The organism is Jezberella montanilacus (genome assembly GCF_003003055.1).
Lineage (GTDB): Bacteria > Pseudomonadota > Gammaproteobacteria > Burkholderiales > Burkholderiaceae_B > Zwartia > Zwartia montanilacus.
Genome location: NZ_PVTV01000011.1, coordinates 1 through 56,218 on the forward strand (window position 1 = coordinate 1; position 56,218 = coordinate 56,218).

60 protein-coding genes and 1 tRNA gene (1 of these 61 cut by a window edge) are annotated in these 56,218 nt (G+C 50.0%); 26 read left to right on the forward strand and 35 right to left on the reverse strand.

Annotated elements, in window-relative coordinates; genetic code table 11:
• Positions 1-264: 264 nt before the first annotated feature.
• The 8 genes from BCM14_RS01585 to BCM14_RS01620 all read right to left on the reverse strand — a co-directional run bounded on the left by BCM14_RS01585 (position 265) and on the right by BCM14_RS01620 (position 9,330).
• Complete coding sequence (locus tag BCM14_RS01585; RefSeq protein WP_259673365.1) at positions 265-2,379, reverse strand: adenylate/guanylate cyclase domain-containing protein; 2,115 nt, start codon at positions 2,377-2,379, stop codon at positions 265-267.
• Between the two features lie 62 nt (positions 2,380-2,441).
• Positions 2,442-3,098 carry a formyltransferase family protein gene (locus BCM14_RS01590; protein WP_106226253.1) on the reverse strand — a complete coding sequence of 219 codons (657 nt, stop codon included), beginning with the start codon at positions 3,096-3,098 and terminating at the stop codon, positions 2,442-2,444.
• 157 nt (positions 3,099-3,255) lie between these two features.
• Positions 3,256-4,227: a hydroxymethylglutaryl-CoA lyase gene (locus BCM14_RS01595; RefSeq protein WP_106226254.1), complete on the reverse strand. Its 972-nt coding sequence runs from the start codon at positions 4,225-4,227 to the stop codon at positions 3,256-3,258.
• 16 nt (positions 4,228-4,243) lie between these two features.
• Positions 4,244-5,029, reverse strand: a complete 786-nt coding sequence (locus BCM14_RS01600; protein WP_106226255.1) for a class I SAM-dependent methyltransferase — start codon at positions 5,027-5,029, stop codon at positions 4,244-4,246.
• Complete coding sequence (locus BCM14_RS01605; protein ID WP_259673367.1) at positions 4,978-5,730, reverse strand: SDR family NAD(P)-dependent oxidoreductase; 753 nt, start codon at positions 5,728-5,730, stop codon at positions 4,978-4,980. The genes BCM14_RS01600 and BCM14_RS01605 overlap by 52 nt, the downstream gene beginning before the upstream one ends.
• Before the next feature lie 45 nt (positions 5,731-5,775).
• The gene (locus tag BCM14_RS01610; RefSeq protein WP_106226256.1) at positions 5,776-6,540 is read right to left on the reverse strand and encodes an HpcH/HpaI aldolase family protein; all 765 of its coding nucleotides are present in this window, start codon (positions 6,538-6,540) and stop codon (positions 5,776-5,778) included.
• A 22-nt stretch (positions 6,541-6,562) separates the two neighbouring features.
• The gene (ycaO, locus tag BCM14_RS01615; protein ID WP_106226257.1) at positions 6,563-8,275 is read right to left on the reverse strand and encodes a 30S ribosomal protein S12 methylthiotransferase accessory factor YcaO; all 1,713 of its coding nucleotides are present in this window, start codon (positions 8,273-8,275) and stop codon (positions 6,563-6,565) included.
• Positions 8,276-8,283: 8 nt separating this feature from the next.
• Positions 8,284-9,330, reverse strand: coding sequence for a serine hydrolase domain-containing protein (locus BCM14_RS01620; protein ID WP_106226990.1), 1,047 nt, complete (start codon positions 9,328-9,330; stop codon positions 8,284-8,286).
• Positions 9,331-9,480: 150 nt separating this feature from the next.
• Between BCM14_RS01620 and BCM14_RS01625 the strand changes: the two genes are divergently transcribed.
• Genes BCM14_RS01625 through ptsP form a run of 7 tightly spaced genes read left to right on the forward strand, consistent with a single transcriptional unit; the run spans position 9,481 to position 16,881 of the window.
• Positions 9,481-10,893, forward strand: coding sequence for a M20 family metallopeptidase (locus tag BCM14_RS01625; RefSeq protein WP_106226258.1), 1,413 nt, complete (start codon positions 9,481-9,483; stop codon positions 10,891-10,893).
• A 24-nt stretch (positions 10,894-10,917) separates the two neighbouring features.
• A complete protein-coding gene (gene thrS / locus BCM14_RS01630; RefSeq protein WP_106226259.1) occupies positions 10,918-12,867 on the forward strand; it encodes a threonine--tRNA ligase in 1,950 nt (649 codons plus the stop codon).
• An 18-nt stretch (positions 12,868-12,885) separates the two neighbouring features.
• Entirely contained in the window at positions 12,886-13,431 is a 546-nt protein-coding gene (gene infC, locus BCM14_RS01635; protein WP_106226260.1) for a translation initiation factor IF-3, read from the forward strand.
• A gap of 14 nt (positions 13,432-13,445) precedes the next feature.
• Complete coding sequence (gshB, locus tag BCM14_RS01640) at positions 13,446-14,402, forward strand: glutathione synthase (RefSeq protein WP_106226261.1); 957 nt, start codon at positions 13,446-13,448, stop codon at positions 14,400-14,402.
• A gap of 11 nt (positions 14,403-14,413) precedes the next feature.
• On the forward strand, positions 14,414-14,809 hold the full coding sequence (locus tag BCM14_RS01645) for a PTS sugar transporter subunit IIA (RefSeq protein ID WP_106226262.1): 396 nt from the start codon (positions 14,414-14,416) through the stop codon (positions 14,807-14,809).
• Positions 14,810-14,861: 52 nt separating this feature from the next.
• On the forward strand, positions 14,862-15,131 hold the full coding sequence (locus BCM14_RS01650; RefSeq protein WP_106226263.1) for an HPr family phosphocarrier protein: 270 nt from the start codon (positions 14,862-14,864) through the stop codon (positions 15,129-15,131).
• Positions 15,132-15,162: 31 nt separating this feature from the next.
• Positions 15,163-16,881, forward strand: a complete 1,719-nt coding sequence (gene ptsP, locus BCM14_RS01655; protein WP_106226991.1) for a phosphoenolpyruvate--protein phosphotransferase — start codon at positions 15,163-15,165, stop codon at positions 16,879-16,881.
• On the opposite strand, the gene BCM14_RS01660 is transcribed toward ptsP, so the two are convergent.
• On the reverse strand, positions 16,878-17,216 hold the full coding sequence (locus BCM14_RS01660; RefSeq protein ID WP_106226264.1) for a P-II family nitrogen regulator: 339 nt from the start codon (positions 17,214-17,216) through the stop codon (positions 16,878-16,880). The genes ptsP and BCM14_RS01660 overlap by 4 nt on opposite strands.
• Positions 17,217-17,531: 315 nt before the next feature.
• Here BCM14_RS01660 and BCM14_RS01665 point away from each other — a divergent pair, with 315 nt between their 5' ends.
• The 9 genes from BCM14_RS01665 (at position 17,532) to BCM14_RS01705 (ending at position 24,675) form a co-directional block, all read left to right on the forward strand.
• The gene (locus tag BCM14_RS01665) at positions 17,532-17,786 is read left to right on the forward strand and encodes an accessory factor UbiK family protein (RefSeq protein WP_106226265.1); all 255 of its coding nucleotides are present in this window, start codon (positions 17,532-17,534) and stop codon (positions 17,784-17,786) included.
• Positions 17,787-17,868: 82 nt separating this feature from the next.
• A complete protein-coding gene (locus tag BCM14_RS01670) occupies positions 17,869-19,416 on the forward strand; it encodes a YifB family Mg chelatase-like AAA ATPase (protein ID WP_106226266.1) in 1,548 nt (515 codons plus the stop codon).
• Positions 19,417-19,581: 165 nt separating this feature from the next.
• Positions 19,582-19,779 (forward strand): 50S ribosomal protein L35, encoded by a 198-nt coding sequence (rpmI, locus tag BCM14_RS01675; RefSeq protein ID WP_106226267.1) that lies wholly within the window; start codon positions 19,582-19,584, stop codon positions 19,777-19,779.
• A 14-nt stretch (positions 19,780-19,793) separates the two neighbouring features.
• Positions 19,794-20,153 carry a 50S ribosomal protein L20 gene (gene rplT / locus BCM14_RS01680; RefSeq protein WP_106226268.1) on the forward strand — a complete coding sequence of 120 codons (360 nt, stop codon included), beginning with the start codon at positions 19,794-19,796 and terminating at the stop codon, positions 20,151-20,153.
• A 93-nt stretch (positions 20,154-20,246) separates the two neighbouring features.
• Entirely contained in the window at positions 20,247-21,269 is a 1,023-nt protein-coding gene (gene pheS / locus BCM14_RS01685; RefSeq protein ID WP_259673440.1) for a phenylalanine--tRNA ligase subunit alpha, read from the forward strand.
• Positions 21,270-21,296: 27 nt separating this feature from the next.
• Positions 21,297-23,708 carry a phenylalanine--tRNA ligase subunit beta gene (pheT, locus tag BCM14_RS01690; RefSeq protein WP_106226270.1) on the forward strand — a complete coding sequence of 804 codons (2,412 nt, stop codon included), beginning with the start codon at positions 21,297-21,299 and terminating at the stop codon, positions 23,706-23,708.
• Between the two features lie 13 nt (positions 23,709-23,721).
• Positions 23,722-24,030, forward strand: a complete 309-nt coding sequence (locus BCM14_RS01695) for an integration host factor subunit alpha (RefSeq protein ID WP_106226992.1) — start codon at positions 23,722-23,724, stop codon at positions 24,028-24,030.
• Positions 24,031-24,134: 104 nt separating this feature from the next.
• Positions 24,135-24,551: a MerR family transcriptional regulator gene (locus tag BCM14_RS01700; protein WP_106226271.1), complete on the forward strand. Its 417-nt coding sequence runs from the start codon at positions 24,135-24,137 to the stop codon at positions 24,549-24,551.
• A gap of 47 nt (positions 24,552-24,598) precedes the next feature.
• Positions 24,599-24,675 (forward strand) — tRNA-Pro (locus tag BCM14_RS01705).
• 67 nt (positions 24,676-24,742) lie between these two features.
• On the opposite strand, the gene BCM14_RS01710 is transcribed toward BCM14_RS01705, so the two are convergent.
• The 6 genes from BCM14_RS01710 to BCM14_RS01735 all read right to left on the reverse strand — a co-directional run bounded on the left by BCM14_RS01710 (position 24,743) and on the right by BCM14_RS01735 (position 29,171).
• Entirely contained in the window at positions 24,743-25,033 is a 291-nt protein-coding gene (locus BCM14_RS01710; protein ID WP_106226272.1) for a DUF3303 domain-containing protein, read from the reverse strand.
• Positions 25,034-25,082: 49 nt separating this feature from the next.
• On the reverse strand, positions 25,083-26,435 hold the full coding sequence (locus BCM14_RS01715) for a sensor histidine kinase (RefSeq protein WP_106226273.1): 1,353 nt from the start codon (positions 26,433-26,435) through the stop codon (positions 25,083-25,085).
• The gene (locus BCM14_RS01720) at positions 26,428-27,111 is read right to left on the reverse strand and encodes a winged helix-turn-helix domain-containing protein (protein ID WP_106226274.1); all 684 of its coding nucleotides are present in this window, start codon (positions 27,109-27,111) and stop codon (positions 26,428-26,430) included. The genes BCM14_RS01715 and BCM14_RS01720 overlap by 8 nt, the downstream gene beginning before the upstream one ends.
• 89 nt (positions 27,112-27,200) lie before the next feature.
• Positions 27,201-27,602, reverse strand: coding sequence for a Zn-ribbon domain-containing OB-fold protein (locus BCM14_RS01725; RefSeq protein ID WP_106226275.1), 402 nt, complete (start codon positions 27,600-27,602; stop codon positions 27,201-27,203).
• Positions 27,603-27,604: 2 nt separating this feature from the next.
• Positions 27,605-28,774, reverse strand: coding sequence for a thiolase family protein (locus BCM14_RS01730; RefSeq protein ID WP_106226276.1), 1,170 nt, complete (start codon positions 28,772-28,774; stop codon positions 27,605-27,607).
• 31 nt (positions 28,775-28,805) lie between these two features.
• On the reverse strand, positions 28,806-29,171 hold the full coding sequence (locus BCM14_RS01735; RefSeq protein WP_106226277.1) for a DUF423 domain-containing protein: 366 nt from the start codon (positions 29,169-29,171) through the stop codon (positions 28,806-28,808).
• An 89-nt stretch (positions 29,172-29,260) separates the two neighbouring features.
• On the opposite strand from BCM14_RS01735, the gene BCM14_RS01740 reads away from it, so the two are divergent.
• Positions 29,261-29,806 (forward strand): DUF924 family protein, encoded by a 546-nt coding sequence (locus BCM14_RS01740; protein ID WP_106226278.1) that lies wholly within the window; start codon positions 29,261-29,263, stop codon positions 29,804-29,806.
• 31 nt (positions 29,807-29,837) lie between these two features.
• On the opposite strand, the gene BCM14_RS01745 is transcribed toward BCM14_RS01740, so the two are convergent.
• Positions 29,838-31,568: a ClcB-like voltage-gated chloride channel protein gene (locus BCM14_RS01745; RefSeq protein WP_106226279.1), complete on the reverse strand. Its 1,731-nt coding sequence runs from the start codon at positions 31,566-31,568 to the stop codon at positions 29,838-29,840.
• Between the two features lie 211 nt (positions 31,569-31,779).
• Between BCM14_RS01745 and BCM14_RS01750 the strand changes: the two genes are divergently transcribed.
• Complete coding sequence (locus BCM14_RS01750; RefSeq protein WP_106226280.1) at positions 31,780-32,184, forward strand: DoxX family protein; 405 nt, start codon at positions 31,780-31,782, stop codon at positions 32,182-32,184.
• 10 nt (positions 32,185-32,194) lie between these two features.
• Here the strand turns inward: BCM14_RS01750 and BCM14_RS01755 are convergent, their stop codons facing one another.
• On the reverse strand, positions 32,195-32,515 hold the full coding sequence (locus BCM14_RS01755; RefSeq protein WP_106226281.1) for a hypothetical protein: 321 nt from the start codon (positions 32,513-32,515) through the stop codon (positions 32,195-32,197).
• 86 nt (positions 32,516-32,601) lie between these two features.
• On the opposite strand from BCM14_RS01755, the gene BCM14_RS01760 reads away from it, so the two are divergent.
• From BCM14_RS01760 to BCM14_RS01775, 4 genes are read left to right on the forward strand one after another with little or no spacing between them, the layout of a single operon-like run.
• On the forward strand, positions 32,602-33,162 hold the full coding sequence (locus tag BCM14_RS01760; protein WP_106226282.1) for a peroxiredoxin: 561 nt from the start codon (positions 32,602-32,604) through the stop codon (positions 33,160-33,162).
• Positions 33,146-34,573 carry a cryptochrome/photolyase family protein gene (locus BCM14_RS01765; protein ID WP_106226283.1) on the forward strand — a complete coding sequence of 476 codons (1,428 nt, stop codon included), beginning with the start codon at positions 33,146-33,148 and terminating at the stop codon, positions 34,571-34,573. Before BCM14_RS01760 ends, BCM14_RS01765 begins: the two co-directional genes overlap by 17 nt.
• 12 nt (positions 34,574-34,585) lie before the next feature.
• Positions 34,586-35,071, forward strand: coding sequence for a glutathione peroxidase (locus tag BCM14_RS01770; protein ID WP_106226284.1), 486 nt, complete (start codon positions 34,586-34,588; stop codon positions 35,069-35,071).
• A gap of 3 nt (positions 35,072-35,074) precedes the next feature.
• Positions 35,075-36,004, forward strand: a complete 930-nt coding sequence (locus BCM14_RS01775) for a DUF3298 domain-containing protein (protein WP_146129712.1) — start codon at positions 35,075-35,077, stop codon at positions 36,002-36,004.
• A gap of 41 nt (positions 36,005-36,045) precedes the next feature.
• Here the strand turns inward: BCM14_RS01775 and BCM14_RS01780 are convergent, their stop codons facing one another.
• From BCM14_RS01780 to mltG, 5 genes are read right to left on the reverse strand one after another with little or no spacing between them, the layout of a single operon-like run.
• Complete coding sequence (locus BCM14_RS01780) at positions 36,046-36,828, reverse strand: ankyrin repeat domain-containing protein (protein WP_106226286.1); 783 nt, start codon at positions 36,826-36,828, stop codon at positions 36,046-36,048.
• Positions 36,829-36,830: 2 nt separating this feature from the next.
• Positions 36,831-37,610 carry a TatD family hydrolase gene (locus BCM14_RS01785; RefSeq protein ID WP_106226287.1) on the reverse strand — a complete coding sequence of 260 codons (780 nt, stop codon included), beginning with the start codon at positions 37,608-37,610 and terminating at the stop codon, positions 36,831-36,833.
• Complete coding sequence (holB, locus tag BCM14_RS01790) at positions 37,600-38,694, reverse strand: DNA polymerase III subunit delta' (protein ID WP_106226288.1); 1,095 nt, start codon at positions 38,692-38,694, stop codon at positions 37,600-37,602. The genes BCM14_RS01785 and holB overlap by 11 nt, the downstream gene beginning before the upstream one ends.
• A gap of 2 nt (positions 38,695-38,696) precedes the next feature.
• A complete protein-coding gene (tmk, locus tag BCM14_RS01795) occupies positions 38,697-39,329 on the reverse strand; it encodes a dTMP kinase (RefSeq protein WP_106226289.1) in 633 nt (210 codons plus the stop codon).
• A gap of 37 nt (positions 39,330-39,366) precedes the next feature.
• The gene (mltG, locus tag BCM14_RS01800) at positions 39,367-40,377 is read right to left on the reverse strand and encodes an endolytic transglycosylase MltG (protein WP_106226290.1); all 1,011 of its coding nucleotides are present in this window, start codon (positions 40,375-40,377) and stop codon (positions 39,367-39,369) included.
• Between the two features lie 72 nt (positions 40,378-40,449).
• Here mltG and ygfZ point away from each other — a divergent pair, with 72 nt between their 5' ends.
• The gene (ygfZ, locus tag BCM14_RS01805; RefSeq protein WP_106226291.1) at positions 40,450-41,508 is read left to right on the forward strand and encodes a CAF17-like 4Fe-4S cluster assembly/insertion protein YgfZ; all 1,059 of its coding nucleotides are present in this window, start codon (positions 40,450-40,452) and stop codon (positions 41,506-41,508) included.
• 22 nt (positions 41,509-41,530) lie between these two features.
• Here the strand turns inward: ygfZ and BCM14_RS01810 are convergent, their stop codons facing one another.
• Genes BCM14_RS01810 through BCM14_RS01825 form a run of 4 tightly spaced genes read right to left on the reverse strand, consistent with a single transcriptional unit; the run spans position 41,531 to position 44,681 of the window.
• Positions 41,531-42,703: an enoyl-CoA hydratase/isomerase family protein gene (locus tag BCM14_RS01810; protein ID WP_106226292.1), complete on the reverse strand. Its 1,173-nt coding sequence runs from the start codon at positions 42,701-42,703 to the stop codon at positions 41,531-41,533.
• The gene (locus BCM14_RS01815; protein ID WP_106226293.1) at positions 42,700-43,854 is read right to left on the reverse strand and encodes an acyl-CoA dehydrogenase family protein; all 1,155 of its coding nucleotides are present in this window, start codon (positions 43,852-43,854) and stop codon (positions 42,700-42,702) included. Before BCM14_RS01815 ends, BCM14_RS01810 begins: the two co-directional genes overlap by 4 nt.
• Positions 43,855-43,893: 39 nt before the next feature.
• Positions 43,894-44,253 carry an RnfH family protein gene (locus BCM14_RS01820; protein ID WP_259673375.1) on the reverse strand — a complete coding sequence of 120 codons (360 nt, stop codon included), beginning with the start codon at positions 44,251-44,253 and terminating at the stop codon, positions 43,894-43,896.
• The gene (locus BCM14_RS01825; protein ID WP_106226294.1) at positions 44,250-44,681 is read right to left on the reverse strand and encodes a type II toxin-antitoxin system RatA family toxin; all 432 of its coding nucleotides are present in this window, start codon (positions 44,679-44,681) and stop codon (positions 44,250-44,252) included. The genes BCM14_RS01820 and BCM14_RS01825 overlap by 4 nt, the downstream gene beginning before the upstream one ends.
• Positions 44,682-44,732: 51 nt before the next feature.
• Between BCM14_RS01825 and smpB the strand changes: the two genes are divergently transcribed.
• Complete coding sequence (gene smpB / locus BCM14_RS01830; RefSeq protein WP_106226295.1) at positions 44,733-45,191, forward strand: SsrA-binding protein SmpB; 459 nt, start codon at positions 44,733-44,735, stop codon at positions 45,189-45,191.
• 56 nt (positions 45,192-45,247) lie between these two features.
• Here the strand turns inward: smpB and ppsA are convergent, their stop codons facing one another.
• Positions 45,248-47,614 carry a phosphoenolpyruvate synthase gene (gene ppsA, locus BCM14_RS01835; protein WP_106226296.1) on the reverse strand — a complete coding sequence of 789 codons (2,367 nt, stop codon included), beginning with the start codon at positions 47,612-47,614 and terminating at the stop codon, positions 45,248-45,250.
• A 182-nt stretch (positions 47,615-47,796) separates the two neighbouring features.
• On the opposite strand from ppsA, the gene ppsR reads away from it, so the two are divergent.
• On the forward strand, positions 47,797-48,639 hold the full coding sequence (ppsR, locus tag BCM14_RS01840) for a posphoenolpyruvate synthetase regulatory kinase/phosphorylase PpsR (RefSeq protein WP_106226297.1): 843 nt from the start codon (positions 47,797-47,799) through the stop codon (positions 48,637-48,639).
• Between the two features lie 455 nt (positions 48,640-49,094).
• A complete protein-coding gene (locus tag BCM14_RS01850; RefSeq protein ID WP_106226299.1) occupies positions 49,095-50,480 on the forward strand; it encodes a carbohydrate porin in 1,386 nt (461 codons plus the stop codon).
• Positions 50,481-50,496: 16 nt separating this feature from the next.
• Here the strand turns inward: BCM14_RS01850 and BCM14_RS01855 are convergent, their stop codons facing one another.
• The 8 genes from BCM14_RS01855 to bamA all read right to left on the reverse strand — a co-directional run.
• Positions 50,497-51,276 (reverse strand): TrmH family RNA methyltransferase, encoded by a 780-nt coding sequence (locus BCM14_RS01855; protein ID WP_106226300.1) that lies wholly within the window; start codon positions 51,274-51,276, stop codon positions 50,497-50,499.
• Entirely contained in the window at positions 51,273-51,869 is a 597-nt protein-coding gene (gene rnhB, locus BCM14_RS01860; protein ID WP_106226301.1) for a ribonuclease HII, read from the reverse strand. The genes BCM14_RS01855 and rnhB overlap by 4 nt, the downstream gene beginning before the upstream one ends.
• Positions 51,859-53,043 carry a lipid-A-disaccharide synthase gene (gene lpxB, locus BCM14_RS01865; protein ID WP_106226302.1) on the reverse strand — a complete coding sequence of 395 codons (1,185 nt, stop codon included), beginning with the start codon at positions 53,041-53,043 and terminating at the stop codon, positions 51,859-51,861. The genes rnhB and lpxB overlap by 11 nt, the downstream gene beginning before the upstream one ends.
• Positions 53,040-53,834, reverse strand: a complete 795-nt coding sequence (lpxA, locus tag BCM14_RS01870) for an acyl-ACP--UDP-N-acetylglucosamine O-acyltransferase (RefSeq protein WP_106226303.1) — start codon at positions 53,832-53,834, stop codon at positions 53,040-53,042. Before lpxA ends, lpxB begins: the two co-directional genes overlap by 4 nt.
• Positions 53,834-54,289, reverse strand: coding sequence for a 3-hydroxyacyl-ACP dehydratase FabZ (gene fabZ / locus BCM14_RS01875; RefSeq protein WP_106226304.1), 456 nt, complete (start codon positions 54,287-54,289; stop codon positions 53,834-53,836). Before fabZ ends, lpxA begins: the two co-directional genes overlap by 1 nt.
• 42 nt (positions 54,290-54,331) lie before the next feature.
• Positions 54,332-55,453, reverse strand: coding sequence for a UDP-3-O-(3-hydroxymyristoyl)glucosamine N-acyltransferase (gene lpxD / locus BCM14_RS01880; protein WP_106226305.1), 1,122 nt, complete (start codon positions 55,451-55,453; stop codon positions 54,332-54,334).
• Positions 55,454-55,463: 10 nt separating this feature from the next.
• Positions 55,464-56,015 carry an OmpH/Skp family outer membrane protein gene (locus tag BCM14_RS01885; protein ID WP_106226306.1) on the reverse strand — a complete coding sequence of 184 codons (552 nt, stop codon included), beginning with the start codon at positions 56,013-56,015 and terminating at the stop codon, positions 55,464-55,466.
• Positions 56,016-56,108: 93 nt separating this feature from the next.
• On the reverse strand, positions 56,109-56,218 hold the end of the coding sequence (gene bamA, locus BCM14_RS01890; protein WP_106226307.1) for an outer membrane protein assembly factor BamA. Its footprint extends 2,248 nt past the window's final position; only the last 110 of its 2,358 coding nucleotides appear in the window; its start codon lies off the right edge, out of view — the gene reads right to left on this strand; its stop codon occupies positions 56,109-56,111.

Below are 56,218 nucleotides of genomic sequence, written 5' to 3' on the forward strand. Positions count from 1 at the left end.
CAGTGAACGCAAGACGGACGGCTTGAGGGCTTAGCCCAGACATGGATCCCCAGCTTGCGATCCACGCGTTGGACGGCTAAACCAGGTAGACCTAGGATAGAATCGACTTGGGACATCGGTATGACCTCTATTAAAAATGTTTCTTCGCAAAAACAAGTTTAATAAATACCGTTGTCCCCCGTTAATGATGTAGAGCCAGCGTTAAAATTTAAGCCCCAAAAAATGGGGCTTTTTTTATTCCTGACAGATCACTTGATCAGAAAGCTATACATCGTAAGCAATTACCTTGGGATTGCTCTGTGACCCGAGCTTCTTGTTGCACACGTCAGCCATAATCTTGGCCACTTGGTCCTGGTACTGATCAGCAATGATGCTGTATTCTTCAGAAGCTTTTGTGTAGTTGCCACTCACATAATATCCAAAGGCTCGTTGCGTATCCTGACAAAGCTCGATCTGAGTTTTGGACGGTGCAGTTTCGGGATCTTCGTCACGGGTTCCGATGAGCTCATAAATGATAATTTCACCTTTTCGCCCCTTGACAGTAATTTGATCAATGGGTCGAACCCAGAGCTTTTCGCCGGTTTCTTTGTACACCGAGTGACTGACACAAATCTGCGTGCCGTAGTCCTTATTCACGCCTTCAAGGCGGGCAGCAACGTTGACGCCATCGCCCATGACTGTGTAACTCAAACGTTCAGTCGACCCGATATTACCAACCAACACCGCATCAGTGTGAATGCCGATACGCGCTCTTAACTTGGGCTTACCTTCGCTTACAAGCAGATCGTTGAGTTCATCCATTCTCTTTTGACCTTTTAGCGCAGCTTTACACGCGTGAAAGGCATGATCGTGGTCAGGTAGTGGGGCGCCCCAAAACGCCATAACAGAATCACCGATGAATTTATCGACAGTGCCGGATTCTTCCTTAATTGCGTAGGTAAACAGCTTGAGGTATGCAGATACTCGGGTCAGTAATTCTCGTGCAGGCGTCTGCTCAGAAAGACCTGAAAAATTTTCAAGATCAGAAAATAAAATCGTTAGGTAGCGACTTTCACCGCCGATCTCGATAGGCTTACCTGACCTCAGTAAATCGTTGACCAAATCCCTTGGCACATAAGAGGTAAAAGCGTCGATGGTGCTCTTCAGTTTGCGAATTGCGTCTGATAGAACTTGTATCTCGTACAGATTGGATTTGACTTCGACAAACTTGTGGGCTGCATTAAAGTCAAGGAGTTGTTTAATATCAGTCGTCAAAGTTTCAATCGGTTGGGACAATATTTTGGAAAGTTTGAATCCGACTAAAACCATGAGTGCCACAGCAAGAAGTGAAAAGAGCATCAAGTTCAGATTTACTTTGTTCAACGCCACCAGGAAATCATTTTGGGGCGCGATAGTCAGCAGATCCCACTTTCGATTTGCCCGCTGTTTCTCAAAGGGATTCAACAGAGCAAGGTATTTAGTGTCATGCTCACCGTACTTAAACTCAACGACTTGATTTCCCATCCTCTCTTTTTCTTGACCAACAAATTCCAGCGGTGATCCACGTCGGTCATTGATATTAATTAGTTCGAGATTGCCGTTAGTGACTTTGTAATCACCGATTCCAACGCCGCTTATTAGGATGTCCCCTTTTTCGTCGAGCACATAAGTTTGGCTATCTTTACTAACTTGTATCGACTGTAAAAATTTTGTCAACGTTGATAATTCAAACGATTCCCCCACCATGCCTATCATCTCCCCGTTAATAGCGATGGGAGTAGCTAGTGTGAGCGTTGGTGCATTGGTGCTTCGAGAGAGATACGGCGGATCAATTTGAGTGAAGTTACCGCTCGGGTCCTTAGCCAAATCTGCTAGAGCGAGTTTATAAAACGGCCTTGTCCTGGGGTCGTAATCATCTTTGATAGTAAAAGAGTCAATTTTTTTATAAGTCGCATCGAAAAAATCAAAACGGGAAAATGAATCACCAGCTTTGTTTTTTTCGAAGGACCAAATATTGAATGTCGCGTTTTTAGGGGCAACCCGTCCGGCGACGATTGAATTTGGATTAAGACGCTGTACTTGCCTAAAATTGCCGGCATTCGAAGCAATAAATATTGACACTAATTCAGGATTATTGGTCAGATGCAAGCGTAAAACATTGTTCATTTTCTCGCTTGAAACCAAACTTGTGTCTTCAACTATTTGTAATTTCAAATAGCTTAGCGAATCTGAAATGGCATCTAACTGTTTAGAAATTTCAGTCTCGACCTGACGATGATGCCTTTGGATGAGGCTCTTTGCGTTGTCGGTATAAATATTGAAGTTATAAAAATATGAATAGAGAATAAACGCGATAAAAAACGGAATCCCCAACACTACGAAAGCAGTGCTTAATGTCACTCTCAGTTTAAATCGGCTTAGCAACATTATTTTGATATTTTCTCTGTTCGGGTGTTAGAGGTTCAGGTATTTTTATTTGATTGAATTAACTTCAACACTTCATCTGCCGCCAGTTTTGCCGCGGCATAAGAAGTGATTTTATGCATATCCACCACTGATGAATCTGGAGGAATTGCGATCTTGCCAGACAGCTTAATAAGTGGTCCTGTGTCAAAATTCTCGTCCACTGCATGGAAAGCCACACAAGTATAGGTTTTACCATCTGCTTGCAATGCATTAAATGGGTTCCCGCCTACGTACTTTGAAGGCCACTTATCGTCAATGCATGGGTGCAAGTTGTAAAAACCGAATTCAGGGTATTGGATAAGCCGCTTGCCAATACGTTGGCCAAACGTTGCCATCAAGCATAGCTCTGGCTGCCACTGCTTTTCAAACAGTTCGTAAAACGGGTCACTATTTACTCTGTCTTTGTAGACCTCAATACTGTGCTGGTGCGCCAGCGTCTCGACCATTTGGACCTCTGACACGGTATGAGGATAACGCCAGACACGCTTATCGGGACTGATAAAGGTGTTTTTAGGGTCGTCTGTTGCGACGCCCACTACTTCGACGTACTCGGCAATATCGCCATACAAAAGCTCATTTAGCATGTAAAAGCCTCTGTAAAAACTGCCTAACATGGCAACACGTACTCGTTTGTTGATCAGTTCATTTTTCATGTTGCTGCGAGTCACAAGCCTTCGTATTGTTGCCAAGTTTCAAAATAATAGAAATAACGTTAGGGTACTGACTACAAATGGCGCATTTGTGGTTTATTTTAGCCTCTCAAGAGCATTCCAACAATCGTCGCAAAGCACGTCACCCATCTACCGAGCCTCACTGCGCGAGCCTGGCTTTAACCTTCTGCCTTAGACGCCCTAACGATCCACCTTTCATAACAGAACCAGGCAATGGATGTCCAACAATCTCTTCCGCCAGCAAGGCAGACTCAATCATTTTCTCAAGATTGATGCCTGTTTCTATGCTCATCTCGTCGCACATAAAAACAAGATCTTCGGTGCATACGTTACCTGAAGCGCCTGAATGTGAGGCAAACGGACAGCCGCCTAAGCCAGCCACCGCCGCATCAAACGTCTTGACCCCCATTTGTAACCCGGCAAAGGCATTGGCAATACCCATACCACGCGTGTCGTGAAGATGCAGAGATAGCTCAAGGCCAGGGTATCGATTGCGAACAGCACCCACAACTTTGTGGATGCTTGCCGGCGTTGCCCAGGCCATCGTATCGGCTAGTGAGATCAGCTCTAGCGTCACACCGCCTTCGAGGGCTAAATCGAGCAGTTGTTGAACCAGGTCTAGGACCTTGGTCACCGACACATCACCCTCAAAATTGCAACCAAACGCCGCCATGATACTTGCCCGATTGACGGGCACCTTGTGATACTTGTACGTGCCTAGCATGGACTTGACAGCCGCTACATTCTCATCGTGAGTGCGATTTTGATTACGTTTTAAAAATGTCTCTGAGGCGGTCAGTGATAAAGAACCCCTGATATCCAGTCGTTCGGTTGCAATGGCGCGCTCGAGGCCCTTGTCGTTTAGCCATAGGGCGGTATAACGCACGCCTGGTTTGCGAGAAAAACCCTTGGCGACTTCTACTGCATCAGCCATGTTCGGGACTGCTTTAGGGCTAACAAAAGAGGTGATCTGTATCTGTTCAACGCCAGTCTCCGACAAACTGTCGATCAACTCGATTTTTCGGCGAGTCGGGATAGCGCCTTTTTCAATTTGAAAACCTTCGCGTGGGCCTTCTTCTAAAATTCTGACTCGACTGGGTAAATCAGACATGCTTTGCCCCTCGTTATTAAGCCGTGTACTCGGGAAACCACTGTTTCTTGGTTTGATCGAAATGCAGGATGATGTTTCTGCCAATCGGTGCATACGCCTGAAAAATATCAGGATGAACAATGTGCCGGGCTTGCTTGACTTGGTAGTCAGTCAGCCCTTGAGGCAGATGAGCGGGATGGGCAAAAACCAGCGCATTCATGCGATACCACGGTTCAATCGCTTCGTCGGTCCAGATTGCGTCACGAAAATCCAGACAAACATAACCGTGTTGTTGAAACAAGTCGAACCAGTACTGCGGACTTTGTTCGTTGAGATGATGGATACCGCCTTGTCCTGGTATGGCAGCAGAAAAAAGGACAACAGGCGCGGCATTAACCAAAGAGCTAACAAGTGTGGCAGCGGCACTTTGAGGCAAGTGTTCTGCGACTTCAAGGCACATCGCGAGGTCGTATCTTCTCGCTAGAGTAATGTTTTGCGTCAGGTTTACATATTGCACAGGGATATCTGGTGCAAAACCTTCGAGAGCAAACGTATCCAGCCCTAATACGTCCGAGGCGCCGAGTTGCCTCGCCGCCCGAAGCCAATCCCCGCGGCCACAACCGAAATCGACGATTGATTGATCTTTAATACCGAGCCATGGCAGGATTTTAATTGCTGAACTGATTACCCAGCCTGAATAGTCGAGCATGACTTTCTGCAAGGCAGAGTAGTCTTCATTTATACCCACAACGACACCATTTGGTTGAGAGGCTAAGCCAGTGACTGCGCGCCGTCCACAGAGATATTTTGACCAGTAACCCATGAGGCGAGGTCGCTAGCCAGAAACGCTGCCACGTTGGCAACTTCTTCTGGGGTACCGAAGCGCCCGGCCGGGATACCCTGTTTAATGCTCTCATAGAGAGCAGGGTTGTTCTGACGTGCGTTATCCCACACCCCGCCGTCAAAATAGATTGATCCGGGCGATATACAGTTCACCCGGATTTTTTGAGGGGCCAACGCTAATGCTTGCGTACGCGTGTAGTGAATGGTGGCCGCTTTGGCTGCCCCATAAGGCGGGGTCCGCGTGCTCGCACTCAAACCGGAAATCGACGCAATGTGGATGATGCTTCCGCCGCCATCCAACAGATAAGGCATTGCAGCTGCACAACAGCGAACGCCAGACATGACGTCAATTTGCAGGCTGAGTGCCCAACCAGCCTCATCGTCGGAGCGACCAAAGCCAGAGGCGTTATTCACCAAAATATCGACGCCGCCCAAATCTGTTGCCGCCTGTTCAACCCAATGCTTGATGGCATGCTCGTCGCTTAAATCACACGCGTGAGCACTGACTTTATGCCCGTAGCCACGAAGAGCAAGTGCAGCCTCATCCAGCGAGGGGACACTGCGCGCACAGATGGCGACATCTGCACCAGCGGCAGCAAAGGCCTTTGCAATCGATAAACCAATCCCCCGACTGCCCCCAGCAACCAGTGCACGCTTACCTTTTAAATCAATCTGCATCATTAGTCTTCCGTATTTTTTTGTTTGGTGAGCTTGAATCTAACGTTGTTAGGATTGGCGAACTGCAGCCACGGCTGATTTACAAGCGGCCGATAACAAGCCGATGTCATTACCAGCCGTTACAAAATTAAAGCCTTTTTTTGCACTGCCAGCAGCAGAGACGCCTGAGGTACCGTGCATCCCAGCAAACTTGCCGTGCGCATGTGCGCGATCGCAGATGTGTTGAACCATATCCAGCACTTCCTTATCGGTAGGCTCAGTTTTTGGCATGTAACCCATCGCAAGCGATAAATCGTTAGGGCCAATGTAAACGCCGTCGAGACCTTCGACTTGCAGGATTTTGTCAAGATTATCCAGCCCTGCGAGCGTTTCAATCATGGCAAACTTAAGAATCTGATTGTCAACCTCGGGATAGTAATTCTCTGCACCGGCATACATGATGGCCCGTGCCGGACCATATGACCGTGTCCCGCGTGGCGGGTATAAACAAGCCGAAACCAATGTTGCTGCGTCATCAACGGTCGAGATCAACGGACTGATGATCCCGTAGGCACCGGAGTCGAGCAATCGCATAATTTGAGCAGGGTCATTCCACATCGGCCGCGCGATCGGAATGGTGTTGCCGATTGACAGCGCCTGAAACAGAGGCAGTGCTGTGTCGATGCCTATTAATCCATGTTGCAAGTCAACGGTGACGCAATCAAAGCCGACCAAGCCCATTGCTTCCGCAGTAAATGAAGACGCGCTTGATAGCCAACCATTGATCGCAGTTTCTCCATTGCGAAGCTTGGTTAAGAGTGTGTTTTCTTTCATGTTGCCTTTGTCTTAGTTGATGTTATTTGAATAACTTATCGTACGCTGCCAGCAAGCCCTGATGCATCTCGCTGAATTCAAAATTAGGACCCAGATCTGTCAAACCGAAAAAGACGTTTATCTTACCTAGTGCGTTTTGCGCAGTGTGCACCGTAGCCTGACCGTACATGAGCTCTAATGCGGCCAAGTAGGGGGCCGTGTCTTCTAGCTTAATGATATTTTCGAGACATTGATAGACCGCCAGCCTCGCTGGGTTCATCTGTTGATACATGCGCAACCATTGGCAGCCATCTAAAACCGCATCCAGATCGCCTAAGGCCAGGGCCACGAGTGTCTTAATTTCACCCATACGAAGTTCTTTCCAGGCGGTACCCGCCGGGATAGCGAGACCGAGGATCTCCCACAGAGGCCGCTCGTCCGAGGCGTTGATAGATGCCAGGTCCTCGTTAAGCTCGGCTAACTCAGCTTGGCTCAACTGAGACAAACGAGACATCGCCGGCCGAATCAGATTGCCAGCACTATTATTTTCGAACTCTAAATCGTCAACGGGATAGATCTCTGACATGCCCGGCACGATAATGCGACAGGCATACGCGCCTTGTTCAGCAAAATCAGAAACATAAATATCGAAACGATCTTTGGCGATCCGATTACATAACCAGTCGTAGTCTTCTTGCGTGGTGGTGCTGAAATCCCAATCATGAAAATCGTAATCTGGCTTATCACACAAGAAATTCCACGAAATCACACCGCTTGAATCGACAAAATGAATTTCAAGGTTAGCGACTGAATTGATTTCGTCCATGTCAAAGCCCGGCTCGGGGAAGCCTTCTAAGGAATCAAGAGAGCGCCCTTGCAGTAGCTCGGTTAACGCACGCTCTAGTGCAATCTCGAAGCGAGGGTGTGCACCAAAACTAGCAAAACAGCCCTGATCTTTCGGGTGTAGCAAGGTGACGTTCATGACGGGGTACTCGCCACCTAACGATGCGTCTTTCACCAAAATGCCAAAGCCCGCGTCCCTTAGCCCTTTAACACCCGCCGCAATCTTCGGATAGCGCGCGATCACTGCGTCTGGAACATCAGGCAAGCATAAGCCCTCGCTGATAATTCGGTACTTGATGTGACGTTCGAAAATTTCGGATAGAGCTTGACTGCGGGCTTCCATCATTGTGTTGCCAGCTGCCATGCCGTTACTAACATAGAGATTACCAATGATATTCACCGGGAACCATGTCAGTGCGCCATCTGAGAGCCGGGTATATGGCAAAGCGCACACGCCTCGGTCTACGTTGCCCGAGTTCAAATCGACCAGTACCTCAGTCTCGATCTCACCTTCGGGGTCATAAAACGCTCGAAGGGAAGGATTAAGGAGTTCGTCGGGCCACTTACCGTCAGGCGCGTGTGCGAACCACTTTTCTTGAGGGTAATGAACAAAAGGTCGATTGGCGCGCGCTTCTCCTAAGTAAAAGTGCGTCCAAAAGTAATGGGTCCCCAGTCGCTCAAAAAACTCACCCATGGCGCTCGCGCGAGCAGCCAATTCAGTTGCACCCTTACCATTTGCAAACAGCATGGGGCACTCGTTGTCCTTCACGTGAACGGACCAAATACCGTCAACCGGATGCAGCAGTGAGGACTCGTTAAGCTGAAAACCACGCGAGGCAAGCTTGGCCTGCATCGTTTGGATGGTGGACTCTAACGAGGCGTCCTTGCCTGGGATGTAGGTTTCATTTGTCATGCCTAATCTTAGTCGATGGCCTTGGTGACCAGTGAAAAAAACTGGTCTGCCTTTGCTGAATCAATCCATCTCACCACGACAACCATTTGCTTCTCTGGCTCTATCCAGGTGTAAGAGGTGCCAGCACCAATAGCGAAAAAGCTGCTTTCTGAAACGCTAGGAAAAACACGACGATTTGCGTTCAGGCAGACCAGGTAACCATAGTTTGGCGCAACAGGGCAGGGTGTGCGCATACGCTGAATCCACTCATTGGAGATCACTTGCTTACCCTGCGCCTGACCGCCAGCCAAAATCATTTGACCAATTTTTGCCTGATCCTCGCTACAAATAGACAAGCCACCTCCCCAATGCGTGCCGCCTGGTACCGATTGAACCGGTTTGCCTGCAATGGTCACCCACGAATTGTCATAGCCGACCCACTGCCAGTTTTGACTTGCGCCAACAGGCTCCATAATGGCTTCGCGAAAAACCTCAGGCAGTGGGCGCTGAAACAGATGTAATAAGGCCAGCGATAGCTGGTTAATTCTTACATCGTTGTATTCCCAATAAGTGCCGGGGCGATTGCGCGGCCGCAAGTCACCCTTCTTGCCATTGGGTGCGGGGGCAAAGTTCACGTGCCGATAGTGATCAACCTGATCGGGAATACCAAAGCATTCACCCTCCCATTCGCTGGTCTGTTGCAACATTTGAGCCCAAGTGATGTCGGCATTCTGGCCGAAATCAAAGCCGACGCCAGTTACCCGCTTAGAGATTGGCTCATCTACGTCGGGTAGGAATCCCCGATCGTGTGCCACGCCCGCTAGCAGTGCAAGGTAGGTTTTGGCAATGCTGAAAGTCAGATCAGCACGGTGTGGTTCACCCCAGGAAGTGAGATGCTTGCCGCCCACGTAGATGGTGCCCGACACTGAGCCACGGTCGTGAACCGGCCCAAACAAACGATTCCAGGGAGGCGGATCAGTGGGATGTACGCCAAAGACACCGCCAACGTGCCTATCCCAGGGGGTTTCATGATCAATAGAAAATTGAACGGCTGTTTGAAGCGCATCTTGTTTCAACAATTTCTCCTTTAGGGCTCGCCGAGCGGTTCTTGATTGCCGCAGGCTTCGCGCACATTCTATACTTGCAGCCAGGTTATCCGTAGATGTGTCGCAGATCGCATTTGTGTGCGGCCATTAAGTGTTGTTTATCTGATTGGTTAATTTCTTATGACCCGAGATCAAGCTATTGCCCGTGCACACGAATCTTTTGATTCTGGCGACTTCTTCGCAACCATTTCGCGTCGAGTCGCCATTCCGACAGAGAGCCAAAACCCCGATCGCGCAGACGTTTTAAAGCATTACCTAACCGGTGAAATGGTCCCAGCCTTCGAGGCAATGGGTTTTACCTGTCAATTGATTCACCATCCCAAAGCACGTGCTCCGTTTTTGTTTGCTGAACGTATTGAAGACAGTGCCTTGCCAACAGTGCTCGGTTACGGTCACGGAGACGTCATTCGCGGGCTCGAGCCAGAGTGGAAACCCAATCTTTCTCCTTGGACGCTCACTGACGTTGACGGCGTATGGTTTGGCCGTGGCATCGCTGACAACAAGGGGCAGCATACGATCAACATGGAGGCTGTCAAACATGTGCTCGCCACTCGTGGTCGTCTAGGCTTCAACGCTAAATATCTCATTGAGATGGGTGAAGAGACTGGATCCCCAGGTCTCAGAGAGGTGTGTGAAGACTACAGGGCCTTACTAGCAGCGGACCTGTTAGTTGCGTCCGACGGCCCACGTCTACAACCCGAGCGCCCAACAGTATTTCTGGGATCACGAGGCGGTGCCAATTTTGACCTGACCATTGAAGCAAGAGTAGGGGGGCATCACTCGGGTAATTGGGGAGGTTTGATCTCAAATCCCGGCATACAGCTTGCCCACGCCCTTGCCACGATCACTTCACCGACTGGACAAATTAAGATAAAAGAGTGGACCCCGGAAGCGATTCCCGCATCAGTGCGACGTGCACTGGCGGATTGCGAAGTCAGCGGTGGCGATGACGGGCCTGTCATTGAACCCACTTGGGGCGAGCCCGAGCTGTCACCAGCTGAACAAGTTTATGGCTGGTGTTCGTTTGAAGTATTGGCGTTTAAAACCGGAAATCCCGACACCCCTGTCAACGCCATTCCACCAAGAGCCTGGGCACGTTGTCAGCTTAGATTTGTCGTGGGCATTGACCCTCACGATATCCTCCCAGCGCTTGAAAGGCATCTGGCTAAGCACGGCTTTGATATGGTGAAGGTGACCAACGCACGTGAGTCCTTTTTTAACGCGTCTCGTACGGACCCAGACAATCCGTGGGTTCAATGGGCGGCAAAATCTCTGAGCGACACTACACAGAAAAAAACTGCAATTCTGCCTAATATCGGCGGAGGCCTGCCTAATGATATTTTTATGGAAGTGCTCGACTTACCTACCGTTTGGATACCCCATTCGTTTGCGGGCTGCTCTCAACACGCACCGAATGAACACCTACCAAGCGAGCTACTCAGAGAGGGTCTTGGCATCATGACCGGACTGTATTGGGACTTGGGTAGTGGTAACACCCCGTCTGTCGTGCGCGATGATAAAATCGCGGGCTAATCCTCTCATAAATATCCTTCACGAATGATCGCAATTACCCTGCCAGATGGTTCCCAGCGCCAATACCCCGGCCCAGTCACGGTTGCGGAGGTCGCACAGTCAATCGGCGCAGGTTTGGCCCGTGTCGCTTTGGGTGGCCGTGTCAGCATGGACGGCGAGATTAATGTTGTTGACACCTCTTATCAAATTACCCAAGACGCAAACCTGGCAATTCTGACACCAAAAGATGCCGATGGCTTAGATCTGATTCGACATTCGACGGCTCATCTGCTCGCCTATGCTGTGAAATCTTTGTTTCCCGATGCCCAGGTCACCATTGGCCCAGTCATTGAGAACGGCTTTTATTATGACTTCTCTTACAAAAGACCCTTTACGCCAGAGGATCTAGTTGCCATAGAGAAAAAAATGGCTGAGTTGGTCAAAAAAGATGAAATCGTCACCCGCGAAGAATGGGCGCGAGATGACGCCGTCAAATTCTTCAAAGATATGGGTGAGCATTACAAAGCTGAAATCATTGCCGCGATACCTGGCAATCAAACAATCAGCTTGTATCGCGAAGGCGACTTCATCGACTTATGCCGCGGGCCACACGTACCCAACACAGGCAAACTCAAAGTATTCAAGTTGATGAAGGTGGCTGGTGCCTACTGGCGAGGCGACAGCAACAATGAAATGCTCACCCGTATTTACGGCACCGCTTGGGCGACTAAAGAAGAGCAAGATGCTTATCTTCATATGCTCGAAGAGGCTGAACGTCGCGATCATCGCAAGATTGGTAAAGACCTTGATCTCTTCCATTTTCAGGAAGAAGGCCCAGGTTTGATTTTTTGGCATCCAAAGGGATGGGCGATCTGGCAGCAAGTCGAGCAGTATATGCGTGCCGTCTATCGCGACAATGGCTACCAAGAAGTTAAAGCCCCTCAGATTCTTGACCTCTCACTTTGGAAAAAAACCGGACACTGGGATAACTATCGTGAAAACATGTTCACGACTGAGTCCGAGAACCGAGTGTACGGACTGAAACCAATGAATTGTCCGGGTCACGTGCAAATTTTTAATTCGGGCCTGCGATCCTACCGGGACTTGCCTCTGCGTTATGGTGAATTTGGTCAATGCCATCGTAACGAGCCCTCAGGTTCTTTGCATGGCATGATGCGGGTGCGAGGCTTTACTCAAGACGACGGACATATCTTCTGTACTGAAGATCAGATGTTGAAAGAGTGCACTGCTTACACCTTATTGCTGCAAAGCGTATACGCCGATTTCGGTTTTACCGAAGTACTTTATAAAGTCGCGACACGTCCCGAGAAGCGTATTGGTAGCGACGCGGTATGGGATAAGGCAGAGGCCGCTCTGATTGAAAGCCTGCAACGTACCGGCTGTGAATTTGAAATTTCACCCGGTGAGGGCGCTTTTTATGGGCCAAAAATTGAATACACCCTGAAAGATGCGATTGGTCGTCACTGGCAGTGTGGCACGATGCAAGTCGATTTCTCAATGCCTGTTCGCCTGGGTGCAGAATTTGTCGACTCATCCGATCAACGGGTTGCACCCGTCATGCTTCATCGAGCGATTCTCGGATCGCTAGAGCGCTTCATCGGCATGTTGATCGAAAACTATTCAGGGGCCTTACCGGTGTGGCTGGCACCCGTGCAGGCAGTGGTGTGTTGCATTTCCGATCCATCTGCTGAATATGCAGCACAAATAACACAAACCCTGATAAAACAAGGCTTTAGAGTAGAATCTGATTTACGCAGTGAAAAGATCACGCGTAAAATTCGCGAACACAGCATGCAGAAGGTACCCTACATGCTCGTGGTCGGTGAAAAAGAGCGCGAAGCAGGCACGGTTGCCGTTCGTGCTCGGGGGGGCGTTGAGGTAGGCGTCATGCCGATCGCAGACTTTTCCACACTTATTTCAGAAGACGTGGCTTCCCGCCGCAATTCAGGCTCGTTTGCGCCTCAAGCAGATTAACCACTAGGAGTTGTCAACATCGCAACAGAAAAAACCCATCGCATCAACGGCGATATCCGTATACCTGAAGTTCGTTTAATCGGTCTTGAAGGTGAGCAACTCGGCGTAGTGAAGACATTCGATGCGATTCGAATGGCCGAGGAAGCTGAAGTGGATCTTGTAGAAATTGCCCCCAACGCAGAGCCGCCCGTTTGTCGCTTGATGGACTACGGCAAATTCAAATACCAAGAACAAAAGCGTGCTGCAGAAGCAAAGTCCAAGCAAAAAATCATCCAGGTAAAAGAGGTCAAATTCCGGCCTGCTACGGATGAAGGTGACTATCAAGTCAAACTGCGTAATTTGAAACGATTTTTGGACGAAGGCGATAAAGCCAAAGTGACCTTGCGTTTTCGTGGGCGTGAAATGGCTCACCAAGAACTTGGCATGAGAGTGCTTGAACGCGTTCGCGATGACCTCACTGATATGGCCGTCGTTGAAGCCATGCCAAAACTTGAGGGTCGACAAATGGTGATGGTGTTGGCCCCACGCAAAAAAGCAGTAGGCAAATCCGACGCTGTTGCATAAGACGTGAGGCTGTTATGAATGTGCTCTTCGTGCTTGATCCCCTTGACGATCTGAAGGCTTACAAGGACAGTTCTGTTGCAATGATGTTTGCGCTGAATAAGCGCGGACATCAGATCACTGTCGCCATGCAGGGTGATTTATTCATCCTGACTGGCCGAGTGCACTCAGTTACCCAGCCGATCAATCTACATCCGGCTGCTGATCTTCATGGCCAAGGCTGGTATTCGATTACCGAAGCTACCGCAGAGCGCGATTTGAGTGATTTCGACGCAGTCATCATGCGGAAGGATCCGCCATTTGACATGGAATACGTCTATACGACGCACATGCTTGAGTATGCAGAGCTCCAAGGTGCGCGCGTTTTTAATCGTGGCGATGCAATTCGGAATCACCCTGAGAAGCTGGCAATTACCGAAGTCCCTGAATTCACCACCCCCACGCTAGTCACACGCGACATGGCCCGAATCAAGGCTTTTCGCGACCTACACAAAGATGTCATCGTTAAACCACTGGATGGCATGGGCGGCACAGGCATTTTCAGGTTATCTGAAAATGAGCCAAACTTAAATGCGATCCTCGAATCACTGACTCACGACGGCACTCGCAGCATCATGGCGCAGCGCTACATCCCTGAAATAAAAGACGGGGATAAGCGCATTCTGCTAATTGGGGGCGAACCTGTTCCTTTTTGTTTGGCCCGCATCCCACTGGCTGGCGAAACCAGAGGTAATCTGGCTGCGGGTGGCCGGGGCGTAGCACAGCCACTTACTGACAAGGACTGGCAGATCGCGAAAGCAATCGGTCCGAGACTTGCCGCTAGGGGATTATTACTAGTGGGTCTCGATGTCATTGGTGAGTACGTGACTGAAATAAACGTGACAAGTCCAACATGTTTCGTTGAAATTACTGAACAAACGGGCTTTGACGTCGCGGCTCGCTTTGTGGATGCACTCGAAGCTGTACTCAGTTAAGGTTGCGTTGAATGATTGCAATCATGATTGTTGCGCACGTACCGCTGGCTTCAGCCTTAGTTGATTGTGCGAGGCATGTCATTGGTCATGACCCAGAGGTCATCTCAGTTGATGTTTTTCCCGATGAATGCGCGGCGGACTCTGCACCGTTTCTATCCAAACGAATCATTGCGGCCGATCAAGGACATGGCGTGTTGGTTTTGACTGATTTGCCTGGCGCCACCCCCTCAAATATCTCTGTTACGGCTAGTCACTTAGCCCAAGAGGCCGGCGTGCCATGCTGCGTGTTGGGCGGGGTGAATGCATCTATGCTCATTCGCGCCATCAACTACAGACAAAGCAACTTGGAGGATGTGGCCACCGGCGCATTAGCTGGTGCCACACAGACCTTGAGACGTGTAGACTAACGATAATTGAGTTTGGCTTACTATTCGCACTCGAACCCATAAAAATTTAATCATGCCACAAGTTGATATCGTTATTTCAAATAAGCTTGGTTTGCACGCGCGCGCAGCAGCAAAGTTGACACAGCTAGCAAGCCCGTTTTCTGGCGAGGTTTTCATTACCAAAGGCGCGCAGCGCGTCAATGCAAAAAGCATCATGGGTGTCATGATGTTGGCTGCTGGGGTAGGCACGACCGTGACTATTGAAGCGACGGGTGGTGACGCAGATCGCATATTGATCGATATCAAGGCCCTATTTGATGACAAGTTTGGCGAAGGACAATAGTTCGTCAATACCGCAAGCACGGCAAGCCATGATGTGCTTGTACGGGAAAGGTGTGGCCCGAGGCTATGCAATTGGACGTGCTGTGGTTTTGGGCGCTACCGCCCTCGAAGTGGCTCACTACCGTATTAGTCCAGACGCCGTGGTCAGCGAGAAAGCTCGGCTAACGACGGCGTTAAAAGCAGCTCAAGATGAGATGCGAGAGTTGGCCACAACGTTGCCCGATGATGCTCCGCGCGAACTGGCCGCGCTTCTAGATGTACACAGTATGCTTTTGGCGGATCCTTTGCTGGCGAACGAGGCGTTACTGCTGATTGAGGCGCGTCATTACAACGCAGAATGGGCTCTGACTGCACAAGGTCAGATTCTCGGTGAGCAGTTCGCAGCAATGGAAGACGAATACCTTCGTGAACGCGGTTCAGATGTTCGACAGGTGATCGAACGGGTCATAGACGCCATGTCTGGCTCCAAGTCTTCGCGATCGCTAGACAAAATCCAGAAAACCGACGAATCGCTGATTGTCGTTGCCCACGATATTTCGCCCGCTGACATGGTTAGGCTAAGAGGGGCGAGCTTTGCTGGTTTTGCGACTGACCTCGGTGGGCCAACGTCTCACACTGCAATCGTTGCGCGAAGCATGGCTGTCCCCGCGGTGGTTGGACTTGGGCATGTACGCTCCCTCGTTTCAGACGGAGACGTTGTCGTCCTGGACGGGGCCTCTGGCACTGTGATCGTTAATCCGCCAGCTTTTGCACTGCAAGAATACCGGCAAATGCAACAGGATTTCATTGCCTATCGTGAAGAATTGGCGCTACTGAAAAACGTTGAATCAGTCACCCTCGATGGCATTCGAATTGGTATGTTGGCAAACATAGAGCTACCCGAAGAGGCGGAGCTTGCCATTGAAAACGGAGCTGATGGGATAGGCTTGTTTCGCAGTGAATTTCTGTTTATTGGTCAAACAGACCTGCCCGACGAGGACCAGCAGTACCAAGCGTATTCGAAAGTGGTTAAGACAATGGCTGGCAGGCCAGTGACGATAAGAACCCTGGATATTGGTGCAGATAAGACAATGGACGGTGAGCTAGCCGTCACAATGAACCCGGCGCTGGGGCAGCGAGCAATTCGTTATTGTCTGGCAAGGCCAGAGTTGTTTGCGACTCAATTGCGCGCGATTTTGCGCGCGTCAGCGCATGGCAAAGTAAAAATTCTGATCCCCATGATCGCTCACATGCACGAGATCCAGTCAACTAAACTCGCCCTGGCTTCGGCAATGAGAGATCTCGACGAACGAGGTGATGAGTACGATGCCGCGGTTGAGCTGGGAGCGATGGTTGAAGTCCCAGCAACAGCCATTGCAATTGAGCCATTTGCGCAGCTTTTAGATTTTTTATCGATCGGTACCAATGACCTCATTCAATACACTTTAGCGATCGATCGAGCTGACTCAGAGGTTGCTAATCTTTATGATCCACTACACCCTGCCGTGCTGCGTCTGATTGCAAACACAATCAACGCCGGCGAAAGGGCGGGCAAACCTGTGTCGGTATGCGGAGAAATGGCAGGCGACCCCAAACTGACACGCTTGCTATTAGGATTAGGCTTAACAGAATTTTCTATGCATCCGCAACAACTGCTGGACGTAAAACGAGAGATTCGCAGAGCCCACTCGAATGCATTGCGCACCCAGGTGGCAACAATCCTGAACCGGGGCCAGCCTATCGACCCCGACTTACTTAATGCACAAAATTAAAGTGCCGATTCGCCCGTCTCGCCAGTTCTGATACGAACAACTTGTTCAAGCGGTGCAACAAAAATCTTGCCATCACCAATCTTGCCTGTTCTGGCAGCCTGCTCAATTGTTTCGATTGCTTGATCAACTAAATTGTCCGCAACGGCGGCTTCGACACGCAGTTTGGGCAAAAAGTCGACAGCATACTCAGCGCCACGGTAGAGCTCTGTATGTCCCTTTTGTCGGCCAAAGCCTTTTACCTCAGTAACAGTCAAACCTTGTACACCTAACGTGGATAAAGCAACGCGAACTTCGTCTAACTTGAATGGCTTGATAATTGCAATGATCAGCTTCATGGATCTGTCCCTAAGTCAATTGTTGTGACGTAGTTTGCTAAGCAAAAGCCGTGCCAACACTTGACACATTATTGAAATGCACCCGTCTAGATCGCTTCATCAAGTTGTCTTTTTTATTGCAACGCGATGACAAATCTTCTTGCATGCTTTATTTTGGTGCATTGACAGGTGAACACGCTATTATTTAGGGCGAAGCAAACCCGAACACTCCGCTATGCTTACAAACAAGGTTTGTATTAGCTAGTAGGTTTTTCGCACAGTCCGGTAAACTAGGCGTCTGCCGATTGTGGATGTGCAACTTTGTAAGGTCGCTCAATGAAATCTAACGCGTGGTTTGAACAGCTCCAACAAAATGTATCCAACCTAGTTGCCAAGAGCCCGGCGGCGGACGTCGAACGTAATGTACGCGCGATGATGGGGAGTGCATTTAACAAGATGGATCTCGTCACTCGCGAGGATTTCGACCAGCAGATCGCTGTGTTGCGCAAAACAACAGAACGGGTTTCCGCGCTCGAAACACAAATACGTGCTCTCGAAACTCGGATCGCTGAGCTTGAATCTAAGCCTTAACTGCGTTGTGACAATTCGGTCCGTATCACCTTTTAATCGAGCCTGAACAACCGCATACTTGGTCCCTTTTGAAGGGTGAAGTATGACACTCGCCATTTTGCACAGCAGGGCTCTGATCGGCATGGTTGCCCTACCGGTTAAGGTAGAAGTTCACCTTGGATCAGGACTACCCAGCTTCACAGTCGTCGGCCTGGCTGATGCTGAAGTAAAAGAGAGCCGTGAGCGGGTTAGGGCAGCTATTCAGAGCAGTGGGTTTGATTTTCCGAATGGAAGGCTCACCGTTAATTTGGCGCCTGCCGATCTGCCCAAAGAGTCAGGTAGATTCGATCTACCTATCGCCTTAGGTGTCCTGCTTGTATCTGGGCAAATTGATTTACCCGAGCTATCGCTAAAAAAAACAAATGAAGCCTGGGTCCCCACACTGAAAAAATACGTGTTTGCTGGCGAGCTTTCCCTGACCGGATCCTTAGTTCCAATACGGGGAGCAATCGCGATTGCCATAGAAGTAGTGCACGACAGACAAATCCTGGGTCTGGTGTTGCCAAGGCAGAGCGCTTTACAAGCAGCAGAAGTACCGAATGCAAAGATACTCGCGGCAGACTCGCTGAAGCAGGTCGTGGATTTTTTAAGCGGTCATCTGCTGCTTGGCTCGGTTAAACCAGCAACTGACACGCACGAAGAAGGTATGCATCCATGCATGAGTGATGTGCAAGGCCAGGAAACTGCGCGCAGAGCACTTGAAGTCGCAGCAACTGGTTCGCACAGCATATTGTTGATTGGCCCGCCAGGTATCGGGAAGAGCATGCTCGCGCATCGATTACCTGGTATATCCCCACGTATGACGCAAACTGAGCGGATGCAGGTCACGGCGATTGCATCGTACCTGGACTCGGCTAACGCCAAGATTCATAGCCGACCTTTCCGAGCTCCTCATCACAGCGCATCATCTGCCGCAGTCGTGGGCGGAGGCAAAATGCCTCGGCCAGGGGAGATCACACTCGCTCATCAAGGCATTTTGTTTTTAGACGAAATCCCTGAGTTTGACCGGCGGACACTTGAAGCCCTGCGAGAGCCGCTTGAGCACCGTCAAATTTCGATCGCCAGGGTAAATCACAAAGTGATTTACCCTGCTGACTTTCAGCTTGTCGCTGCAATGAATCCTTGCCCCTGCGGATACGGTGGTGATGGTCTGGGGCGTTGCCGCTGCACGGCTGAGCAGATCAGGCGCTACCAAGGGAAACTATCTGGTCCCTTGCTTGACCGGATTGACATGGTTATTTGGTTGAATCGATCTGGGGTGCCAGATACTGACGCAAAAAAACCTGAACCATCGGTGGTGATCAGAAGTCGTGTGGATCTAGCCAGTCGCGTTGCGTTGGATCGCCAGGGCTGCCGTAACGCACACTTGGAAGGTCAGCGTCTTGAAGCTGTCTGTCAATTAGACCAAGGTGCCCAACAACTAATGTGTGAGTTAAGTCGCCGCTATCGTTTATCCAAACGCTCGTTCGTTAAATTGCAGAGGCTTGCCCGAACCAGTGCCGATTTAGACAACAAAACAGACATTTCGAGCGTTCATATCGCAGAAGCTTTCAGATATCGAGTAGAGAATTTAACTTGCTTCACGACTTGACTTGCGTAAAATCGAAAATTCGCCTTATAATCAAAGGCTTTCCTTCATATTTGTTCTTAAACAAAACTGTTGTGGGATAGAAATCCAAGTGCGCTTCAGGTTACCAAGATTTGCATCAGGCAAAGCACCTGCAAGACACAAGTGTAAAAGTAAGGATTGTTCATCATGCCTAAGATGAAAACCAAGAAAAGCGCTGCAAAGCGCTTTCAGGTCCGCGGTAGCGGATCTATCAAGCGGGGTCACGCGTTCAAACGCCATATCCTGACCAAAAAGACCACTAAGACTAAGCGCCAGTTGCGCGGTTCTGCAGCGGTTCATGAAACTAACATGGCTTCAGTCAAAGCCATGATGCCTTTCGCTTGACAGGAGACTAGAACATGCCTCGCGTAAAACGTGGTGTAACGGCACGGGCCCGTCACAAAAAAATCATTTCGAAAGCTAAAGGTTACCGCGGTCGCCGTGGCAATGTCTTTCGTATCGCCAAACAAGCGGTTATGCGTGCTGGTCAGTATGCTTACCGCGATCGTCGCAACAAAAAGCGCACGTTCCGCGCGTTGTGGATTGCCCGTATTAACGCAGCAGTGCGTGAACATGGCGTGACTTACAGTGTATTCGTCGCTGGCCTCAAAAAGGCAGCGATTGAGCTTGATCGAAAAGTACTGGCCGATATGGCTGTGCGTGACAAAGCTGGTTTTGCAGCTGTTGTCAATCAAGTCAAATCGGTACTGGCTGCTTAAGCAGTCGAAGCTGTGATTGCAAAACGGGGCCCGTGGGCTCCGTTTGCATTTCAGGCAGTGCACTACATGTCGTTTAAGGATGCTTTGGATACGATGACTGATACCGCCAACGATTTAATCGAGCGCGCTCGCTCCGAGTTCGCCAAAGCTGGGGATGCTGCGTCACTGGAGAACGCTAAGGCGATTTTCTTGGGCAAACAGGGTTTGCTCACAGAGATGTTAAAGAGCTTGGCTAAGCTTGACGCCGAGCACAAGCGCAGCGAGGGCGCACGCATTAATGTCCTTAAACAAGAAGTAGAAGCGCTGCTGAATGGACGCCGTCACGAGCTGGCTCAAGCTCAGCTGGCTGCTCGTTTGGCACTTGAAACGATCGATGTGACATTGCCCGGAAGAGGGCGTGGCATTGGTGGTATTCATCCCGTTGCGCGTACCTGGGAACGCGTCGAAAGCATTTTCAAATCCATCGGATTCGATGTGGCCGATGGTCCTGAAATCGAAAATGACTGGACCAATTTCACGGCATTGAATAATCCCGAAAACCATCCCGCCCGATCGATGCAAGATACGTTTTACGTTGATATGAATGGCACGGATGGCCTGCCTTTGCTATTGCGTACGCATACTAGCCCGATGCAAGTGCGTTACGCCAAGATGCACCAACCACCCATCAAAGTGATTGCGCCCGGGCGAACTTATCGCGTGGACAGTGATGCCACGCACTCACCGATGTTTCATCAGGTTGAAGGGTTATGGATCGACGAGAATATCTCTTTCGCAGACCTCAAAGGTGTTTACACAGATTTTCTGCGCTGTTTCTTTGAGACTGAAGATCTGGAGCTGCGCTTCAGACCATCTTTCTTTCCCTTTACCGAACCTTCGGCAGAAATAGATATGATGTTTACGTCGGGGCCAAATAAAGGACGCTGGCTTGAGATATCTGGATCGGGGCAAGTTCATCCCGATGTGATCCGCAACTTTGGACTGGACCCCGAGCGTTATATCGGTTTTGCTTTTGGCTCAGGCCTTGAGCGTCTGACGATGCTGCGGTATGGCGTCAACGACTTGCGGCAGTTTTTCGAAGGCGACCTGCGTTTCTTGCGTCAGTTCAACAATTAATCAGACTTAGAGCTCAAACGGTTAACTATGCAATTTCCTGAATCGTGGTTACGCACCCTGGTTGACCCTGAAATTTCAACTCAGGCACTATCGCATAAATTGACGATGGCAGGCCTTGAGGTTGAAGAAGAAAATCCCGTGGCTCCGATGTTTTCTGGCATTATCGTTGGCCGTATTGAAAGTACTGAACAACATCCCAATGCAGACAAATTAAAAGTCTGCGCGGTGGATGATGGTAGCGGCCAGTTACTGCAAATCGTTTGTGGTGCACCAAACGCTGCCGCAGGACTCAAGGTACCGCTAGCAACGGTCGGTGCGCACATGCCCGACGGTATGAAAATCGGTGTCGCAAAAATGCGAGGGGTCGAATCATCTGGCATGTTGTGTTCGGCGCGCGAGCTCGGTTTGTCTCAGGATCACGCTGGTTTGTTAGTGTTGCCAGACGACGCACCCGTCGGGCAAGATATCCGCCAAGCCTTAAGGCTTAACGACGTGCTATTCACGCTCAAACTGACCCCTAATCGCGCTGATTGCTTATCGATCCTCGGTGTGGCGCGCGAAGTTGCTGCGCTGACTGGCGCGAAGCTTACGCCCCCAAGTGCCGAGCCTGTTGCGGTAACGCTGAGCGATATTGTGCCCACTAGAATTGAGGCCACAGATTTGTGCGGTCGCTTTGTTGGCCGCGTTATACGAGGTGTCAACGCTTACTCCAAGACACCAGCTTGGATGGTTGAACGCCTGGAGCGAGCAGGACAAAGGTCTGTCAGCGCCTTGGTCGATATTTCAAACTACGTGATGCTCGAGTGTGGACGACCTACCCATGTATTTGATCTCGATAAGATGCATGGTGATTCTCTGACAGTGCGCTGGGCACGCAGCGGCGAGTCCTTGAAACTACTTAATGGCAAAACCATTGATCTCGACCCAAGCATGGGTGTGATCGTATCGGGTGGTCACGTTGAGAGTTTGGCAGGCATTATGGGTGGTGATTCGACAGCTGTGAGTTTGGATACGAAAAATATCTATCTAGAAGCAGCTTTCTGGTGGCCAGATGCAATCGCCGGGCGAGCACGTAAGCTGAAACTGACCTCCGAAGCCAGCCATCGATTCGAGCGAGGAGTTGACTTCTCAACCAATCGCGAGGATCTAGAGTTAATTTCACGTTTGATCATGGATGTCTGCGGTGGCGAGGCGGGTCCTCTTGATGATCAAATCGTCAACGTACCCAAGCGCCAGCCCGTAACGATGCGGTTAACTCGCTGCCGTCGCGTGCTGGGGGTTGACGTTAGTGCTGAGACTGCAGACGCTGTGTTTAAAAGCCTTGGGTTTGCATTTACTCAGCATGACGATAGTTTTGTGGTTACGCCTCCTTCCTACCGCTTTGATATCCGAATTGAAGAAGATTTGATCGAAGAAATTGCTCGCATTATTGGCTTCGAGAATATCCCTGCAGTACCGCCGCTCGCTAGGGCAAAAATGCGCATTGCTCCCGAAATTTCAAGAGGTACACATCAGCTCAGACACGAAGTCGCCGCGCTCGACTATCAGGAAGTCATTAATTTTTCATTTGTCGATGAGACCTGGGAAACTGACATGATCGGCCAGTCCGATCCAATCAAGTTACTCAACCCCATCGCCAGTCAACTTGCAGTCATGCGCTCGAGCTTGATCCCCGGTTTGATTGCAAATATTAAGTACAACGTTAACCGTAAGCAAAGTCGCGTGCGCGTGTTTGAACTCGGTCGAGTGTTCATGCGTGACGCTGCCGCCACGGATGGTCCCTTGTCGGTTGCGTTAGTAAGTCAACCTCAGAGGCTGGCAGGTGCTGCCTGGGGTGGGGTGCTTGATACCCAATGGGGTGTATCCGATCGGCAGGTGGATTTTTTCGATGTAAAAAGTGATATCGAATCGTTATTCGGCCAATTAGCAAACCGGTTGAAGTTCGTTCCGGACTCGCATGCTGCCCTGCATCCTGGCCGAAGCGCCAGGATTGAGTTCGATGGTCAATTCGCAGGCTGGCTAGGCGAGTTGCATCCACAATGGGTGCAAGAACAAGAGCTATCGACCGCCCCCGTGGTCTTCGAACTCACACTTGACAGTCTTTCTATCCTTGCTATGCCTCACCCTCAGGAGCTTTCTCGTCAGCCCGTGGTTCAACGTGATCTGGCTGTCTGGGTTGACAACAATACGGCTGTTGGCAGTTTGCTTGATATGATCAAGTCTATGACTCTTGAGTACAGTGAACTCTCTATTGTCAAACAGGTTAATCTATTCGATGTCTGGAAAGACAAGGCAGTTGAGAACTCGACAGAGAAAAGCCTGGCGTTCAGGTTCTTCCTTCAAGATGCTGAGGCGACCTTAGATGATGGGCGGGTTGATGCCTGCATGCTGAAAATACGCGATGCACTCGCTTCGCATTATGGCGCACGTCAACGTTAAAGGGACCGAGACCATGACTGATAGCCGTACCCTAACCAAAGCCGAGATGGCTGATCTGCTTTTTGAACGTGTTGGTCTGAACAAAAGAGAAGCTAAAGACATCGTTGACACGTTCTTTGAAGAGATTCGGGATGCATTGGCTAACGGTGATGCTGTCAAGCTATCAGGCTTTGGCAACTTCCAAGTTAGAAAAAAGCCAGCTCGCCCCGGTAGAAATCCTAAGACAGGTGAGACGATTCCGATTGCAGCGCGCCGCGTCGTGACGTTTCATGCCAGCCAGAAGCTTAAAGCAGAAGTTGAAGCTGTGATTATTAAGTCTTGATAACGTTGAGTTTCGATCTAGATAATCTACCATTGCCTATATCGTTGACTATGTGTAACCTATACGCAGTTTGATAAAAATATGACAGTTCGACATTCCAGCACATGATTACGTCAGACAAGTCTGTTAGTTTGCCAGCAATACCCGCCAAACGATACTTCACCATTGGTGAAGTAAGCGATTTGTGCGGTGTGAAGCCGCATGTCCTGCGCTACTGGGAGCAAGAGTTTACCCAGCTCAAACCTGTCAAGCGCCGAGGTAACCGGCGTTACTATCAACACCACGAAGTGCTCTTGATTCGAAAAATTCGCGAGCTTTTGTATGAGCAGGGTTTCACCATATCAGGTGCTCGTAACAAATTGGGTGAAGGCAAAGCTGCTGCGACGGTCGACCCTGACGCGGCAGTTCGTTTAAGTGGCCAAGAGCTGCAAGCATTGCGTCAAGAGTTAACCGATATCTCTGATTTGTTGAGCAGTGCCCTTGGCAATGAATCAAGCAAAGGCCAGCTCGATTTGCATTGAGCCGTCCAGCTGAAGACTGGTCAAGCTCTGCTATACTCCTTGTCTTTCGGGGCGTAGCGCAGCCTGGTAGCGCACTTGCATGGGGTGCAAGGGGTCGAAGGTTCGAATCCTTCCGTTCCGACCATATATATCAAAGGGTTAGTGTTCACAAGACACTAACCCTTTTTCGTTGCTCTCTGCCCCGAAATGGATCAACTCGCTGCTTGACTCGCGAGAAACTGCTTAGCGACACCCGCGTCAAGCAAGGGATATACCTCAAAGTGCGCCGGGATAATATCCGCCCATTCATTCATCAAACGGTGCAAGGTCTCGTTCGAATCAACATTAAAGGTGACCGCAACGCCGCGACCAACACGAGGGTAGGCTGACTTAGCCACCCCTGAAGCAAGCAGCGGGTTCATCCAGTCCCAATATTTCATTCTATCGTTTGTCAACGACGTCGGTTTATCAGGGCGAGGTGTACTGATGACTAGAAATAACATTGTCTATCCCTTTTTAGAACCTGACAAACGAGTCAGGGGATCCTTGAGCCTAAGACGTGGGCAACAAGATCGTGACGCAAAGCCCCGGATTGGCGGCAGTTAAGCTTAAAGAGCCTCGGTGTAACTCGGTGATTGCAGCGACGATTGATAGACCAAGACCACTACCTTTTGTTGCGCGATCAATCCGTTGAAACGGTAATAACACTCTTGCATATTCTGCGACAGGCACGCCTGGCCCATCGTCCTGGACAATCAACGCTATCCCTTGATCGATGGCTTTTGCAGTCACTCGAATCGTGACGGCGTGCCCACCGTACTTCAAAGCATTATCTAAAAGATTCGCAAGCATCGTTGAAATCAGATCTTTATCGCCGTGAGCTTTTAAATCGCCATCTATCGAAAGTATGATTTGCGCCTCTTGAGCTTCAGCGAACGCGTCGTAGAGTTCAGTCAAGTCAGTCAACAGCTCTTCTATGTCGACTGCCGCAAAAGGCAGACGTTTTGTGCCGGACTCTGTTTCGGCTAGTTGCAAGAGTTTCTCTAAAATAATAATAAGGCTATCAATCTCTTCAATCGCGAATTGTGCTGAATCGCTCAACGTTTGGTCAGCATTGTGTGCTGCCAGCGCTTGCTCGAGTCTCCCGCGGATTAAACCCAGCGGTGTACGCAAATTATGAGCAATGGTGTTGGACACATGCTTGACGCCGTTCATCAAGTTTTGAGTCGTATCCAGCATACGATTGATGTCTGCACCGAGTCTTCCAAATTCGTCAGGGTTATCCGATACCTCGATTCGTCTGCTCAGGTTACCGGATTCAATGTCAGCCGTCGCCATCCGTATCGCACCGATGCGCCGCTCAATCTCACGGCGAAACAGAAGGGTACCCAAGATGGCCAGCAAAATAGACAGCGCGCCCCCGGCGGCAACGGCGCGGCCAATTAGTTCGCGTATCGCAACAAGATCCTTCATGTCCCGCCCAATGACTAACAACGATCCGTCTTGAAACCGATTGATCAGTACCCGACTATCGGAAGGCTGGCCATTTCGGACGATTTGCAAGTCTAAGATACGGTCTAAGGGTAACGTTGGATTTGACCAACCATTCAAATTCCCAGCGATTTTTTTTCGATCTGGTCCAAGCAATAAAAAAATCTCAGTGTCTGAGTCGACACCATCAGTTAGAGACTGTTGTATACGATTTGCTAAAAAAAACAGCCCCCGCTCGTTAACGTCTTTTTCAAAGCGCCCTTGGATTTCGAATAAACGGGAGTCGACGTTTTGTGCCATCACGAGCACTGTCCCGACATAAAAAGTGGCGCAGAGCAGCAAAACTGATGCAACGACTAAACCACCACAAATAAGCGCCAGACGAAAAGCGATCGAGTACCTGATACTACTCATTGATGCCGAACCGATAACCCGCACCGCGCACTGTGTGTAAAAGTGGGGGACTAAATCCCCGGTCAAGCTTGTTACGTAAGCGACTTATTTGCACGTCAATGACATTCGTTCCTGGATCAAAGTTGATATCCCAGACCGCTCGCAACAACATCGTGCGGGTCACAATCTTGTCCTGATTCTTAAAAAAATAAGACAGTAGTCGAAACTCTCTCGGCTGCAAAACAATGCTTTGACCACTTCGCTTCGCTTCGCGGGTTCTTAAGTCAAGGGTGAGATCTGCCAGTTTCATCAGCTGGGACTCTTCGGAGGCAGTTGCCCGGCGAATCAATGCGTCGACCCTGGCCAGTAACTCAGGCATGGCGAAAGGTTTAGTCAGATAATCATCGCAGCCATCTCGCAAACCACGGACCTTTTCACCAAGACTCGCCAGCGCGCTCAGGGCGAGTACGGGGGTGGTCAGCCCGGCTTTTCTCATTGCCGTGACAATCGACAAGCCTTCGAACTCATTGGGGAGCATCCGATCAATAATGATCAAATCCCACTGTCCGGTCAAAGCTGCGTTCAAGCCAGCGCTGCCGTCTGACAAATGAGTCGGCGCGTAGCCAGCAGCCGAAAGACCTGCTTTAAGGTAATCAGCCAACTCGATTTCGTCTTCAACGATGAGAACGTTATGCATGAGCCAAGTGTAATGCGTTTGCCGTGAGCAATAAAAAAGGATCGGGCCAAAGACCAGATCCTTTTTACTACTGGGCAGTTGAAAAGACCTTAAATTGGCTTAAACATCGGTACAGGTGCACCCTCGGCCGTCGTTGGCTTGAAAACAACCGACACCTTCTGACCAATTTTTACCGTCGCCAGATCACAATCTGCGATCTGCGTCATCATTGTCACGCCCTCGTCGAGCGTGACATAGGCAATGCAATAAGGATTAGGCGTTGCCTTGGGCATAAAGCTGAAAGAATAGATTGTGCCTGTGCCTTTTGCTTGTTTCCATTCTGTTTCGCCGAAGCAGAAAGGGCAGAGCGTACGAGGATAAAAATGAGGCTTACTGCAGGACTTGCAGTATTTGACCATCAGCTTACCTTCTCGGGCAGCATCAAAATATGGCTCGGTGCCTGGCTCAATGACTGGGGCTGGTAAGGGGTTAGCTTGAAACATTGTTGACATGATTATTCTCGCTCAAGAATCAAAGTTGCGCTGCCATGACGCGAGCCGAGGAGGCCGCCGGTACCATGGGCCAGAGCGATGTCACAGTTTTTAACCTGGACAGCTGGGTGGGCTTCACCACGTAATTGACGCACGGCCTCAATCACCTTAGTGATACCGCCGCGATTAGCTGGATGATTGTTGCAAAGACCGCCGCCGTCAGTATTGAAGGGCAGTTTGCCAACACCCGAAATCAGGTTGCCATCGGCAACAAACTTGCCGCCTTCACCTTTTTTACAGAAACCGAGGTCTTCGAGCTGCATCAAAACAGTGATGGTAAAGCTGTCGTAAATCGAGGCGTACTTGATATCTTGGTGTGATACTTTAGCCTCGGCAAAAGCATCTGCGCCTGACTTACGTGCACCTGAATAGGTCAAATCAATATTGCCACCAAGCTGGCCTTTTACTGACTCGCCAGCACCGCGCAATTTGACGAGAGGGCGCTTCAATTGCTTGGCGATCTCAGGACGAGCAACAATTAGTGCACCACCACCGTCGCTCACAACACAGCAATCGAGACGATGAAGTGGGGTAGCGACATAGGGTGAATTCAACACATCTTCAACAGTAACGACGTCACGCAACATAGCGTGGGGGTTATGTTGCGCATGATGAGAAGCGGCGACTTTGATCCACGCAAGCTGTTCGGCGGTCGTGCCGTATTCATACATGTGTCGTGCAGCGACCATTGCATAGCTGTTAACAGTGACAGGGCCAAACGGTGCCTCAAAAGGTACGTCAGGAATATCGGCACCCCAATTACGAGGCTGTAAACCTGAAGCGCCAGCAGAGCGAGGGCGACCTGCCAGGGTGATCAAAGCAATGTCGCACTTACCCGCTGCAATGGCCTGCGCGGCATGTGAGACGTGGATCAAGTAGGAACAACCACCTGTCTCAGTTGAATCAACATGGCGCAGGTTGGTCAGGCCCATGTAGTCAGCCATTGAAATCATTCCCAGGCCAGGCGCATCGCCCGCACAGAAATACCCATCGATGTCTGATAATTTCAGACCCGCATCCTCTAGTGCACCTTTGGCTGATTCGGCATGTAATTGCGCGACAGACTTATCTGGTGCTTTGCGGGTGGGGTGCTCGTAGGCACCCACGATATATGCTTTGTCTCGTATCGTCATTTGATTAAGCTAGTTAAGGGTGAATAAAAAACTATCTCGGGTATTTTGCCACGGTGCACAACCCTAGTGTTAACCAAGCAACCATCAACAAAATACCGCCCGTAGGTGCCAATTTGCCTAGATCGTTGAAGTGCAGCAAATACTTGCACTCAATGCTACCGCAAAACAGGACTATACCGACAGCAAAACAACGACAACTTATCCAGGCGAGCCGGCCCTGAAATAGACTTGCCACGATCAACGCGAAGGCGTGGATGAGTTGATAGTTAGCAGCCCGTTCGATAGTCATCTTAATGTTGGGATCATCAATGCCATGAGCCGCATAAGCATCTAACATAACTGCGGTCACAGCGAACAAAGCGCCAGCGAGTCGCCAATAGTTCAATTCTTTAAACATGCTCTTAAAACCTGGGGTCGTTTCTTTAACAGTGTCAGCGTATCATGCCGACAATCAGAAAAATCAATGCTCTGGGATGAACGAGACTCATGCAATACAAACCTGAATCCATCTTAACTTTTTGGTTTGACGAGATCACACCTAAGCAGTGGTGGAGCAAATCCAGCGAGTTTGATCTAGCAATCACCAGTCGCTTTGGAGCTGTCCACGCAGCGGCAGCGCGCTGCGAGCTTTTTACCTGGCGCGAGACGCCCGAAGGACGTCTTGCTGAAATCATTGTGCTCGATCAGTTTTCGCGCAACATTTACCGAGATCAGGCGCAGGCATTTGACTCTGACTCACTTGCTTTGGCGTTAGCACGACAGGCGATTGCCGTAAAAGCGGATCAAGCATTGACACCGACCTGTCGAGCCTTCCTCTATATGCCTTTCATGCATAGCGAGTCGCCGCTGATCCATCAGGAGGCAATGACGTTATTCGGCTCGCCGGGCTTAGAGGAGAGCCTGAAGTCGGAGCTAAAACACAAAGTAATTATTGATCGATTTGGCCGATATCCGCATCGGAATGTATTAATTGGCAGATTGTCTACGGAGGAAGAATTGGCTTTTTTGCAGACGCCTGGATCGTCTTTTTAACTGACAACCAATGGCTTAACCCAGAGTTGGATCAAGTGGTCGCAACGACGTCACGAAACATCATCACGACGTCTGTCTTGGTGATGTAGCCAATCAGCATTGCATTCGAATTAAGCACAGGGAGCCGCTCGCCCGGATGTCTGGCAAAGACTTCCATAAGCGTCCAGATGGGTGCCTGTTCAGTAACATGAGGGTATGTTTTTATGAGTAAATCAGAGGGCCAAGGGGCGTCGAGATCAGACACATTTTTAAATGCAGCTGAAAAATCATGTAACGAGACAGCTCCAAGAAACCCATTTTTTTCGTCCGTGACATAGATATGCTGCCAACGCCATTTAACAAACTGGGCGTCTAATTCTCTCGTGCTTAGGGCGATCGACACGGTCGGTGGATCTTTGTGCAATAAATCCCTCGCAATTGTCAACGCTGCGGACTGTTGAGTGCCTGTATGAATAACTGGGTAGATCGAGCTCACGTGCAGGGACCGCGAGATGGAATACGCGACAATACACGCAGCCATCAAGGGCACGACAACGCCATAGTTACCGGTCATTTCGAACAACATTAAGACTGACATCAAAGGCGCGTGGGTACACGCAGAGAGAAAAGCCCCCATCCCGACCGCGATGGCCGCTGGTATCAGGATTAGTTCTGGCCAGAGGAGGTGGCTTAAACCGCCGCACAAAGCACCAATAATGGCACCTACGAACAGAGTCGGAGTGAAAATACCACCGACAGCGCCAGAACCAGTCGTTGCTGCGACGGCTAGCAGTTTCATCGCGAGTATGGCCAACAGGCTTTGCCATAGCCAGTTACCTTGCAAAATAGAATTGACAACGCTGTAGCCATTGCCCCAGACGCCCGGCTCTAAAATTGAAATTGCACCGACAATTAAGCCGCCTAAACCAAGCTTGACCCAAAGTGGGGTACGCAAATGTTTGAAGCCTTCGCGGGATCGATCCAACACAAATAAATAGGCGGGTGCCACAAGCCCAGCAAAAATGCCTATTGTGGCGAGCACGACACTCGAACCGCCCGAGCTCAAGGCAAAGACTGGCATATCGTAAACCGGGGCATAGCCAAAAATCTCTGTCACCACGATATTTGACACAAACGCGGCGACTAGCAAGGGGCCCAGGGTTTCAATAAGCAAAGAGCGCAGAACAATTTCTGCGACAAATATGGCACCAGCGATCGGTGCGTTGTAAGCAGTCGCCAGACCAGCTGCCGCACCACAGGCTACAAATAGCCGTCGTCTTGGGACTGGCATATCTGCCCAGCGCCCGATTAGTGACCCAGCTAGCGCGGCAAGCTGAACCATGGGACCTTCACGTCCGATTGCACCGCCTGAAGCGATGGTGGCGGTAGCAGAAATAGCCCTTAAAAGTGAAGGTTTAACCCCAAGATCCCCAGTTCCAAGTGCTGCAGCTTCCATATAGTCGCCTCCAGCATGAAAATCCGGTTGTCGGCGTGCGTAGGCCAAGATCAAACCAGCGATCACGCCGCCAATTGCTGGCGACACCAATCGTTGCCACCAGACAAGACTGGTGGCGACACTGACGAGACCATCGTTGGGTCCAAAGACGACGCGTTCGACAAAAAAAATGCCTTCGCGAAAACCAATCGTGGCCAAGGCAGCCAAAGCACCGATCAAAGCGGCCACGAACAAGGTTTGATTGGTAAACAGTGTTCGGATTGACTCAACAGAGATGGGGCGAAAGGAGAAGCGAGGATGAGTCATCTTGCCCTCATTATCAATCATTTTCAACTTGTTACATTACTTTACATAATATACATTATGCGGTATTTACGTATCGCCAACTAAAAATAGACTGTATAGAAATCAATCAACAACTGTAATTAAAAATCTCTCCCATTTATGTAATTACATAGCAAAACGACTCTGCTAACATTAGACACATAAGTTGAAACAAGTACTCAGGGACTGAGTACGCCCCAAGAGGATCGAACAAATGCAAAGCACGGACGACATTGGCAAATTGATCATCCGGCTAGCACTGGGTGTTCTGATTTTTATGCACGGTCTAGCCAAGTTAATGACCGGTGCTACAGGGATCGTTGCGATGGTGACCGAGATCGGTTGGCCTTCTTGGATCGCCTACGGGGTGTTTGTTGGTGAGGCAATCGCCCCAGCGCTCATCATTATCGGTGTTTTCACGCGCTTCGGTGGCTTTGCAATCGCAGTCAATATGCTGATTGCGATTTATCTACAGCACATGAGTCAACTCTTACAGATTAACGATAGCGGCGGCTGGAGGCTTGAACTTCAAGCTATGTTTTTGGCCTGCGCCCTGGCGGTCATGCTCTTAGGTGCTGGCCGATTCAGTCTGGGGGGTTCGCGAGGCGTCTTGAACTAAACTTAGGCTGCTATTTGGTTGGCCCGAGTCTAAAGCCAAGCAGACTCAGTTCTTGCTCATAGTCTCGCTTGGCGTCGTTCACACACAGCTGTCTGTCGATTGCGGTCAGTTTTGCACAGTCGGTGAGACTAATCTGATAGGCTGCTGCCAGCTCCTTTCGAGCTGTTACATATTGCTGCTCTATAGTTGTATCTTCTTGCGACCAACGCGCTGGATCTGCTTCCTCAGACGCTCTGACTTGAGCGTAAACGCACTGCGCTCCAAACAAAGAAATCGTCAAAGACACGATCGACAAACGTTCGATCAGCCATTTTTTTTGCGTCGAGCTCATGCAATCCCCTTTAATCATAAAAACTTGCTACCCTTGTAACCTAGAACTTTACCGTTTTGGTCGTCCTGCTCGTATCGGGGTAAAAAATGAAATCCACAAATTATGTCCGTTCTAGCGGTCTTCTGTCGGCAGCGCTCGCGTGCGTCCTGAGCAATGCAGCCGTGGCAGAGCTGAAACCGGGTGCGACTGGCCCGCTATTTAACGCCCCTGCAGCCTTCGCTGGTGATTCTTTCGAATTTTCATTGGCGGATGCACTAAAAAAAGGACCTGTCGTGGTCTACTTTTATCCCAAGGCTTTTACGCACGGTTGCACGATCGAGGCTAACTTGTTTGCCGAAGCTTCAGACAAGTTTAAGGCATTAAACGCGACCGTCATTGGGGTGTCCGGTGACAATATGCCTGAATTGAAAGAGTTCTCAAAAGGCCCCTGCGGCGGCAAGTTTGCTGTTGCGTCTGATGCAGACAAAAAGATCATGAAATCCTACGATGCCACCATGACCATGATGCCAGGCGTTGCAGACCGCATCTCCTATGTCATTACGCCAGATGATAAAGTTTTGTACACGTACAACAGCATGAGCCCCGACCAGCATGTGTCCAACACCTTGGCTGCGATCGAAAAATGGAAACATGACAATAAAAAATAAGCTTTGCTGGTTCAGAACTGATCTGCGGGTCCACGATAATCCAGCGCTGTTTGAGGCCACCGAATCCGGACTAACGATCGGTTTGTTCATTGTTTCGGCGGCTCAGTGGCAAATCCATAACGATTCGCCCGTAAAAGTGGATCTGTGGTTGCGTGCCTTAAGAGAGCTTGAACAAGCATTAGCTCGGCTAAACATCCCCCTAAAAATATTGACTGTCCCGTTATGGTCAGACGTACCACAAGCCCTGCTGGCTTTTGCTCAAGCTCACGATATCGATGAAGTGCACTGTAACCGCGAGCACGGTCTAAATGAACGTAGACGAGATCGGACGGCCTATCAGCTATTAAGTGCTCACGGCATCAACCTGCTCGGCCATCATGGCACAACGTTGTTGATGCCTGGCAGCATCAAAACAGGCTCAGACACCTACTATAAGGTTTTCACGCCCTTTGCCCGAGCATGCCGCACCCAGCTCAGGCAAGCTCCTCTGCGACTTTATCCGTGTCCGGCCAAGCAGCAACCGAAACGATTGCCTGCATCGGATCCAATAGTCGAAAGCATTGAGGGTTTTGCTGGGGTGCCCACATCCATACAACAGGCATGGCCAGTAGATGATGACGCGATTGAGGCCAGAATCGAGTCATTTCTAACCAATCGTGTGAGTCATTACGAAACGGCTAGAAACTACCCCGCTCTTGATGGAACGGCAAAAATATCCGCCTATCTGGCTGCTGGTCTGATATCTGCCAGCCAATGTTTCCACGCAGCACTGAGCGTAAATGGTGGCGAAAGCGAGACTGGCGACAAAGGGATAACGACTTGGGTAACGGAGTTGTTGTGGCGAGAGTTTTACCAGCACTTGATGTTCGGATTCCCTGAGCTGTCAATGCATCGTCCGATGCGACCAGAAACTGCTGGGGTGCAATGGCGCAACGCAACTGCAGATTTTCAAGCCTGGTGTGAGGCAAGAACAGGGATTCCCATCGTAGATGCTGCGATCAGGCAGCTCGTCACGACAGGCTGGATGCATAATCGCCTGCGTATGATCGTTGCGATGTTTCTGACTAAAAACCTGCTTATCGACTGGCGATGGGGCGAGGCGTTTTTTATGCGTCATCTCATTGATGGTGAGTTTGCGGCCAATAACGGCGGATGGCAATGGAGCGCGTCGACAGGAGCAGACTCAGCCCCCTACTTTCGCGTGTTCAATCCCGTCAGTCAGTCTGAGAAATTTGATCCTGACGGGCTATTTATCCGTCAGTGGTTGCCAGAGCTCGCGCATTTAACCAGCAAAGAAATACATGATCCAGGGCAGTTGGCCCGCACTTCGGCGGGTTATCCTTTAGCTATCGTCGACCTGAAAAGTAGTCGTCTGCGCGCCATCGAAGCTTTCTCAGCGCTAAAAACATAAACAAGGATGCCCATGAAACTCGAAGACTTCACAGCCAAATCAATACAAGGTCAAGACGTTGCCCTGGCTCAATATCAGGGCAAGCTCGCTTTGATCGTCAATGTTGCATCGAAATGTGGTTTTACCGGGCAATACGCTGGTCTGCAAGAGCTCTACCGCGAGTTTCACACTCAAGGTTTTGTGGTTTTGGGATTCCCGTGTGACCAGTTTGGTAACCAAGAACCGGATGATGATGCGTCTATCATGACATTTTGCCAAACGGCCTATGGGATTGAATTCCCGATGTTCTCCAAAATAGAGGTCAACGGCGAGCACGCGCACCCTCTCTATCAGTGGCTAAAGTCCAGCAAGCCTGGTTTACTCGGAACAGAAGCTATTAAGTGGAACTTCACCAAGTTTCTGATTGATCAAGAGGGCCATGTGATGAAGCGCTACGCACCCAATGACACGCCTGCTTCGATCCGTGAAGACATCGCCAGAGCGCTGAAGGCTGGTTGACACGTGAGTGGTTTTAGCTTGCGGCTCATCTTTTGTTTAGCTTGCTGGGTCGTGTTACTGACTGGTTGCAGTCAGTGGTTTAATAAAGCGAGCGATAACATTACGCTCAGCACGGCCCCGTCTTCTCAAATAAGTGAACGTGAAGATGTGAGCGCCAACCACTATCTGTCGTCTGCAGACGTCAAGGTAGCCGACAAAGCTACCTCAGGTTCATTGCGCTTGCCATCGGTCGTTGCTCAGACGGCCCGCCAGCAGACCTATGCATATCAGGTCATCACAAGTAGCAACACATCCTCTGGGTGTAAGCCGGATCAGTGCTCAAAAGTAAGTGTCAAACTAGTTGCTTTTGATGGCAAACCTAAGATCAATGCTTTTTTAGATCAATCACTTGCTGCGATAGGTGAAGTTGACAGCGAGTCAAAGCCCCCCCACCGATCCATTATTGCGTTTAAGAACTATTTTTTAAGCACCGCCAAAGCGGGTCAGACTGTTACGCTTGAATCGTCGGTCATCCGAAACAGCAAAGAGTTGGTGGTCATTCAATTAGATAGCGTTATTTTCAGCGGCAATCGGGATGCACTTTCAACAACACAGTACTTGAACTGGTTGCCGCTCGCGGATCAGCTGGTGACGCTGGAGGGAATGCTATTGCCTGATAAGTCGAAAGACTTTCAGCAACTGGTTCTTCGCCAATATGAGCAGTGGTTGAAGGATCATGACGATGAGCTCGGCAATGTAAGCGAGTTCAAAAAAATCTGGCCTTTCGTCTCAACCGACAATGTTGCCCTGCTAGATAGTGGTCTGAGGGTTAGCTACGATCCAGTTATTTTGGCACCACGTCAATTCGGCCGCCTGTCGTGGATTATTCCCTACGGACAGTTAACAGATATCCTAAGGCCCGAGTTGTTGCCGCAATCGGCTAACAAAGGCTAAAAGATGTTCGTCCTAAGGCTTCAACGCCGTAAAAATGATCATTAATTTTTAGAGCTTTCTTCGGTTGAAGCTTTAGTTGGTGATTCGGATCCCACTTCAACACTCTCTTCTTTCGGCTCATTTTTTGCTTTAGCGATCGCTCTGGCTTTTCGATCGGCAGCAATCTTGGTCATTTGTTTGGCCCAGTCAGGATGGCCTAATTTATCAGCAAAATCAATGGCATCTTCGCCCGCAAGGTTTCGAGCAGTGGGTTCAGCCCCCGCGTTAATCAAAGCTTGAACGACTTTGAAGTTATTACCTTTAACCCCCATCATCAAGGGACTGCTTCCATCGGGGGCTGGCGCATTCGGCAAGGCACCTTTTGATAAGAGAAGAGTCACAATATCGGGATAGCCTTTCATCGCGGCATAGTGCAGCGCAGTCCATCCGAGGTTGTTGACGTCTGCGCCTTTAGCCAACATCTTTTTCGTTCGATCCAGATCGCCCACAAACGCGACATACATAATCGGGGTTTCGTTAAACCCATTATGGACATTCAGATTTATCTTCGGCTGGTTAAACAAAAGATCAAAACACTTCCATGAGCCCTCTTTCACCGCCAGCATGATCGCAGGCATATCACCTTTCGGGTTCTTAATATTGGGATCAAGCCCTTGAGCCAAAATCGTACGTAAATCGTCAACGTGGTCGTTGGTGATATAGACCCAAACGTCTGCTTTGCGCGCGGCGAGCGCGGCTGAGCCTGTTGTAGTTGCCCAAACCACCAATACCGCAACAATGATGGTCTTTAGGAAATTTTTATCTAACCTAATTGTAGTAAACATCGCTAAGCACCTTGATGGCAAATTTTGTTGAACAAGGTGAAAAAATTCTCGGTAGAAGCCTGTTCAATGACGCTGACAGGAATGCCGCGAAGCTCAGCGATTTTTTCAGCAACATAAATGACTTTAGAGGGATCGTTAAGTTTGCCACGAAATGGCACTGGGGCAAGGTAAGGCGAGTCCGTTTCAATCAATATGCGATCAAGCGGCATTTTAGTTGCGACATCCTGCAAAGCGAGTGCATTCTTAAACGTCACGATTCCCGAAAACGAAATATAGAAATTAAGGTCCATCGAAGCACGGGCAACATCCCAGGACTCGGTAAAACAATGCATCACTCCGCGAGCTTGCTCTGCGCCCTCTTCTCGCATGAGGGTCAAGGTATCTTCAGCTGAAGATCTCGTGTGAATAATGAGAGGTAAACCACACCGCCTAGCGGCACGAATATGTTGGCGAAAACGATCGCGTTGCCAAGTCAAATCACCTGTTAAGCGAAAGTAATCCAAGCCAGTTTCGCCTATCGCAACAACTTTTGGATGCGTGGCTCTTGACACGAGATCATCAACCGTTGGTTCAATAGTATCTTCGTAGTCAGGATGCACGCCAACGGAAGCCCAAAGCTCTGGATGTCGTTCGACAAGTGCGATCAAATTCGGCCAATTTGGCAAATTGACGCTCACACAAAGTGCGGTATCAACGTGATTGTTTTTCATGCGAGCCAGAATATCTGGCATCTGAGCGGCGAGCTCCGGGAAGTCAACGTGGCAATGTGAATCAACGTACATAAGGGCTCTTGGGGAATTTGCTGGGTCGGCAAGCGACTGCGACGCGCTGGATCATACTCTGTGCAAAAAGTTTGGCGTTTAAAGGGTGATTGGCCAGACGCCTCTGCTGACCAATCCAAGAGGATAAATCACTCAGCGCGCTGACATCTGCGTTCGCAGCGATCGTCGTCACACTTGGATCCAATCCAGGGAAATACCGTGTGGGCAAATTATTTGCCGCCATCAACAAATCGACGCACAGCCGTTGCAAACTATCTATCCATTCACTAGCTGCCATCTTTGCGAGCGCATCTGCCAGCGGACTAACATCAAGTGACCGATGCGCTGCCAGGGTTTCCATCATTCCAGTAAGCCACTGCGGGCAAGGTTCAGGCCGCTGTTCAGATAGTCGTTTCGCCAATAACGGCGCACCACCTGCAGCGGCCAACCATTGCTCGCCTGCTTTCACTCCCTGCTTGGTCAGCCAAGCAAGCGCGACGGCGCGACTAGGTGTTGCTAGCGGCAAACGTCGGCAACGCGATAGCAAGGTTGCTAACAATCGATCTGGTGCATCAGCAACCAGCAAGAACACTGTATTTGGTGCTGGCTCTTCGAGCACTTTGAGTAGCGTATTTGCCGTAATGGCGTTTAAGGATTCAGCCGGATAGATCAGCACGACGCGATAGCCAGATCGATGCGTCCCCGTATTGAACCAAGTCTCAAGCGAGCGAATTTGTTCGACGCGTATTTCTTTAGAAGGGGCGCGCTTCGATGCACTGCCCGTTTCAACGGCTTCACCAATATCGTCAAGCCCCGCGTCGGTGGCTTGTGCTACGCCCTCCTCCGCCGCCACGCTCTCTGGTCGAATTCTTTTTAAATCCGGGTGATTACCCAAGGCCACCCAACCGCACGCCAGGCAATTTCCGCAAGCCAGGCTGTTGTTGGGAGACTCGCATAGCAGTGCAGAGGCGGCAGCCAGCGCAAATTCTCTCTTGCCAATGCCAGTCAAGCCGTGGATCAGCCAGGCGTGAGCAAAGCGCTCTTTATTGCTTAGCCACTGCGTCGCCAGATCTGTTTGCCAGGGAAGAAAAGCCGCTTGAGACATGCCTAACCTTTGTGGCGCTCAAGAAGCATCTCAATATCGGACCGCAACACTTGCCTGATTTGTTCGATACTTCTTGACGAGTCCACTAAAATGACACGCTCAGGATAATCAAGAGCACGTTGTTGATACACGGCACGAGTGCGTTCAAAAAAAGAATCTGCTTCAAGCTCAAAACGATCCCTGTCACGGGTGCGATTGAGTCGTTCGCGCGCCAATTCGAGCGGCACATCAAATACCCAAGTACGGTCAGGATTAGTAACCGGATGCACCCACTGCGCGAGAGCAGCGACCGGCTCACTGCCCAATTGTCTGCCGCCACCTTGATAGGCGAACGTTGCGTCAGTAAAACGATCGCAAACAACCCATTGCCCCGCCTGCAAAGCGGGTTCGATGACTGTGCGTAAAAGCTCGGCTCGGGAAGCAAACATCAGCAAGGTTTCGGTCTCGAGATGCATGGAATCGTGCAGCAATAATTCGCGAAGCTTTTCGCCGATTTCAGTACCGCCCGGCTCACGTGTTGAAATCACATCCAAACCGGCTTGACGCAACTGATTCACAATCCATTCAACATGGGTGCTCTTGCCCGCCCCGTCAACGCCTTCGAGTGTCAAAAAAAGACCGCTACCTGGCTTCACAATACGTCCCTCAATAAATAGATATCGCGCTTGAAACTCACGGTTTCTTGCCCAGTATATAGGTCGCCACGTTTTTGTTGTGCTCAGCGAGCGTACTCGCAAAGACGCTGCTACCGTCGCCCTTTGCAACGAAGTAAAAATAATTGGTTTTATCGGGATGCAGGCTGGCGTAAAGCGCGCCTCGACTCACGCTCGCAATGGGGCTAGGTGGCAAACCCGTTCGCGTATACGTGTTCCAGGGGGTATCGGTTTGTAAGTCTTTTTTTCTGATCTTGCCGTCGAAACCCTCGCCCATCCCATAAATAACCGTTGGATCAGTTTGAAGTGGCATGCCCGCTTTAAGGCGATTAATAAAGACGCTGGCAATACGGCCGCGATCGCCAGCCATACCTGTCTCTTTCTCAACGATGGACGCAAGGATCAACGCCTCATAGGAATTTTGATACGGCAGATTTGGATCTTTTGCTTGCCAAGCCTTTTCTAAAATAATCTGCTGCGTTTTGTAGGCTCTGACAAGTAGTTCAGCATCAGATGTGCCAGCAAAGTAGGTATAGGTGTCTGGAAAAAACAAACCTTCGGCATAGGGACGCTGGATCCCGGTTGCCTGGATAATCTGGTCGACATCTTTGCTCTTCAGTAGATGAACTAGATCTGGTTGAGCATCCAGAACTGCGAAAATCTGTTTAAGCGTCCACCCTTCAATCAAGGCTACCTGGCGCGAGCTGACATCGCCTTGAGCCATTCGCTGAAGAACAGACCAGGGGGTATCGCCTTGCTTCAGTTGATAACCCCCCGCTTTAATTTTTTTGTCTAACCGACTGAGTCGAGCAAGCCAGGAGAAAGCGAGCGGCTCGAGATCAATGCCGGACTGGTTGATAATTCGGGCGATTGCTCCGGCATTACTACCCGCTGGTACAAGAACGTCTACGTATGGTGTCTGTAAAGCGAGTTTATCTGTCGCCCAGTGGTAGGCTACCCCTCCAGCTGCAGCGACCATGATCACGACCAGCGCCAACAGATAGGCGAATAATTTGAGCAAGGCATTCATGCCCGATAGTTTAATTGAATTGGTATGATGACCTTATAGGCACAGGAATGCCGTTTTTAAAAGATTGAGTCTATGCGACCCGTTTCAAACGTTTTGCCCAGCCATGTGTTATCTGAACCTGCAAAGGTTCTGGGTAAACGCCACGCGCTCTCGTCGCTGGCCGTGACCGCCTTCTCAGGGCCTGACGCACTAGCTTTTTTACAAGGGCAACTCACCAACGACCTCGCAGGTGCCGCTGCAGACCAAGCACGGCTAGCGGGCTATTGCACCGCGCAAGGACGGCTGTTGGGTTCTGGGGTGTTTTTCCAGGCTGACGCTAACTTGGAAGACGTACCCAAGGTACTCGCAATCATGCGTGCAGACATCCTCGCCAGCGTGATCAAACGCTTATCAATGTTTGTATTGAGGGCCAAGGTCAAGATTTCACAAGCGGTTGCCTTGACGGTATCGGGTGTTACGTGTGTAGCCAGCGACCTGGCAGCGCTAAGCGAACACGTTAAGGTTTCTTTGCCAGTCAAACCTTATCAACTAAGCAGATCCGAGTTTGGCTATTGGATTTGTGCCCCTCAATCTAATGCCAAGACGCTGCGATGGTGGTGGATTGCCGATACGCAACAGCTGGGTGAGGCACAACAGTTAATTGACCAGCTGCAATTAGAGCCATCAGTCTCTTGGGATCTTGCCGACCTGGAAGCTGGATTACCTTGGATTGAAGCGCTAACACAGGACCTTTTCATCCCACAAACGGTCAATCTGGATCTGATTGACGGGGTCAGCTTCAGTAAAGGCTGTTATCCCGGACAAGAAATCGTTGCTCGTAGCCACTATCGCGGCACATTAAAACGCCGTATGGCCTACGGATTCATTGAACGAACCATTTCCACTTCGACTGAGGGAGCTGATGGACAGAGTCATTTGACGATCAACCCCGGTGACGATGTCATCAATACGCTGGATGACAATCAAGCCTGTGGCCGAGTCATCAATGCGGTTCATTCAGAAAAACGAACGTATCTTTTATTCGAAGCGCCATTTACTGTGATGGATAGCGACAGTCTTTCCCTGGCAGGCTATTCAGAGATAAAAATAGAGCAACTTGCGTTGCCCTATCCTATCGTTAAAGTAGATTAGATTACCTGGGCTTGGTGCTAATTTAAGTGCCCAAAGCTCGCAAAGGATCTTGTTCTGGTGAATAGGGCGCTCTAAAGAACTTACTCACCCACTCAGCTGTTGCCTGCTCAAGCGTCGCTGGATTCCATCTTGGCTGTTTATCCTTGTCAACCAGCAAGGCGCGAATGCCTTCAGCAAAATCGCCGTGCACAGCACACCCCATGCCTGCGACGAATTCAATCCTGAAAGCATCGGCCAGCGAGACATGTTTGATGCGCTTGAGTAACTCAAAGGTGAGCCTCGCCGAGCCAGGCGAACCAGCAGACAAAGTCTTGGCGGCTCGTTGCAACCAGGGATCCGGATTGTCGCTTAAAGCAAGCAAGTTCTTTACGATGGCATTCAAATCTGAGCCGCTACAAAGCTTCTGAATCAACGGAGCATGCTGTTGCAAAGAGCCAATCGTTGGAGCTGGCTCCGAACCGAGCTGATCCAGAACCTGGTGAATCAAGCTGTCATTGCATACCCGCGCAGCAAGCTTAGAATTGGCTGATCCAGCCTGCTCACTGGTGGATCGAGACCACGGTTGTGTTTTGAGCTGGGCGATCATGCTATCCCACGTAGACCGTGGCAAGTGATAATCTGCCATTCCAGCATAAAGCGCATCGGCCGCGTTAATCTGCGCACCGGTTAAACCTAAGAACAACCCAGTTTTACCGGGCAAACGGTTGAGCAGCCACGTGCCGCCCACGTCCGGGAACAGACCGATCGTAATCTCTGGAAATGCCAAGCGTGATGTCTCAGTGACGACACGATGACTTGCCCCCATCATTAGACCTAAGCCCCCTCCCATCACAATGCCGTCACCCCAGACAATGATGGGTTTGGGGAAAGTGTGAATTCGATAGTCAAACGTGTACTCTTCAGAAAAAAATGTACCTGGATAGCCTTGCACGGTTGCGCTTTGCTCAGGCTGTTCGGTCATGGCGTGATACAAAGAATGCAAGTCACCGCCAGCACAAAAAGCTTTGTCACCCGCACCGCGCATCAAGATCGCAACGACATCTTCATCAGCAGCCCACACCTCGAATTGATCCGCCAGCAAGCGATTCATGTCGAGCGACAAGCCGTTTAAGGTTTTAGGAGTATTCAGTGTGGCTAAACCCAGCTTGCTGCCATCCTCACAAACCAGTTCTTCAAATAAAACAATATCGCTCATCTTATGTCTGCTCCTTTTTCTAAAAGTTGTCTTGCGATGATGACTCGCATGATCTCATTGGTACCTTCAAGGATTTGATGGACTCGGGTATCCCTTACCAAACGCTCAAGGGGATAATCTTTTAGATAGCCGTAACCGCCGTGTAATTGTTGCCCATCCAGACAGACTTGAAAGCCTAGATCGGTTGCAAAACGCTTTGCCATTGCGCAATAGGTCGAGGCGTCAGACGAGCCAGCATCCAGTTTGCATGCAGCCAAGCGCACCATCTGACGCGCTGCGACGACGTTGGTTGCCATATCTGCCAACTTAAATTGCAGTGCTTGAAACGTTGCCAACGGCTGACCAAACTGTTTGCGTTCGTGCATATAGGTCCTCGCAGCATCCAAGGCACCTTGAGCGGCACCGACTGAACAAGTAGCAATGTTAATGCGCCCACCATCCAAGCCGCGCATGGCGAATTTAAAGCCCTCACCTTCATTACCCAGCAGGTTCTCTTTAGGCACTTTCACATTTTCGAAAACAACCGCCCGAGTACTCTGGCTGTTCCAGCCCATTTTCTTTTCTTTTCGACCGTAGGTGATGCCAGGTGAGTCTGCTGGAACCACCAGAGATGACACACCCGAAGCCCCTGACCCGCCGGTGCGAGCCATCACAATCAGCACATCAGTATCGCCAGCCCCTGAAATGAAAGCCTTTGCGCCATTAAGCACATACTGGTCGTTCACAAGCTCTGCTCTAGTAACCAAGGACGCTGCATCTGAGCCAGACCCAGGCTCTGTTAAACAATAAGAACCTAGCTTCTCACCGCTTGCCATCGCAGCGCCCCATTGGGCTTTTATCGTTGGTGTCGCCCATTCACCGAGCATCCACGTCACCATGTTGTGAATCGTTAAAAAAGCAGTGGTCGAAGGATCTGCGGCTGCCATCTCTTCAAAGATGAGGGCAGCCTCTAGCCGCGACAATCCCAAACCACCAATTGCTTCGGAGGCGTAAATACTACAAAAGCCCAGCTCGCCTGCTTTCTTAAAGGCCGCCTTGGGGAAGATTTCTTGCTCATCCCACTCGGCTGCATGAGGGGCGAACTCACCCTGAGCGAACTCTCTGGCGGCTTGGACATACGCTGACTGCTCGTCATTTAATTCGAAATTCATGTTGCCCCCGTGTCTCTGTTGTTTTGTGTTTTACGGACATCACACCTTGGTTAAATCATCTATCGGTACTTTCTTTTTAATATTGCGTGTTTTTTCACGATGAATCGCACGGCGTCTTCGCGATATTTTTGGATCAAATGTTAAAGGCCGATAAATTTCCACCCTATCATTTTCTTTCAATAGCTGATCCATGCGGGCAAGTTTACCGTAGACTCCCACGCCGTTCTTAGCCAAATCAAGCGCCGGGAATTGTTGTAAAACCCCGCTCGCATTGATCGCGTCTTGAACACAACTCCCTGACTGAAGGGATAGATCGACTTGCCAGTTCTGATCTTCTTGTGGGTAACAGATGGTCACGTTAATCATCGAGCAGAGCACGGTTTGACTGACTGCATTCACGCGTATTTCTCTTCTGCACGCTTGGTAAACGAGTCAATAAAACTGCTTGCAATACGATTAAAGATAGGTCCCACCAAGGCACCCAGTGTTCGGCTTGAAAACTCGTATTGAAGATTAAAAACGACTTTACAAGCCTCATCACCTAAGGGAACAAAATGCCAGTGCCCAGTCAAGGCTGAGAAAGGCCCATCAATCAGCGCTAGATGAATATGCTCCGGGTATTGATGGGTATTGCGTGTTGTGAAGGTCTGTTTGATGCTGCCCAACGCAATGGTGACGGACGCTACCATGCCACTTTCGCTGTTTTCATTGACGCTGGCGCCCCCGCACCACGGCATGAAATCCGGATAACTGGACACGTCTGCAACCAAATCGAACATCTGGGCTGCGCTATAGGGTAGGAGGACAGAACGCTCAACGGAATGCATAGACTGACAGCAAGGGGCTAAAATGGTCGATTTTACCGGTACATTGCATTAATGAGCATTATTGAAAACCGAAAAGCTTTTCACGACTACCTGATCGAAGAACGCTTCGAGGGTGGGATCGTGCTGCAAGGCTGGGAGGTCAAAGCAATACGGGCCGGTCGTGCGCAGCTGAAAGAAAGCTATGTCGTCGTTCTTGAAGGCGAACTTTGGCTCTTAGGCATGCACATCAGCCCTTTAAATTCAGCCTCGACTCACATCTATCCCGATTCAACCCGCACCAGAAAATTATTGCTTAAAGCAGAAGAAATCAGCAAATTAATCGGCAAAGTCGAACAAAAAGGATTCGCGCTCGTCCCGATTAACCTGCACTACAAAAATGGTCGTATCAAGCTCGAATTTGGCCTGGGTAAAGGTAAAAAACTTCATGACAAGCGTGACGCACAACAAGAAAAAGATTGGGCACGCGAGAAAGAACGGCTGATGAAGCACGATACCCGACAGAAAGATTGAAAAAGCCAACCCCGGGGGGTTGGCTTCATCCGGCACGCTGCTCTGGCCGTGACAAGTTATTTGACAGCTAGCTTTTGCCAAGTATCGACAACTGTGTCGGGATTGAGCGACATGGACAAAATGCCTTCATCCACCAGCCATTTAGCAAAATCCAAGTGATCGCTTGGGCCTTGTCCGCAAATTCCAACGTACTTGTCAGCTTTGAGGCACGCCTGAATGGCGCGAGTCAACATAAACTTCACTGCTGCATCTCGTTCATCGAAATCAGCAGCTAGCAATTCCATCCCAGAGTCACGATCCAGACCAAGTGTCAGTTGGGTCATGTCATTTGAGCCAATAGAAAAGCCATCAAAATGTTCTAAAAACTGCTCGGCTAAGATGGCATTAGACGGGACTTCGCACATCATGACAATCTTGAGCCCATTTTGACCGCGAACCAAACCGTGATCTGCTAGCAAGGCAATCACACGTTCAGCTTGCTTGACCGTACGCACGAAGGGCACCATGATTTCGACGTTAATCAAACCCATCTCGTCACGTACTTTTTTTAACGCCTCGCATTCCATTTTGAAGCACTCAGCGAAGTCAGCTGATATGTAACGCGACGCACCGCGGAAACCCAACATTGGGTTCTCTTCTTCTGGCTCGTAGCGCGAGCCACCAACCAGTTTGCGATATTCGTTAGACTTGAAATCAGACAAACGAACGATCACTGGCTTCGGGTAAAAAGCGCAGCCGATGGTCGCAATACCGTCAGCCAGTTTTTCTACGAAGAACGCACGTGGGCTGGCGTACCCTCGTGCAGCCGACTCAACCGCAACTTTGAGTTCGTGATCAATATTTGGATAATCCAATACCGCCTTGGGATGAATACCAATATTGTTATTAATAATGAACTCAAGACGCGCCAAACCGACGCCCTCGTTGGGGATTTGAGAAAAATCAAACGCCAGTTGCGGGTTACCGACGTTCATCATGATTTTGACATCAATGTCTGGCATCACGCCACGCCTGACCTCTTGCACTTCAGTTTCGATCAGACCATCGTAAATACGGCCTTCATCACCTTCAGCGCAGGACACGGTGACATGCTGACCCTGTTTGAGCAGATCGGTCGCATTGCCACATCCCACAACGGCAGGAATGCCAAGCTCACGAGCAATAATCGCAGCATGGCAAGTGCGGCCCCCCCTATTAGTGACGATCGCTGAAGCGCGCTTCATGACGGGTTCCCAGTTGGGATCCGTCATATCAGTAACCAAGACGTCACCAGGTTGGACTTGATCCATTTCGGATATGTCACCGACGATTTTGACAGGTCCTGAGCCGATTTTCTGGCCAATCGCGCGGCCAGTAACGATGACATCGCCAGTCGCTTTCAGGCGATAACGCTGCTGCACGTCATTAACCGCCTGCTGAGATTTAACTGTCTCTGGACGGGCTTGCAAGATGTAAATTTTGCCATCGATACCATCACGCCCCCATTCAATATCCATCGGACGTTGGTAATGTTTTTCGATGGTAACGGCGTACTTGGATAGCTCAATGACTTCGTCATCTGTCAATGAGTAACGATTACGCTCTGAGACAGGGACATCAACTGTGCGAACAGCCCGACCTTCAGTGCGCTCGGGATCGAACTCCATTTTGAGCAGTTTCGAGCCAATGCGGCGATTAACGATAGGAAAATGCCCCGAAGCCAAACTTGGCTTGAACACATAAAATTCGTCAGGATTGACTGAACCCTGAACGACTGTTTCGCCCAGACCGTAAGAGGAAGTAACGAACACAACATCTTGAAAGCCGGACTCGGTATCGAGCGTGAACATGACCCCTGCGCTGCCCTTGTCCGATCTAACCATACGCTGGATACCGGCGGACAGTGCAACGTCAGCATGCGCGTAGCCCTTATGGACCCGATATGAAATTGCGCGGTCGTTATAGAGTGACGCAAAGACATGCCGGATTTTATCAATGACATCATCAATACCAACGACATTGAGAAAAGTCTCTTGCTGACCCGCGAACGAGGCGTCAGGCAGATCCTCTGCCGTGGCAGAGGAGCGTACGGCAAAAGAACCCTTCCCATCCGCATCCAGACCTGCGAAGGCTGTACGAATGTCGGTGTTAAGACGTTCGGGCAGAGGAGCTTCGACGATCCATCCACGAATTTCAGCGCCCGCGACAGCGAGCTCGCGGACGTCCTCTGGGTCAAGTGTCGTCAAACGATCAGCGATACGCTTATCCAGACCGGTATCAGACAAAAAATCACGAAATGCCTGCGCGGTTGTCGCAAAACCACCAGGCACCCGAACGCCGGCACCCGATAACTGACTGATCATTTCACCTAGAGACGCGTTTTTACCCCCAACTGAGTCAACATCCGTCATGCGGAGCTGCTCAAAAGCTATAACGTAGGACATGGAACCACCTTTAACAATATAAGAAAGCGAGTTGGGTCAGTGTGCGATTTACTAAAACAGAACAGACTGACCGAACTAGCCTTGCGTCTCACGAACGAAGCTTGGCTAAAAAGACAAATCGCGACAACAAGATGTATATTGCAAAGCAACATTGTACTATCCCTGCCCGCAAAAAGGTTTTTATGAGTGTTGCCAACACCCCCACTGCACGGACGGTTTTCATCATCTCGGACGGCACCGGGATCACTGCCGAAACCTTTAGTCACTCGGTGCTCTCGCAGTTTGAATCAGTTAGTTTCAAACAGGTCAGAGTGCCTTTTATCGACACCGTTAGCAAAGCTGACGACGTGGTTCAACGAATCAATCGAGTTGCTGCAGATCAGGGCACTGTACCCATCGTTTTCACTACACTGGTTGACCCAAACGTTTTAGCAAGAGTCAAAACAGGGAATGCTTTGTTCCTGGATTTATTCGGTGCTTTCGTGGAACCGCTGGAGCATAACCTTGGCATGAAGTCGAGCCACTCAATGGGCAAGCTGCATAAAGGCGTGAACTCAAAGCAATACCGAAGCCGGATCGACGCCATCAATTTCAGTCTGGCGCATGATGATGGTCAATTTGTGACTGGATTGGCCCAAGCTGATGTGATTCTGGTAGGTGTCTCGCGTTGTGGCAAAACGCCAACAAGCTTATACCTGGCCATGCAATATGGAGTGAAGGCAGCGAACTTCCCGCTGATCCCTGAGGATTTCGAGCGACAAGCGCTGCCAACAACGATTACGCCTTTTCGCTCTAAATTGTTTGGCTTGACCATTCAACCAGATCGCTTGTCAGAGGTGCGTCACGAGAGACGTCCGGACAGCAGGTATTGCTCGATCGAACAGTGCAGATATGAAGTGGCCGAAGCAGAGAGACTGATGCGGCGAGATGGCATACCCATGCTGTCTACGACAAGCAAGTCGATTGAGGAGATCTCAACGACCGTATTACAAGATGTTGGCTTAGATCGACATACAGCTTATTAAATCCATGCCAGACACCTGACACGCTCAAACTTAGGCTACTAAAGAGATCTGATAGAATTTCCAGTAAATGAAAATAGCTAAATCAAACGCGCATCGTTCATGGATCCTAGGATTTGCGATAGCTTGCCTACTCGTTTGGCAGGCTGTGGGCGCATCGCATTTTCATGCTGATTGTGAGGACTATCAACGTTGTGAAATTTGCGCAACGATTGGCACAAGCCAAGCACTGGATTTACCACCGAAGCTGGCAGTGTTATTAATTCCATTGTTGCTTTGTTTGATCTGCCTACTCGAAGGCACAGATTTCCCACCAATCGTACGACCCACTATGCGCGCAAATCTTTCGCGCGCACCGCCAGCGCTCTAACAACAAAAACTAAAAGAGCAAGTCTTTCGGGTCTAAACAATCCATTTTTGTTTGGAAACCCGCGTCATGGCACATTGGGGATCATCTGATGCGAAGTCGTACTGCATTTTTGGTATCACTATTTAACATTTCGGCGATGCTTAAATTGCCGTTGTTAGTCAGTTTTTTGTTTATGTTGATAGGTCTGGCCCAGGCGACTGACCTAACGACAGAGCGAGCTGCTGACACCGAAGCGTATCCGCAGATTCATTTTGGGATGCAATCAACCTATGTTGGCGATAAACATCCTTCGTTTGCTGACCCATACAACGGGCCATCGAGTTTGTATGGTGGTAATGAGTCTGGGTATACCTTTACGGGCACAATCTTCGTTGGCTTCAGGCCCTGGAAAGACACAGAGATCTGGTTTAATCCAGAGACTGGCTCAGGCATCCCCTTCTCTGGGTTATTGGGCGTGGCGGGTGTCTACAACGGCGAGGCACAAAAAGCTGCCTTCACCAGCCCGATTGTCTACACCGCGCGAGCGTTCTTCAGACAAACCATTGGTTTGGGCGGTGATCAGGTGAGGCCTGATCTCGAATACAACAGCTTCGGCAATACGGTTGACAGGCGCAGGTTAGTTTTTACAGGCGGTATCTATTCAATTGTCGACATCTTTGACCGCAATACCTTTGCGCACGATCCCAAAAAAGACTTTCTGAATTGGTCAATTATTGACTGGGGTGCTTGGGATTTGCCAGCGGACGCTCGCGGTTATACCCGCGGCCTGGTGGGTGAGCTGTATTGGGATGAGTGGGCCTTCAGAGCATCGAGAAGTATGCTGCCGGTTGAATCCAATGGCCTTGCGTTAACAACAAACTTGCTGCAATCCTATGCAGATACGCTCGAGATTCAACATGATCATTCAATTTTTGCTCAAGACGGCAAAGTTCGCGCAATGGTGTTTCGAAATCAAGCGGCCTTCGGCAACTACGCTGATGCGTTGAACTTCGCGTCACAATCCAGTGCAACCCCGGATCTGGGAAATATTCGCACCACGCAAGTCAAGTACGGCTTTGGCTTAAGCCTGGAACAGGCAATCAACAAGGACATTGGCGCCTTTGCGCGCGCGAGCTGGAATAATGGAGCGACGGAGGGTTACTCTTTTACTGACATCAACAATTCAATCTCTGGTGGTGTGTCGATAAGCGGCTCACAATGGAGCAGACCTGACGACATCATCGGTATTGGCCTTGCGTCAAACGGGATCTCGAGCACAAACCAGGCCTACTTGAGCGCGGGCGGGTCGGATTTCTTTTGCGGTGACAGTCGGTTGAACTACAAGCGTGAAAACATCGCAGAGTTGTACTACAGTGCAAAAGTGACAGCGCTAGTATGGTTGACTGCCGACTATCAGCGCATTGCAAACCCTTGCTATAACGCTGATCGCGGCCCGGTCAATGTCTATTCTTTACGCGCCCATATCGAGTTTTAGTATTGTCAATCATCTTTCACGATACGCGATGCTGACGTCTTTGTTCAAATAAACAAATGGCGGCAGCGATACCAACATTGAGAGACTCTACAGCGGCTCTGTCGTGATTGATATTGATCCTTAACTTCGCTTGCGACAAGATTTCGGGCGCAACGCCCTGCCCCTCATGGCCAAACACCCAAGCGCAATGCTCAGGCAATTTCGTGTCGTAAAGGTCAGTTGATTTCGCAAGTGTCGTGGCGACAATCGGCAAACTCAAGTTTTGGCAAATTTCAACTAAATCCAGTTGTTCATAAAGCTTCAGCGCAAAATGGGCGCCTTGAGCACTGCGCAAAACCTTGGGTGACCAAAGTGCCGCCGTCCCCCTCGCACTCAATACTCGTTTGATGCCGGCCGCCGCACAGGTGCGCAACAAAGTCCCGACATTACCCGGATCCTGTATCCGATCCAGTAAAACAATGGACTCCTCAAAGCGTTTAGGCATTGTCCAGGTAGGCGCATCGCACACAAAAATAACGCCTTGATCCGTTTGTACATCAGCTAAGCCCGCCAGCAAGCCGCCAGGCATCGTGACACATAGCTCGTCTGGCAAGCGATCGATTAAGGCGACCAAGGCTGGCTGTTCGATTCGCGCAGCATCAAAAATCGCCATGCGTGGAAGGCGGTCATGATCAAGCCACGATTGACACAAGTGAATGCCGTCAAACAGGACGGGTTCATTACGACGACCAGCCGAGGATTGCCATTTATAAAGTTGCTTAAATAGCGGGTTGGCGCGGGATTCAATGTGTTTCAAACGTTATCCAGTAATTTTTTAACGGGCCCGAAACTGCGCCGGTGTGCCGGGCATGGGCCTAATTCGGTCAAGCGTTGCAGGTGCAACGCCGTACCATATCCTTTGTGTTGCTCAAAGGCGTAGCCGGGGTAGACTTTAGCGAGCTGCAGCAAATCTGCATCGCGTGCTGTCTTAGCTAGTATAGACGCTGCTGAGATGGCCGCTACTTTTGAGTCACCTTTTACTATAGTCAAGACTTGACAGCGAAGGCTCGGTGGCTGGTTGCCGTCTACCAACGCAATGTCGGGTTGCAGGCTGAGCTCATCAACAGCTCGTTTCATCGCAAGTAAGGTCGCTTGCAGAATATTGATCTTATCAATCTCTTCTACTGAAGCGCTGGCAACGGACCACGCCAAGGCTTTCGCCTTGATAATCGGAGCCAATGCATCGCGTTGTTTTTCACTGAGTTTTTTTGAATCGGCCAAACCAACAATCGGGTTTGCTGGATCAAGAATGACTGCGGCCGCAAACACAGCTCCGGCTAAGGGGCCTCTGCCCGCCTCGTCAACCCCCGCGGCAATCTTACCCTGCCAAGAGGACGCATCAATATCCATTGGCGACGTTAAGAATAGCCTGGGCAGCAATAGTGGCCGTGTCACGCTTCAGCGTATGATGTATTTCAAGAAAAGACTCAGCAATCGACGCCTGTTTACGCTCGTCAACGAGAAGCCGCCAAACCGCATCAGTCAGTTTTTCTGGCGTCGCCTCATCTTGCAAAAGTTCGGGCACAATAAAATCTTTGGCCAAAATATTTGGCAAACCGACCCAATCCAAATAAGGTCTGGCTTGTTTAGACTTCCAAGTCATCATTTTGCGCATCAGAAGCGGTAAATAGTACGAGATCACCATCGGCTTCTTAAATAAGGCGGTTTCGAGTGTGGCCGTACCACTTGCCACCAGTGCTACATCGCAGGCTTCTAGGGCATCCCAGGCGATAGGCCTCGCGGCTTGGCCGAGCAAATCGCTTTGAGTCAACACCCGTAAGCTTGGCAAGTTGAATTCGCGAGCGATTGCATCAAACTGCTGCCGGCGGGATTCATTGACCATAGGCACTAAAAACGTCAAGTTCGGATCTTTTTTAAACAAGCGTTCTGCTGTAGCTAAAAACCTGGGCGCTAGTACCTTGATTTCGGAGGCACGACTGCCAGGCAGTATGGCGATTACTCTGCTATTTTCGTCGAGTTTCAGCCGTTGCCGCGCTGCTTGCAAATCGGGGACGAGGGGAATTTCATCTGCCAAGGGATGACCGACGTAGGTCACTGGAATCCCTTCGTTTTGATAAATAGCTTCTTCAAACGGAAACACGACCAATATGCGCGTGACAGCCTGTTTGATGAAGTGGATCCGCTCATATCGCCAGGCCCAGATAGAAGGACCAACCAAATGCACGGTCGGTGTGCCTGACGCCTTGAGTCGAGCTTCGAGCCTCAAGTTGAAATCAGGCGCGTCAATCCCTAAAAAAAGATCAGGTGCCTCGCCGAGCCAGCGTTGCTTGACGTCTTGATGGGTTCTTAAAAGCGTTGGCAGGCGCTTTAAAGCATCCACGTAACCAAACACTGTTAACGCATGCATTGGATGCCAAATATCCATACCTTCGGCTTGCAACGCGGGCCCGCCAATGCCTTGAGCTTCAAGCGCTGGCGAGAGGCGTTTTAGACCTGCCAGTACCCGAGCGCCAATAAGATCGCCAGAGGGCTCACCTGCTACGAGCCCAATCTTGAGGCTCATGGACGCAGTATGCCTCTTGTCGACACCGCGAAGAAATCAAGAAACGCTTGCAACGCGGGCGCAACACCAGGTTCAGCCTGTTGCCTCGCGCGTAAGGACTCGCAAGCGTCCACCAGGGTCGCGCCGCTGCGATAAATGGTCTTATATGCATCTTTTAATGCATTCAGATCTTCGGCTGTGAAGCCACGTCGTTTCAAGCCCTCAGTATTGATACCCACCGGAACGCATGGATTACCAACTGTCATCAGGTAGGGGGCTAAATCAAGCCTAAGTGCGCTATGACCACCGGTCATCGTATGTGCGCCGACACGAACAAATTGATGGACTGCGGTCAAACCACCTAGAATCGCGAAATCATCAACATGAACGTGTCCCCCTAAAGTCACACCGTTAGCAAAGATAACGTTGTCACCAACCTGGCAATCATGCGCGATGTGTACGTAGGCCATGATCCAATTGTCAGATCCCATCCGAGTGACGCCCTCATCCTGCGCAGTCCCGGTGTTAATCGTGACGTACTCACGAACCATGTTGCGGTCACCGATAGTTAGCTTCGTCGGTTCGCCAGCGTATTTCTTGTCTTGAGGTACACCGCCAATAGAACAGAATCGGTAGAAATGATTGTGTTCACCAATGGTGGTATGGCCATCCACGACACAATGGGAGCCAATAATGGTATGTGCACCAACCGAGACGTTTGGGCCAATAATGGAATAAGCCCCAATGCTAACTGTTGGATCTAGTTGAGCTGAGGGATCAACAATTGCGGTGGGGTGAATCAGCTCAGACATCAGGCTTCTACCGACCGAATAGCACACATCAATTTAGCTTCTGCTACGACTTGACCATCCACCAACGCGCGACCATCAAAACGGGAAATACTGCGCCCTAAACGTAAGGCTTCGACTTCCAGAATCAACTGATCACCCGGCAGGACGGGTTTTCTAAAGCGGGCATCATCAACACCAGCGAGATAATAGAGACTTTTCCCATCTTGGCTCGTCTCAGCACCCTCTTTAACGACCAAGGACAAGATAGCTGCAGCTTGAGCTAGCGCCTCAATAATGAGAACACCCGGCATCACTGGCTGCTCAGGGAAATGGCCAGTAAAGAACCCTTCATTGATCGATACATTTTTTAAAGCACGAACGGTCTTGCCCGGTATGAGTTCAACCACACGATCAATCAACAAAAAGGGGTATCGGTGCGGCAGCACCGACATAATTTGTTTAATATCAAGTTGCATAACAATCCAATCAGCTATTTAACCCGTATTTCACCACAGATATTAATCGTCTCGCTCTAGTATCCGAAGGCGTTTTCGAAGTTGTGAAAGTTGTCCAATGACTGCTGCGTTTTTCTGCCATTCAGCATGCTCAGCAAACGGAAATACGCCCGTATATCGGCCTGGTTTCAACACGTTGGCGGTAACGGCTGTACCGCCCGAGATGTGCACATCATCCCCCAAAATCAAGTGTCCTGACAGCATGGATGCCCCACCAATGGTGCACCGCTGGCCGATAGTCGTTGAGCCGGCCACCCCAACACAGGCAGCCATTGCGGTGTGCGCACCCACCCGACAGTTATGTGCAATCATGATCTGATTATCGAGCTTAACCCCATCTTCAATAATCGTATTTTCGAGCGCACCACGATCAATTGTCGTGTTTGCACCGATTTCAACGTCGTCCCCAATTAGAAGTCCGCCCAACTGAGGAATCTTGCCCCAAGCGCCTTTGCCCAGGGTGCTATCTGGTGCAAAGCCAAATCCATCCGCGCCTAAAACGGCACCGCTGTGGACGATGGCACGAGACCCGATCTTAACCCCATCGTAAACACTGACTCTAGGATGGATAACACTCGAAGCGCCAATGACCGCATCGGAACCAACGACAACACCCGCACCAACATGCACTAACGCGCCAATCACCGATCGAGCACCAATCACAGCGTGAGGGCCAATCAATGCTGAAGTTGACACCTGGGCGCTGACGTCGATGCATGCTGTTGGATGAATGCCCGGCACAAAGCGGGGTTGCCTTGCAGAATCAAACCACTGCGCTAACCTTGCGTACAACAGATAAGGATGAGGAGAAACGACGCGAACAAAACGATTTGCAAGCTCTGCCAACCCGTCCGTTTCGGGCAGAGCGGAAGCCAGCGCTTCATTAATCTCGGGCAACACTATCACGACAGCAGCTTGGGTTAAGTAAAGCTGCTCTAGATACTTGCTGTGGACAATAAAGGAAATTTCTGTTTCGCCTGCACTCGAAAGAGAACCTATACCCGCAATCTGCGGATCACTGTCTTTTTGATCCCCAGCAAAAACCCCCTGCACCAAGCCGGCAGGGATGCTCTTGAGCAATTCGCTAAGTCTGGGAGCCCGATCAAGATCCAGCAGAACAGGCATGCGCAGTCAGTTAGTTACCGAGAGCCTGAATCACTTTATCGGTGATATCAATTCTTGGGTTTACCGTCACTGCATCCTGAATAATGGCATCAAAGTTTTCGACTTCAGCGATACGCTTGATAGACACATTTGCTTTCTCGACAATCACAGCAAACTCTTCGTTGCGGCGGCGATTGAAGTCTTCTTGAAACTCACGACGCTTACGCTGAAGATCAGCATCTTGGTTCGCCAACTCACGTTGACGCTTGCCGCGGTCGGATTCAGACAAAACCGGTGCGTCTTTTTCGAATTTCTGTGCAGAAGCTTTGAGCGAATTACCGATGCGCTGCAGATCTTCGTCGCGCTTTTTGAATTCAGCTTCGATCTTCGCTTGCGCAGCCCGAGCAGGTGCTGAGTCACGCAGGATTCTTTCAGTGTTAACAAAACCAATCTTGGATCCTTGAGCGTGAGCAACTTGTGTACTCGACAGACCCAAAGCAAGCGCACAAGCAACTGCGATAGTCCCCAGCACGTGGCGCAAGGAGGCAAAGGCAGGTAAAAACTTAAAGACAGTAGAAAGCATTATGAAGTTCTCGATAAAACAAAGGAATTGAATAACTATATTGTGCCATTAAATAAAGACGCAAATTGTCTTGCTATTTTACTTTTGTCGATGCTAGAAGCCTGTACCGATTTGAAACTGGAAGTTCTGAGTAATATCAGTTGAGGAAGCATTGAGCGGGCGAGCGTATGAGAGCTGCAATGGTCCCATTGGTGACTCCCAGG

Excerpts from the sequence above, each read along its gene's own strand:
- BCM14_RS01765 (WP_106226283.1), top strand. The coding sequence starts at position 33,146 with ATGACAATAAAAAATAAGCTTTGCTGGTTCAGAACTGATCTGCGGGTC.
- BCM14_RS01750 (WP_106226280.1), top strand. The coding sequence starts at position 31,780 with ATGCAAAGCACGGACGACATTGGCAAATTGATCATCCGGCTAGCACTG.
- BCM14_RS01885 (WP_106226306.1), bottom strand. The coding sequence starts at position 56,015 with ATGCTTTCTACTGTCTTTAAGTTTTTACCTGCCTTTGCCTCCTTGCGC.
- lpxB (WP_106226302.1), bottom strand. The coding sequence starts at position 53,043 with ATGAGCCTCAAGATTGGGCTCGTAGCAGGTGAGCCCTCTGGCGATCTT.
- BCM14_RS01810 (WP_106226292.1), bottom strand. The coding sequence starts at position 42,703 with ATGAGCGATATTGTTTTATTTGAAGAACTGGTTTGTGAGGATGGCAGC.
- rpmI (WP_106226267.1), top strand. The coding sequence starts at position 19,582 with ATGCCTAAGATGAAAACCAAGAAAAGCGCTGCAAAGCGCTTTCAGGTC.
- BCM14_RS01785 (WP_106226287.1), bottom strand. The coding sequence starts at position 37,610 with ATGTACGTTGATTCACATTGCCACGTTGACTTCCCGGAGCTCGCCGCT.
- thrS (WP_106226259.1), top strand. The coding sequence starts at position 10,918 with ATGATCGCAATTACCCTGCCAGATGGTTCCCAGCGCCAATACCCCGGC.
- BCM14_RS01590 (WP_106226253.1), bottom strand. The coding sequence starts at position 3,098 with ATGAAAAATGAACTGATCAACAAACGAGTACGTGTTGCCATGTTAGGC.
- BCM14_RS01850 (WP_106226299.1), top strand. The coding sequence starts at position 49,095 with ATGCGAAGTCGTACTGCATTTTTGGTATCACTATTTAACATTTCGGCG.
- BCM14_RS01625 (WP_106226258.1), top strand. The coding sequence starts at position 9,481 with ATGACCCGAGATCAAGCTATTGCCCGTGCACACGAATCTTTTGATTCT.
- BCM14_RS01670 (WP_106226266.1), top strand. The coding sequence starts at position 17,869 with ATGACACTCGCCATTTTGCACAGCAGGGCTCTGATCGGCATGGTTGCC.
- BCM14_RS01730 (WP_106226276.1), bottom strand. The coding sequence starts at position 28,774 with ATGACGATACGAGACAAAGCATATATCGTGGGTGCCTACGAGCACCCC.
- mltG (WP_106226290.1), bottom strand. The coding sequence starts at position 40,377 with ATGAATGCCTTGCTCAAATTATTCGCCTATCTGTTGGCGCTGGTCGTG.
- BCM14_RS01735 (WP_106226277.1), bottom strand. The coding sequence starts at position 29,171 with ATGTTTAAAGAATTGAACTATTGGCGACTCGCTGGCGCTTTGTTCGCT.
- BCM14_RS01715 (WP_106226273.1), bottom strand. The coding sequence starts at position 26,435 with ATGAGTAGTATCAGGTACTCGATCGCTTTTCGTCTGGCGCTTATTTGT.
- BCM14_RS01595 (WP_106226254.1), bottom strand. The coding sequence starts at position 4,227 with ATGTCTGATTTACCCAGTCGAGTCAGAATTTTAGAAGAAGGCCCACGC.
- BCM14_RS01665 (WP_106226265.1), top strand. The coding sequence starts at position 17,532 with ATGAAATCTAACGCGTGGTTTGAACAGCTCCAACAAAATGTATCCAAC.
- BCM14_RS01825 (WP_106226294.1), bottom strand. The coding sequence starts at position 44,681 with ATGCATTCCGTTGAGCGTTCTGTCCTCCTACCCTATAGCGCAGCCCAG.
- BCM14_RS01740 (WP_106226278.1), top strand. The coding sequence starts at position 29,261 with ATGCAATACAAACCTGAATCCATCTTAACTTTTTGGTTTGACGAGATC.
- BCM14_RS01710 (WP_106226272.1), bottom strand. The coding sequence starts at position 25,033 with ATGTTATTTCTAGTCATCAGTACACCTCGCCCTGATAAACCGACGTCG.
- pheT (WP_106226270.1), top strand. The coding sequence starts at position 21,297 with ATGCAATTTCCTGAATCGTGGTTACGCACCCTGGTTGACCCTGAAATT.
- gshB (WP_106226261.1), top strand. The coding sequence starts at position 13,446 with ATGAATGTGCTCTTCGTGCTTGATCCCCTTGACGATCTGAAGGCTTAC.
- lpxA (WP_106226303.1), bottom strand. The coding sequence starts at position 53,834 with ATGTCTGAGCTGATTCACCCCACCGCAATTGTTGATCCCTCAGCTCAA.
- BCM14_RS01650 (WP_106226263.1), top strand. The coding sequence starts at position 14,862 with ATGCCACAAGTTGATATCGTTATTTCAAATAAGCTTGGTTTGCACGCG.
- lpxD (WP_106226305.1), bottom strand. The coding sequence starts at position 55,453 with ATGCCTGTTCTGCTGGATCTTGATCGGGCTCCCAGACTTAGCGAATTG.
- ppsA (WP_106226296.1), bottom strand. The coding sequence starts at position 47,614 with ATGTCCTACGTTATAGCTTTTGAGCAGCTCCGCATGACGGATGTTGAC.
- BCM14_RS01745 (WP_106226279.1), bottom strand. The coding sequence starts at position 31,568 with ATGATTGATAATGAGGGCAAGATGACTCATCCTCGCTTCTCCTTTCGC.
- BCM14_RS01815 (WP_106226293.1), bottom strand. The coding sequence starts at position 43,854 with ATGAATTTCGAATTAAATGACGAGCAGTCAGCGTATGTCCAAGCCGCC.
- ygfZ (WP_106226291.1), top strand. The coding sequence starts at position 40,450 with ATGCGACCCGTTTCAAACGTTTTGCCCAGCCATGTGTTATCTGAACCT.
- pheS (WP_259673440.1), top strand. The coding sequence starts at position 20,247 with ATGACTGATACCGCCAACGATTTAATCGAGCGCGCTCGCTCCGAGTTC.
- BCM14_RS01700 (WP_106226271.1), top strand. The coding sequence starts at position 24,135 with ATGATTACGTCAGACAAGTCTGTTAGTTTGCCAGCAATACCCGCCAAA.
- BCM14_RS01720 (WP_106226274.1), bottom strand. The coding sequence starts at position 27,111 with ATGCATAACGTTCTCATCGTTGAAGACGAAATCGAGTTGGCTGATTAC.
- ycaO (WP_106226257.1), bottom strand. The coding sequence starts at position 8,275 with ATGACAAATGAAACCTACATCCCAGGCAAGGACGCCTCGTTAGAGTCC.
- BCM14_RS01780 (WP_106226286.1), bottom strand. The coding sequence starts at position 36,828 with ATGTTTACTACAATTAGGTTAGATAAAAATTTCCTAAAGACCATCATT.
- holB (WP_106226288.1), bottom strand. The coding sequence starts at position 38,694 with ATGTCTCAAGCGGCTTTTCTTCCCTGGCAAACAGATCTGGCGACGCAG.
- BCM14_RS01645 (WP_106226262.1), top strand. The coding sequence starts at position 14,414 with ATGATTGCAATCATGATTGTTGCGCACGTACCGCTGGCTTCAGCCTTA.
- BCM14_RS01755 (WP_106226281.1), bottom strand. The coding sequence starts at position 32,515 with ATGAGCTCGACGCAAAAAAAATGGCTGATCGAACGTTTGTCGATCGTG.
- smpB (WP_106226295.1), top strand. The coding sequence starts at position 44,733 with ATGAGCATTATTGAAAACCGAAAAGCTTTTCACGACTACCTGATCGAA.
- BCM14_RS01605 (WP_259673367.1), bottom strand. The coding sequence starts at position 5,730 with ATGATGCAGATTGATTTAAAAGGTAAGCGTGCACTGGTTGCTGGGGGC.
- BCM14_RS01600 (WP_106226255.1), bottom strand. The coding sequence starts at position 5,029 with ATGGGTTACTGGTCAAAATATCTCTGTGGACGGCGCGCAGTCACTGGC.
- fabZ (WP_106226304.1), bottom strand. The coding sequence starts at position 54,289 with ATGCAACTTGATATTAAACAAATTATGTCGGTGCTGCCGCACCGATAC.
- BCM14_RS01770 (WP_106226284.1), top strand. The coding sequence starts at position 34,586 with ATGAAACTCGAAGACTTCACAGCCAAATCAATACAAGGTCAAGACGTT.
- rplT (WP_106226268.1), top strand. The coding sequence starts at position 19,794 with ATGCCTCGCGTAAAACGTGGTGTAACGGCACGGGCCCGTCACAAAAAA.
- BCM14_RS01695 (WP_106226992.1), top strand. The coding sequence starts at position 23,722 with ATGACTGATAGCCGTACCCTAACCAAAGCCGAGATGGCTGATCTGCTT.
- BCM14_RS01610 (WP_106226256.1), bottom strand. The coding sequence starts at position 6,540 with ATGAAAGAAAACACACTCTTAACCAAGCTTCGCAATGGAGAAACTGCG.
- rnhB (WP_106226301.1), bottom strand. The coding sequence starts at position 51,869 with ATGGATATTGATGCGTCCTCTTGGCAGGGTAAGATTGCCGCGGGGGTT.
- ptsP (WP_106226991.1), top strand. The coding sequence starts at position 15,163 with ATGTGCTTGTACGGGAAAGGTGTGGCCCGAGGCTATGCAATTGGACGT.
- BCM14_RS01725 (WP_106226275.1), bottom strand. The coding sequence starts at position 27,602 with ATGTCAACAATGTTTCAAGCTAACCCCTTACCAGCCCCAGTCATTGAG.
- BCM14_RS01760 (WP_106226282.1), top strand. The coding sequence starts at position 32,602 with ATGAAATCCACAAATTATGTCCGTTCTAGCGGTCTTCTGTCGGCAGCG.
- BCM14_RS01660 (WP_106226264.1), bottom strand. The coding sequence starts at position 17,216 with ATGAAGCTGATCATTGCAATTATCAAGCCATTCAAGTTAGACGAAGTT.
- ppsR (WP_106226297.1), top strand. The coding sequence starts at position 47,797 with ATGAGTGTTGCCAACACCCCCACTGCACGGACGGTTTTCATCATCTCG.